The organism is Streptomyces sp. NPDC001970 (genome assembly GCF_053594115.1).
On sequence record NZ_JBSFDW010000047.1, the window covers coordinates 1 to 57671 of the forward strand.

Genomic DNA, 57671 nt, shown 5'->3' on the forward strand with positions numbered 1-57671 from the left:
TCCAACTGCCCGCCGACTACACCACGGCCCTCGGCATGGAACACCGCGTCATGCTCGAACTCGAACAGGACCACATCGGCGTCTGGCCCGACGACACGCATGGGGGCTGACCCGGCTCCAGGTCATGCGGCCCGGCTGATACGACTGCGACGCACGCGAGGCGAGCAGGCCCCGCCAGTCCATCGGCGCCTGTCCGGTTCCGTCGAACCGGCCCGCGCCACGCCTGCCGCGGCCGTGTCCGGTTCGACGGAACCGGACAGGCGGCCGGTCGCTACGCCCGCTCCCGCACCAGGTGGACCGACGTGCTCGACCAGTCCCCTGCCGGCAGATCCAGCACGAGTCCGTATCCCGCCAGAACCGCACCGTGGTGCACCACCCCGGTGCGGGTGTCGCGGTAGCGCGCGGCCGGGTCCAGTCCGCCCGGACGGACCGGGACGCGAGGGCTTCCGTGGCGTTCGGTGGAGCGCCACGCCAGCAGCAGCGCCTCCCCGGAGTCCGGCGCGGTGTACTGCACCACGGTCGGCCCCGCGCCTCCGGGTTCGCCGAGCCGGTGGAGAGCGCCGTGCTGCACGAGGTGACGTACCGCCTTGTACTCCGCCACCAGGCCGGCGGCCTCGGCCAGCTCCTCCGGCGACCAGGCGTTCAGGTCTCCGCCGATGGCCAGCAGCCCCGCCATCGCGACATGGAAGCGGAAGCGCAGGGGGACGCTGCGCCGCGTCAGCTGGTTCGGTACGTCGGTGACCCAGGCCGCCATGGCCCGCGCCGGGTAGATCTGGCCGAAGCCGTGCTGGATGGAGATCCGGTCCAGCGCGTCGGTGTTGTCGGAGGTCCACGCCTGGTCCGTGCGCGCGAGGATGCCGAGGTCGATCCGGCCGCCGCCACCGCTGCACGCTTCGATACGCAGGTCCGGGTGATCGGCGCGGAGCCGGTCGATGATCCCGTACAGCCGGCGCACGTACCGGGTCCACAGCAGGTCCGAGCCTCGCTCCTGCTCCGGCCAGCCGGCCTCGCTGAAGGCGCGGTTCATGTCCCACTTCAGGAAGTCGATGCCCTCGTCGCCGACCAGCCGGGTCAGCCAGCCGTAGGTGAAGTCGGCGACGTCCTGGCGGGCGAGGTTCAGCACCAGCTGGTTACGCAGCTCGGTACGGGTACGGCCGGGGACGTGCAGGACCCAGTCCGGGTGCTTGCGGTACAGGTCGCTGTCCGAGTTGACCATCTCCGGTTCCACCCACAGGCCGAAGCGCATGCCGAGCCGGTGGACCTCCCGGACCAGCGGCCCGAGGCCCCGGGGGAAACGGTCGGCGGCCGGGGTCCAGTCGCCGAGGCCCGCCCGGTCGCTGCGGCGCGCGCCGAACCAGCCGTCGTCCAGCACGTACAGCTCCACGCCGAGGGAAGCCGCCCGCGCGGCGAGCGCCAGCTGGCCCTCCTCGTCGACGTCGAAGCCGGTGGCCTCCCACGAGTTGTAGAGCACCGGTGCCGGCTCTTCGGGGTGCGGCAGGACGTGGGCCAGGGTGTACGCGTGCCAGGCGCGGCTGACCGCGCCGAAGCCGCCCTCGCTGTACAGGCCCGCGAAGGCGGGGGTGGTGAACTCGTCACCGGGGCCCAGCGGCAGCGCGACGCCTTCGTGGCCCGCTCCCCCGGTGAGCCCGACCCGCCCGTCGGGTGTGCGCTGGACGGTGATCCGCCAGCTGCCGCTCCAGGCCAGGGCCGCGCTCCACACCCGCCCGTGTGTCTCGGTCGCCGTGCCGTCGTCGACCATCACCCACGGGTTCGTGTGATGGCTGGTGATGCCCCGGCGGCTGGTCAGGACCGTCTCGCCGTGCGGCAGGGGCTCCCGGCGCAACTGGGTCTCCGCCGACCACTGGCCGGTGACGTGGCCGAGCCGGTAGCCCGGCAGCGGCGGCAGGGACCAGGCCGCCGAATCGGCGCGCAGCACTTCGACCGCGGCGTCGCCGTCGTTGCGCAGCACCAGCCACCGCTCCACCACGTCGGTGTCCTCACGGACCCGGTAGTGGAGCGCGACCCGCAGCGGATGGATCCGGTCGCGGAAGGACAGTTCCAGTTCGTGCACCCCGGGGGCCGGCTCGGCGACCCGGTGACCCTCGGGCTGCCATTCGAAGCCGCGTGCGCCGTCGGCGAAGCGTACCTGGAGGGACGGCGGGCCGAAGCGTGCGCCTCCGTCGACGGGCAGTTCCTCGCCCACGCCCGGTCGGCCCTCGAAGCTGCTGTGCGGCGGCGCCGGCGGGGCGACGAGCTCTGCCGTTTCGGCAAGCGCCAGCCGCGGACCCCAGGCCACATGGCACGGCGCCCCGGACTCGTCGACCCGCAACGCGTACGAGGTGTGCGGGGTGTTCAGCAGCCAGAGCCCCGTGTCCGGGGCGCAGGAGATAACCGTCATGGATCCTCACGTGGGAGAGCGGCGCTACGTGCAGACGACACCCAAGTCCCCCATGCATCGCCTGTCAATACCCCCTACGCGGCTGCCTTTTGATGGGGCCGCACGTCACTGAGCCCAATTTCCATGGATGCCGTTTCTTTCATTGACAGCAGAAAAGAATGGGCCGTAGGTTCCCGGCCATGCACCCGCCCCCTCGTCCCGAGGCGTTCCCGGTCCATACGCCGGCCGCACCTCAGATCTTCACCATCGTGCTGTCCCACGGTCCGTTGACCCGGGCGGAGATCGCACGACGGGCCTGTCTGTCCCCGGCGGCGGTGACCAAGGCGGTCCGGCCTCTGATGGAGACCGGATATCTGGTGGAGGACGTCGGCGAGGAGACCCGTGCGGCACTGGGGCGCCCCGCGAACCCCGTGCGTGTCGACGGCGGCCGGGCCCTGTTCATCGGGGTCAAGGTGACCGGCGACGAGATCATCGCCGTGCTGACCGACCTGTGCTGCCGCATCCGCGTCGCCCGGCACGTGCCGCTCGACGACCGCGAACCCAAGGTGGTGCTCGCCGCGTTGACCGATCTGGTCCTCGAACTGCTCACCGAGGCCGAGGGGTTCGGGGTGCAGGTCCGGGGCGTGGGCGTCGCGGTGTCGGGCGATGTGGACCGGGCCGGCGGGACGGTGCGCTACTCGCCGTTCCTGGAATGGCGGGAGGTTCCGCTGGCGGAACTGGTCGCCATGACCACCGGGCTGCCCGTCACCGTCGACAACGACGTGCGGGCGCTGACCGTGGCCGAGCAGTGGTTCGGCGCGGGAGTGGGACTGTCCGACTTCGCGCTGGTGACCGTGGGCGCCGGCATCGGCTGCGGCCTCGTCGTGGGCGGGCAGGTCGTCTCAGGCGCGCACGGGGTGGCCGGCGAGATCGGGCACCTCTCCCTCGACCCGGCGGGCCCGCAATGCCACTGCGGCAACCGCGGCTGTGTGGAGGCGATCGCCGCCGACTCGGCGATCGTCCGCGACGTACGGACCGCCACCGGGATCCCGGTGGTCGACGCCGCCCAGGCCCTGGAGCTCGCCCACCGCGGCGACCCCGCGGCCAGGCAGGTGTACGCCCGGGCCGGCGAGGCCATCGGACGGGCCATCGGGTCCGTGGTCAACCTCCTCGGCCCCGAACGAGTGATCATCTCCGGCGAGGGGCTCGCCGCCTACGACCTGTTCGCCGAGCAGATCCGCGATGCGTTCGCCGCATCCGCCTTCGGCACCGCCGCGCGCTGCGACGTCAGGACGCATCCGCTGCCCTTCGAGGAGTGGGCACGCGGGGCCGCGGCCACCGCCATCCAGTCCTTCATCAGACCAAACACGCACAAGGAGTAGCGATGACGCTGCAGAGCCGCAATCCGTCACCGGGTCCGACCGCGGCCGGACCCCGACGCCGCAGTGTGGTCGGAGGGCTGTTCGGCGTCGGTGCCGCTGCCCTGGCCGCACCCCTGCTCACGGCCTGCGGGTCGGGGGCGGCGGCCGATCCGAAGACCGTGACCTTCGGGTCCAACGGCGCGGACGCCACGCCCAAGTCCGCCTACGCCGCCCTGACGAAGGCATTCGGCAAGGACAGCGGTCTGACGGTCAGGACGAACACCGTCGACCACGACACCTTCCAGAAGAGCATCTCCACCTACCTCCAGGGCACGCCGGACGACGTGTTCACCTGGTTCGCGGGCTACCGCATGCAGTACTTCGCCAAGAAGAAGCTGTGCAGCCCCCTCGACGACGTGTGGGAGAAGATCGGCTCCGGCTTCAGCGAGGCCACCAAGCAGTTGTCGCGCGGCGAGGACGGCACGTACTACTTCGTCCCGCTGTACAACTACCCGTGGGCGGTCTTCTACCGCAAGAGCCTGTTCAAGGAGCGGGGTTACGCGATACCCCGCACCTGGGGCGAGTTCACCGCGCTCGCCAAGCAGATGCAGAAGGACGGCCTCCAGCCGATCGCCTCCGGCTACGGCGGCGGCGACAGCTGGAGCATCCTCGGCGCCTTCGACTACCTCAACCTGCGCACCAACGGGTACGACTTCCACATGTCGCTGATGCGCGGCAAGGTCTCCTGGACCGACCGGCGCGCCACCGCCACCCTCGACCACTGGCGGGAGCTGGCCCCCTACTACCAGAAGGGCGGCGGCGGCCGGTCCTGGCAGGACGCCGCCCAGTCGCTGCTCGACAAGAAGTCCGGCATGGCGATCATCGGGCTCTTCCTCGGCCAGCAGGTCACCGACGAGTCGCTCCGCGCCGACATCGACTTCTTCCCCTTCCCCGAGATCGACCCCGCCCACGGCCAGAACACCGTCGAGGCCCCCACCGACGGCTTCATGCTCAGCCGCAGGCCGAAGAACGAGGAGGGCGCCAAGCGCTTCCTGGAGTTCCTCGGCAGCGCGCAGGCGGAGAACCTGTACATGGGCGTCGACCCGAGCAACGTCGCCGTCCACGCGGAGGCCGGCACCGGCTCGTACAACGCCCTGCAGAAGAAGTCCGCCGAACTCATCGCCTCCGCCGAGCACATCACCCAGTTCGGCGACCGCGACAGCGACCCCGGCTTCATCTCCACCGTCGTGCTGCCCGGCCTGACCGAGTGGCTCGGCCACCCCGACGACGGCTCCGCACTGCTGAAAAAGATCGAGTCCCAGCGCTCGCGCTTCTTCACCTCCTGAACCGGGGTCGGAATGACCGTGTCCTCCGCGCCACCTGTTCCGACCGGCTCCCCCACGCGGCCCCCGGCACCGGAAGACTCACCGCGCGCCCGGCGCCACCCGAGACCGCGCCGGCTCGGCGCCGGCGACCGGCTCTTCCTGACCGTCATCGTCGGCATCCCGCTGCTGGCGCTGCTGTTCTTCGTGTGGCTGCCGGCGCTGGCCTCCATCGGCCTGTCATTCACCGCCTGGGACGGCATCGCGCTGTCCGACATCCGCTGGACCGGCCTGGACAACTACCGGGAGATCTTCACCAATTACCCGCCCTTCTGGCCGGCCGTGCAGCACAACGTGGTCTGGCTGCTGTTCACCGTGCTGCTGCCCACTCCCCTGGGCATCTTCCTCGCGTACCAGCTCGACCGGCAGCTGCGCTTCACCCGGATCTACCAAACGGCGATCTTCCTGCCGATGGTCCTCGCCCCTGCCGTCGTCGGACTCATCTGGGAGATCGTCTACAACCCCGACAACGGGCTCCTGAACGGCATCATCGGCGCGGTCGCCCCCGGCCACCACATCGACTGGCTCGGGGATCCCGACCTGAACCTGTGGGCCGTCCTCGTCGCCTCCGGCTGGCGGCACACCGGCTACATCATGATCCTCTATCTGGCCGGGCTGAAAGGCTTCGACCCGGCGCTCAAGGAGGCCGCGGCCCTCGACGGTGCAAGCGAGTGGCAGACCTTCCTCCGCGTGGTCTTCCCCGCCCTGCGGCCGATCAACGTCATCATCCTGGTCGTCACCGCCATGGAGTCGCTGCGGGCCTTCGACGTCGTCTACATCCTCGGCGGCGGCGTCGGCAGCAAACCGGGCATGGAACTGCTGTCGCTGCTGATCACCGACAACATCGTCGGCGAGTCCAGCCACATCGGGTACGGGTCCGCGCTCGCCGTCGTCCTCCTCGTCGTCTCGCTCGCCGCCATCGGGACCTTCCTGGTGCAGAACTTCCGCAAGGAGGAACGGTGACCACGACCGTCCCGTCCCGATACGGCACCGAGGACTCCGGGCGCGCCCCGGCCGCCGTGGGCGGCTCCGCAGCGGCCCGGCGGCAGACCCGCCGCCATCTGCTGCTCGGCGGCATCGCCCTGCTGTGGCTCGTGCCGCTGCTGTGGGCCGTCTACACCTCACTGCGGCCCTACTCCGACACGACCCGCAACGGCTACCTCTCCTGGCCACGCGGTATCTCGCTGGACAACTACACCGACGCCTGGGCCCAGTCCGGGATGGCGCACTTCTTCTGGAACTCGGTCGTCATCACCGTCCCCGCGGTGCTGGGCACCCTGCTGTTCTCCGCGGCCGTCGCCTTCTACGTGTCCCGCTTCGACTTCCGCTGGAATCTCGCCCTGCTCATGCTCTTCACCGCGGGCAACCTGCTTCCGGCCCAGGTCCTCATCACCCCGCTGTACCGGCTGTACCTGCTGATCCCGCTGCCGGCATGGATGACCGACTCGCTGCTGCTCTACAACTCCGCCTGGGGCATCATCGCCATCCACGTCGCCTACCAGTGCGGCTTCTGCACCTTCGTGCTCAGCAACTACATGAAGACCATCCCCAAGGAGATCTTCGAGGCGGCGCAGGTGGACGGCGCCCCCGTGTGGCGGCAGTTCTTCCAGATCGTCCTGCCGCTGTGCCGGCCGGCCTTCGCCGCGCTGGCCACCCTGGAGTCGATCTGGATCTACAACGACTTCTTCTGGCCCCTCGTGCTGATCGAGTCCGGCGACAAGCGGCCCATCACCTCGGCGCTGGCCAATCTCCAGGGCCAGTACTTCACCAACCCCAACCTCATCGCCGCCGGCGCGCTGATGACCGCGATCCCCACCCTGCTCGTCTACTTCGCCCTGCAGCGCCAGTTCATCAGCGGACTGACCATCGGCTCCGGCAAAGGCTGAGCACCCCCGCTCCCACACCCGCCCCGCACGCCCGTCACCCGAACCAGGAGGTCCGGCCCATGAGGTCATCCCCCGACCCCGCCGTGTCCGTACGCCCCGCCCGCCGCACCACGGGGGCACTGCTCGTGCTCGCCCTCACCGCGGGCCTCACCACCCTCGCCCCCGCGCCCGCCGGAGCGGCCGCCGCCTCCCCCACGACGGCGGTCGACTCCGGCGTCGCGGCCAAGCCGTACATGGGCTGGACGAGCTGGAGCATGCAGTCCTCGAAGTATCCGGGGCTCAATCCCGACGGCGACTACAGCTACCTCACCGAGAAGAACGTCCTGAAGCAGGCCGACGCCATGGCCGCCAAGCTCAAGCCCTACGGCTACGAGTACGTCAACATCGACGCCGGCTGGTGGCGCGACATGGACTGGACGCCCCGCTTCGACGCGTACGGCAGACAGGCCGCGGACCCCGGCCGCTTCCCCCGCGGGATGAAGGCGGTCGCCGACCACATCCACGCCAAGGGCCTCAAGGCAGGCATCTACCTTCCCGTCGGCCTGGAGAAGGAGGCGTACGGCGAGGGCAAGGTCCCCATCTGGAACGCCGAGGGCTGTACGACGGCCGACATCGTCCACGGCGACCTGCGCACCACGAACGGGTGGGACAGCGCCTACAAGATCGACTTCTCTCGTCCCTGCGCCCAGAAGTACATCGACTCCCAGGCGCAGATGTTCGCCGACTGGGGCTACGACTTCCTCAAGCTCGACGGCGTCGGTCCCGGCTCCTTCAAGTCCGGCGAGAACTACGACAACGTTGCCGACGTCGCCGCCTGGCAGAAGGCCATCGCCGCCACGGGCCGCCCCATCCACCTCGAACTGTCGTGGTCGCTGGACAGAGGCCATGTCGCCGACTGGAAGAAGTACTCCAACGGCTGGCGCATCGACACCGACGTGGAGTGCTACTGCAACACCCTGGTCAGCTGGGAGAACTCGGTCGACGACCGCTTCGACGACGCCCCCGCCTGGACCCGCCACGCCGGCCCCGGCGGCTGGAACGACCTGGACTCGCTCAACGTCGGCAACGGCGAGATGGACGGCCTGACCAAGGCCGAGCGGCAGAGCTACGCCACCCTGTGGGCCATCTCGAAGTCGCCGCTCTACACCGGGGACGACATCACCCGCCTCGACGCGTACGGCCTGTCCCTGCTCACCAACCGGGAAGTCATCGCGCTCAACCAGGGCGGCACGCCCCCGGCCCGCCCGGTCACGCCCGCCGGCGACCAGCAGGTGTGGGGCGCGAGGAACCCCGACGGCAGCTACACCGTGGCCCTGTTCAACCTCGGTGACGCTCCCGCCGCGGTGACCGCCGACTGGCCCGCCTTCGGATTCACGGGCAAGGCCAAGGTCCGCGACCTGTGGAACCGCGAGAACCTCGGCACGTACCACAACAAGATCACCCAGGCACTGCCCGCCCACGGCTCCCGTCTGTTCACGGTCACCCCGCAAGGCCCGGTCCAGCCCAAGACCGCGTACGAGGCGGAGGCGGCGAGCAACACGCTCAGCGGCAACGCCTCGGTCGCCGACTGCGGTTCGTGCTCCGGCGGGAAGAAGATCGGCAACCTCTACCTCGGCGGCAAGCTCACCCTGAACGGCATCCACGCGGACAAGGCCGGGCGGTACGTCGTCGACATCGCCTACGTCAGCGGCGACGCCCGTACCGTGCTCATCTCCGTGGGCGACGGCGGATTCACCAGCCACAAGCTGCCCTCCACCGGGGACTGGGGAACCGTCGAGACCGTGAGCGTTCCCCTGAGCCTCAAGGCGGGTGCCAACACCGTCACCTTCGACAGCGGTGACGGCTACGCCCCGGACATCGACCGGATCCTCGTACCCGATCCGTCCTGACCGAACGCCGGTGCCCGGTCCCGTGGACCGGGCACCGGCGCCCTCTGCCCCGGCCTCGCCGCCCCGGCACGCCCCCGCCTGCCCGCTCCTCCCGGAACGGAGTGCACAGTGGACACCCAGCCCACCGATCAGCCGGAACACCTCCCCAGCCGCCGCGGCCTGCTCTCCCTCGCCGCCACCACCGGCACCCTCGCCGCCCTCGGCGGCCTGCCCGCCTTCACCGCCTCCGCCGCACCCCGGCGGCCCACCGTCTCCCCCATGCCGGCCGAGGGCGCCGCCACCGAACTGTGGTGGCAGGCCCCCGCGGACGACGGATCGATGATCGAACAGGGCCTGCCCGTCGGCAACGGCCGTCTCGGCGCGCTCGTCGGCAACGACCCCGGCAGGGAGCGCCTCTTCCTCACCGATGCCACCATCTGGACCGGCGGTCTCAACGACACCCTCGACAGCGACGGGCAGTTCCCCTACGCCCGCGAGAACTTCGGCTCCTTCACCCTGCTGGCGAAGCTGACCGTCGGCATCCCCGACCACGACATCTCCGCCGTCTCCGACTACCGTCGCGCCCTCGACCTTCGTCAGGGTCTGGTCAGCGCTGCGTACGAACGCTCCGGCGTCACCTACCGGCGGCAGATCTTCGCCAGCCGGCCCGACGACGTCCTGGTCGCGCACTTCACCCAGAGCGGCGGCGGCCGCTACACCGGCGCCATCAGCCTCGACGGCACCCACGGCGAGACCACCACCGCCTCACCGGCCGGCCCGTACGCGTCCTTCGGCGCCGCCTTCCCCAACGGTCTGCGGTACGGGGCGGCCGTGACCGCCTACGGCAGCGGCGGCACCGTCGCCGTCGACGGCCCGCGAATCACGTTCAGGAACTGCACGAGTCTCACCGTCGTCGTCAGCGGCGGCACCAACTACGCCCCCGACGCGGACAGGAACTACCGCGACACCTCCCTCGATCCCGAGCGGCTGGCCCGCACCAAGGTCCTCCGGGCCGCCGGGCACCCGGCGAGCACCCTCCTCCACACCCATGTCGCCGACCACCGCGCGCTGTTCGAGCGCATGGACCTGACGCTCGGTACCTCGACCGCCCAGCAGCGCGCCATGGACACCTGGGAGCGGCTCAAGGCACGCGCCACCGACGGCGACCCCGACCCCGAACTCGAGGCCGCGTACCTGCAGTACGGCCGCTATCTGATGATCGCCGGGTCCCGCGGCAGCCTCCCCCTGAACCTCCAGGGGCTGTGGCTCGACGGCAACGACCCGGACTGGATGGGCGACTACCACACCGACATCAACATCCAGATGAACTACTGGATGGCCGACCGGACCGGCCTGTCCGACTGCTTCGACGCCCTCACCGACTACTGCCTGGCACAGCTGCCGTCCTGGACCGACCTCACGCTCGAACACTTCAACGACCCGCGCAACCGCTACCGCAACTCGACCGGCAAGATCGCAGGCTGGACCGTCGCGATCTCCACCAACATCCACGGTGGCATGGGCTGGTGGTGGCACCCCGCCGGCAACGCCTGGCTGTGCAACTCCCTGTTCGAGCACTACGAGTTCACCCAGAGCCGCACGCACCTCGCCCGCATCCGGCCGATGCTCAAGGGTGCCTGCGAGTTCTGGGAGGCACGACTGCTGACGATCACCGTCACCGACCCCGTCACCGGGGCCGAGAAGGACGTGCTCATCGCCGACAGCGACTGGTCGCCGGAGCACGGCCCGCTCGACGCCAAGGGCATCACGTACGCCCAGGAACTCGTCTGGACCCTGTTCGACAACTACCGCACCGCCTGTGCCGTCCTGGGCGAGGACACGGCGTACGCCAGGACCGTCGAGTCCCTGCAGCAGCGGCTGTACCTGCCCCGGGTCAGCCCGACGACCGGCTGGCTGGAGGAGTGGAGGTCTCCCGACAATCTCGGCGAGACCACCCACCGGCATCTCTCGCCCCTCGTCCAGCTCTTCCCCGGCGACCGGATCCGCCCCGACGGCTCCACCCCCGAGGAGATCGTCGACGGCGCCACCGCCCTCCTGGCCGCCCGCGGTATGGAGAGCTTCGGCTGGGCCAACGCCTGGCGCAGCCTGTGCTGGGCCCGCCTCAAGAACGCCGACAAGGCCTACCAGCTCGTCGTGAACAACCTGCGCCCCTCCAGCGGCGGAAGCAACGGCACCGCCCCCAATCTCTTCGACATCTACGAAGTGGAACGAGGGCGCGGCATCTTCCAGATCGACGGCAACTTCGGCACCCCCGCCGCGATGATCGAGATGCTGGTCTACTCCCGCCCGGGCCACCTCGAACTGCTGCCCGCCCTGCCCGCCGCCTGGGCCGCCTCCGGAAAGGTCACCGGCGTGGGCGTGCGCGGCGGATTCGTCGTCGACCTCCAGTGGAAGGACGGCCGGCCGGTCCGGGTCACGGTGCGCAGTGTGGGCGGCCGCACGACCACCGTCTCGTACGGGGACGTCTCGCGGAAGATCTCCCTGGCGCCGGGGCAGTCGATGACCCTGCACGACCTGGGACGGTGAGCGGCGTGCGACGGCGCATCCCCGTCCCGGTCGACACCGGTCGTCGGCGTCGGCTCACTGCGCTATTGGCGCTGGTCGTGACCGCGACCTGCCTGTTCGCCTCACCGGCCGCTGCCGGCCAGGCAGTTTCCCTCACACCCGTTGCCTCCCCGGCCGGGACGCACGAGGTGGTCACCTGGGGTGCGAGCGCCGACCGTATGGGCGACGCGGTCCCCGACCGCAGCTACCGGCTGATCGTGCGCACCAGCGCCGCCGGCACCGGGACGCGCATCCGTCTCTCGAACGCCTTCGGCGACCGCCCCGTCACCTTCGGCAGCGCCTACGCCGGCATCCAGAAGGACGGCGCCGCCCTCGTTCCCGGCAGCAACCGGCGTCTGACCTTCGGCGGCAGCCGGTCCGTCACGGTGGGCGCCGGGCAGACGGTCCACAGCGACCCGATGCCCGGACGGCTTCCCCCGGCCGCCACGCTCGTCGTCAGTCTCCATGTGACGCAGGCCGGCGGACCCGCGACCGGCCACGGCATGGCGATGCAGACCTCCTACACCACCGCCGGTGACCACACGGCCGAGGAGAGCGCCGTCGGCTGGACCGAACGGACCGGCTCCTGGTACTACCTCGACGCCGTCACCGTGCGTACGGAGCCGGGGACCGGTGCCGTCGTCGCCCTCGGCGACTCCATCACCGACGGCTGGCAGTCCGCGAGCGACCTCAACCGCCGCTGGCCGGACTACCTCGCACGCCGTCTCCAGGCCACGGACGGCACGCCGGTCAAGGGGGTCGCGAACGAAGGCATCTCCGGCAACAAGGTCCTGGCCGACGGAGCCGGGCAGAGCGCCCTCAACAGACTCCAGCGCGATGTTCTCTCCCACCCAGGGGTCAGCACCGTCTTCCTCTTCGAAGGCGTCAACGACATCAAGGCGCACAGCGGAGTCACCACCCAGGACATGATTGCCGGCTACCGCGAGATCATCGACCGCACGCACGCGGCGGGCAAGTGCATCGTCGGTGCGACCATCGCGCCCTTCAAGGGCTGGTACGAGTGGGACGCGGCGGCCGAGGCCGTGCGCCGGCAGGTCAACGAATTCATCAGGACCAGCGGTGAATTCGACGCCGTCACCGACTTCGACCGCACCCTCCGCAGCCCCTACGACACCGAACGCATGCTCCCGTCCTTCGACGGAGGCGACCATCTGCACCCCAACGACAAGGGCATGCAGGCCATGGCCGACTCCGTGGCCATCGCGTCCCTCACCTGCCACCGCCAACCCGTCTGAGGCCCACCGGGAGGTCGGTGGAGCGTTCACGATCTGAAGGGAGAGGCCGGGACACGAGGGTTTCGGCGTGAGGGTGGCCGGTAGGACAGGAGCCCTCGGTCGGGCGCTCCCCGTTCACCCGGCTGCCCTGGCCCTGATCCCCCCGGCGGCACCGATGTCGCACCGCGGCGCCTGCGGGACTGGCGTCGCAGGAGCACCGGCTCGGTCACGCCCGCAGGGCCTCGTAGTTCACATGCATGAACTTGCTGCGCATCGCCCTGACGCTTCGTCAGGGCGATGCGCGTCTTCAGAAGTTACACGCACATCATCTTGACGCGCCTGGTCCAGACCTTTAGCTTCACCGTTCAACAGCGGTCACGCATTCAAGTATCTGATCGAAGGTCAATCTCATGCCTCGACAGCAACAGCGCCCTGGTGCCGCACGCATCAGGAAGAGTCCGTTACTCGCCGTCCCCCTGCTGGTCGCCACCCTCCTGGCCGCGCTGATCGCCGGTCCCGTGGGCGGCCGCGCCGAGGCGGCCCCCGCCACGTTCGTCCACCCCGGTGTCCTGGTCTCCCGCGGCCAGCTCGACTTCACCCGTGAGAAGGTCAACGCCGGTGCGCAGCCCTGGAAGGGCGCCTACGACCAGATGATGGCGAGCAAGTACGCCTCGTTGTCCCGTGTTCCGAAGCCGCGGGCGGTCGTGGAGTGCGGCTCGTACTCCAACCCCAACTACGGCTGCACGGACGAGCGCGAGGACGCCATCGCCGCGTACACGCTCTCCTTGGCCTGGTACGTCACCCGAGACAGCCGGTACGCCCAGAAGGCGATCGAGATCATGGACGCCTGGTCCGGCGTGATCAAGGATCACACGAACTCCAACGCGCCCCTGCAGACAGGCTGGGCCGGATCCTCCTGGCCGCGGGCCGCCGAGATCATCCGCTACACCTACACGGGCTGGCCGCAGGACCGGGTCGACCGCTTCAAGACCATGCTGCGCACCGTCTACCTCCCCGAGGTGGCAGGGGGCTCCCACTCGAACGGCAACTGGGAACTGAGCATGACCGAGGCCGCGATCGGCATCGCGGTCTTCCTCGAGGACCGCGCGGCGTACGACAACGCGGTCGGCAAGTTCCGCGGTCGCGTCCCGGCCTACATCTACCTGACCAGCGACGGCAGCCTGCCGAAGACCGCGCCGGGCAGCGGCCTCGACACCCGGGACGAGATCGTCCGGTACTGGCAGGGCCAGACCACCTTCGTCAACGGTCTCACCCAGGAAACCTGCCGCGACCTCACACACACGGGTTACGGCCTCTCCGCCATCTCGCACATCGCCGAGACCAGCCGCATCCAGGGCCAGGACCTGTACCCGGAAATCGCGGAGAGGCTGCGCCACGGCCTCGGTCTCCATGCCAAGTACGAACTCGGCGAGGCTCCCCCGGGCTGGCTGTGCGGCGGCACCCTCCGCGACCACCTCGGCCCGGTCACCGAGGTCGGCTTCAACGCGCTGCACGGCCGCATGGGCATCGCGATGACCAACACCCAGGCCCTCACCGAGCGAAACCGCCCGGCGGGCACCAACAACCTCTTCGTCGCCTGGGAAACCCTCACCCACGCCGCCAACCCCCGCTGACCGAGCCACGCAAGGGAGATCACACCCCCCATGAAGATATCCCTCGACCGGCGCCTGCCGCTGTACGCGGCGGCACTCGCCGTCGCAGCGAGCGGACTGACCGTCGCCACCGGATCCCCGGCCACCGCGGCCACCGGACGCATCACCGGGATCGGAGGCAAGTGCGTCGACGTCGCCGGTGCCAACAACGCCAACGGAACACCCGTCCAGCTCTACGACTGCAACGGGACCGCGGCCCAGACGTGGGACGTCGCCGCCGACGGCACCGTCAAGGCGCTCGGCAAGTGCCTTGACGTCGCCTCGGGCGGAACCTCGAACGGCTCGGTCGTCCAGCTGTGGGACTGCAACGGCACCGCAGCCCAGCAGTGGACGGTGACCGCGGCCCGCGACATCGTCAACCCGCAGGCCGACAAGTGCCTGGACGCCACCGGAAACAGCTCCGCCAATGGCACCAGACTCCAGATCTGGACCTGTACCGGAGGCGCCAACCAGAAGTGGAGCGCGCCGGGCGGAGGCGGTACGGACCCGGTACCCCCCGGGAACATGGCCGTCGCGCCGTACCTCTACAACGGCTGGGGCAGTCCGCCGAACCCGACGACGGTCATGAACGCGACCGGGGTGAAGTGGTTCACCCTCGCCTTCGTCCTCAGCAACGGCTACTGCAACCCGCAATGGGACGGAGGCCGCCCCCTGACCGGCGGCGTGGACCAGCAGACGATCAACTCCGTGCGGGCGGCCGGCGGCGACGTGATTCCGTCGTTCGGCGGGTGGAGCGGCAACAAGCTGGAGAGCAGCTGCTCCAGCGCGGCCGAGCTGGCGACCGCGTACCAGAAGGTCGTCAACGCCTACGGTCTCAAGGCCATCGACATCGACATCGAGGCCGCGGCCTACGACAGCCCGGCCGTCCAGCAGCGCACGGTCGACGCGCTGAAGATCATCAAGGCGAACAACCCCGGGATCAAGGTGTACATCACCTTCGGCACCGGTCAGAACGGCCCCGACACCAGCCTCATCAGCAAGGCGGCCGCCTCCGGGCTGACCGTCGACAGCTGGACGATCATGCCGTTCAACTTCGGCGGCAACGGCCAGAACATGGGCACCCTCACCGTCCGCGCCGCCGAAGGCCTGAAGACAGCGGTCAAGAACGCCTACGGGTACAGCGACGACCAGGCCTACCGGCACACGGGCATCTCCTCGATGAACGGCATCACCGACGTCGGCGAGACCATCACCCCCGCCGACTTCCGCACCATCCTCGGCTACGCCCAGCAGCGGCACCTGGCCCGGCTGACGTTCTGGTCCGTCAACCGTGACCGGCCCTGCACCGGAGGCGGCGCCGACACCTGCTCGGGCGTCCCGCAGCAGCCGTGGGAGTTCACCCGGGTCTTCGCCTCCTACAACGGATGACTCCGGCTCCTCGCCGGCGCCTCCCCGCCCGCGTGCACACCCCTCACCCCTTCAACCCCCCCACAGGAGTAACCGTGCTCCCATCCAGACGCGATCCGGTTCCACGACGTCAAGCCCGGTCGGCGCACCGTGCGACACGATCCCTGACCGCCGCTCTCGCCTCCGCGGCCGTCGTGTGCTCGGCACTCCTCGCGCTGCCGTCCTCCCCTGCCGACGCGGCAGTCGCGCCCTCCGCGGCACCGGTGGCCGCAGCCGCGTTGCCCGGCGGCTGGGCCACCGTGGTGAACGCCGGCAGCGGCAAGTGCGTCGACGCCCGTGCCGCGTCGACCGCCAACGGCACCGCGGTGCAGCAGTACACCTGCAACAGCACCACGGCACAGCACTGGAGCTTCACACCCACCAGCGACGGCTACGTCCGGATCAACAACCGCAACAACCCCGACCAGGTCGTCGACGTCAGCAACGTGTCCACCGCCGACAACGCCGCCGTGCACCTGTGGGCGTACGGCGGTGGCAACAACCAGCAGTGGCAGGCCGTGGACGAGGGCGGTGGCGCGTACCACTTCGTCAGCCGGCACAGCGGCAAGTGCCTGGACGTGCCGTCCGCGTCCACCGCCGACAGCGTCCAACTGGTGCAGTACACGTGCAACGGCACGGCCGCCCAGCGGTTCCAGGTGACGCCCGTCAGCACGCAGCCCGGTGACGTCGACCTCGGTCCCAACGTGGTGGTCTTAGACCCGTCGATGCCGTCGTCGACCATCCAGAGCCGGCTGAACTCGATCTTCCAGCAGCAGGAGACGAACCAGTTCGGCTCCCAGCGCTACGCGGTGATGTTCAAGCCCGGCACGTACAACAACGATGTCAACGTCGGCTTCTACACCCAGGTCCTGGGACTGGGCCAGTCACCCGACTCGGTGACGATCAACGGCGGGGTCCACGTCGAGGCGGACTGGTTCCCGCCGCAGAACGCCACGCACAACTTCTGGCGCGGAGCAGAGAACCTGTCGGTCAATCCGACGGGCGGCACGGACCGCTGGGCGGTGTCGCAGGCCTCCGGTTACCGGCGGATGCATGTGCGCGGCAATCTCGAGTTGAGCGACGGCGGGTGGTCGAGCGGCGGTTTCATGGCCGACACCAAGATCGACGGCCAGGTGCGATCCGGCACCCAGCAGCAGTGGCTGACCCGCAACTCCCAGCTCGGCAGCTGGACGGGATCCAACTGGAACATGGTGTTCGTCGGCAGCCAGGGTGTTCCGGGCAACACCTTCCCCAACCCTCCGTACACGACGGTCGACCGGACGCCGACGGTCCGTGAGAAGCCGTTCCTGTACGTCGACAACACCGGCGCCTACAGGGTCTTCGTGCCCGCCCTGCGGACCGACTCGACGGCCACGACATGGGCGAGCGGGAACGCCGCGGGGACCTCCCTCGGCATGGACCAGTTCTTCGTGGTCAAGCCGGGCGCCACCGCGGCCCAGATCAACGCCGCGCTCGCCGAGGGCAAGAACCTGCTGGTCACACCCGGTGTCTACCACCTGAACCAGACGCTGCGGGTGACGCGGCCCGACACGGTGGTGCTGGGCCTAGGTCTCGCCACGTTCATCCCGGACAGCGGTGTCACGGCCATGACGGTCGCCGACGTCGACGGTGTGAAGATCGCCGGCGTCCTCTTCGACGCCGGTACGACCAACTCCCCCACCCTGATGGAGATCGGCCCGGCCGGATCCTCCGCCTCCCACGCCGCCAACCCGACATCCCTGCACGATGTGTACTTCCGCATCGGCGGAGCCGCCGTCGGCAAGGCCACCACCAGCCTGGTGGTCAACAGCGACCACGTCATCGGCGACCACATGTGGATCTGGCGCGGCGACCACGGCTCCGGCATCGGCTGGAACACCAACACGGCGGACACCGGCCTGATCGTCAACGGTGACAACGTGACCATGTACGGGCTGTTCGTCGAGCACTACCAGAAACACCAGACGATCTGGAACGGCAACGGCGGACGCACGTACTTCTACCAGAACGAGATGCCCTACGACCCGCCCAACCAGGCTGCCTGGATGAACGGTTCGACACAGGGCTACGCCGCCTACAAGGTCGCCGACTCCGTCACCAGCCATCAGGCGTACGGGCTCGGAAGCTACTGCTTCTTCAACGTCAACCCGAGCGTCACCGCCGAGCGCGCCTTCGAGGTCCCCAACAACCCGAACGTGCGTTTCCGCAACATGGTGACCGTCTCACTCGGAGGTACCGGCACCATCCGGCATGTGATCAATGACCGAGGCGGCCCCTCCAACGCGTCCACCAATGTGGCCAATCTGGTGAGCTACCCGTGAGGCGGCTCGCAGCTCGGCTGCTCATCCTGCTGGCGATGCTGATGGCATCGACCGCGACCCCGGCACAGGCCGCCCCGGCCGCCCCCGCCTTCAAGGTGATCGCCTTCTACAACGGAACGTGGGACGCGGCGCACATCGACTTCGTCAAGGAGGCCAACGAGTGGTTCCCGCGCACCGCCGCGGAGAACAACTTCAGCTACACGGCCACCACCGACTGGGAGCTGCTCGCGAACGGAGGGGTGAACAACTACCAGGTGGTGCTGTTCCTCGACGACGCGCCACAGTCCGCAGCCCAGCGTGCCGGCTTCGAACGCTACATGCGGGCGGGCGGGACGTGGATGGGCTTCCATGTCTCGGCGTTCACCACGAACGCCGGCGGGTGGCCGTGGTACTACAACCAGTTCCTCGGGAGCGGGAACTTCCGGTCCAACACCTGGGGCCCGACAACCGCGGTGCTCCGCACGGAGAACCCCACGCACCCGGCCGTCACGGGGCTGCCCGCCACGTGGACCTCATCGGTCAGTGAGTGGTACAGCTGGGCCAACGACCTGCGCACCAATCCGACCATCAAGGTCCTGGCGTCGGTGGATCCCGTGAGCTTCCCGCTCGGCACCGACCCCAACCAGTCCTGGTACAGCGGCTACTACCCGATCCTGTGGACCAACACCCAGTACAAGATGCTGTACGCGAACTTCGGGCACAACGCGATGGACTACGCCTCCAACACGCGTTTGTCCTCGACCTTCGCGAGCCCGACACAGAACCGCTTCCTGATCGACGGTCTGAAGTGGCTCGGCGGCGCGGGCGGCACCCCCGTACCGGACGACCCCATCTCCGAGACGTCGTGGTACTCACTGGTCAACAGTGGCAACGGGTCGTGCGTCGACGCACGGTCCGCCGCCACCGCCAACGGGACACCGGTCCAGCACTACACGTGCAACGGCACCGTGGCCCAGCAGTACCAGCTCCGGGCCACGGGCGGCGGGTACTACCGGATCGGGGTGCGCAACAGCCCGCAGCAGGTCATCGATGTCACCGATGTGTCGACGGCCGACAACGCCCCGCTGCAACTGTGGTCGTACGGGGGAGGCGCCAACCAGCAGTGGAAACCCGTGCGTGAGGCATCCGGCCGTCATCACTTCGTCGCCCGGCACAGTGGCAAGTGCCTCGGTGTGACGGCGGGCGCGCCGATCGGGACGCCCTTGGTGCAACGTGTCTGTGACGGATCGGGGGCGCAGAGCTTCCAACTGACCCTGCATCAATAGGCCCTCCGTGCCTTGACGGCGAGCCCGGGCATCCACCGTCGGATGCCCGGGCTCGCCGCTGCACGGGCCTGGTACTCCAGTGCAGTTTCGTGATCCACCCACTGGACTCGTCGGCGGACCGTCGTCGGTAGTGGCTACGACGCACTGTTGCCCGGTGGCGTCTGCGCCGGCACGACCTGTGCAGCACCCTGGCGGGGGACAGAACCGGCGGGGTGAGCGCGGCAGCGGGCAGGTGGCGGATCTCCGGGACGGTCAAGCCGATCGGGTCGCGGCTGCGGGCAGGGCGGTCGGGATCGGCACACCGCTCCGGAGCCGTGCCGGCAGCGACGGCGGCCGGGAGGCCGGGAGGCCGGGAGGCCGGGAGGCCGGGGCAAGCATGGCGAGCGTGACGTGCCGGTGCCAGGTGTCAGCACCCCACCAACATCATCAACAATCACAACATTGGTAATGGCCCGCGACGAACTGAGCCTCTCCACGTGATCAACTCGCATGGCCACCAGGGTCGGGCACCCTTCAGTCTCTCGTTGCACCGCGCTGAACAGCCTGAAGGCGACGCAGGCGACGCGTGTCGCAGTTTGGACATGGCGCATTTTTGACACGTGGGAAAGGTGGCAAGATTGGTTTGCCTGGCGGATGATTCCGGTTGGGCGGTGAACCACAGGTGTACGGAGGGGTTTTGCCCATGGCACGGAACCGCCTGACGGCGGCGACATCGACAGGATCAATGCTGATTGCCGAAGGTGTGCCGACCGTGCAGGTCGGCAGTCCCGGTCGGTCTCCGGCGAACCTGTAACGCCGTCGACTGCGCCCGAAAGCGGCGGCGATTCCGTGCCCTGACCCGTCCTTCGCCTGCGACATCACCGACACCTCCCCGGTCAACGGCTCAACACACGCCGACGAGCGGACACGTGGCGTGCAGAAGGGCGGCCGATTCGGTCGAGGTTCATATCGACGCCGGATGCCGTTCGTCTCCTGTGTCCCAGGTGAGACGCCCCGGATCTGTGCGGTCATGACACCCGCTCACAGATGTTGTGTCCAGATGTTGGGATAACAGAAAGGCTGTAAACACCAATGAGACGGATCCGCCTCTGGGCGGTGATATCGATGTCGGCGATGGTGGCGACGAGTGTGATCACGCCCGTCGCCGCCCAGTCCCCGCAGGGGACCGAGGCACGCACGCCGGCACCGCACGACCGCACGAATACCGTACGATTGATCACCGGCGACCTGGTCACCGTCAGCAACGCGCCGAACGGCAGGAAGACGGCCTCGGTGCAGCGCGCACCGGGCCGCGAGAACGTCTTCTTCCAGACCACCGAGAAGGACGGCACCCTCACCGTCCTGCCTTCCGACGCGGCGATGCTGGTCCTCACAAAGCAGCTGGACAAGGGGCTCTTCGACGTCACGGGCCTCATCGCCCAGGGGTACGACGAGGCCCACACCGACGCCCTGCCCCTGATCATGTCCGCGCCCAAGGGCTCGGCACGGTCGGCGGTCAAACGAGCGGACGCACTCGCCGAGTTCCACGAGGGCTCCGGCGAGCCGCGGCAACTGCCGAGCATCGACGCCCAGGCGCTGCGCGTCGCCGACGACGACCTGGCCGCCTTCTGGAAGCAGCTCGCACCTGCGGCGGGCGCGTCCGTGGCGAGCGCGGCGGCCGGGACTCCGAAGATCTGGCTGGACCACAAGGTGCGTCCCACGCTGGACCGCAGCACCGCGCAGATCAACGCGCCGGCTGCATGGGCTGCCGGTTACCACGGCGAGGGTGTCAAGGTCGCGGTCCTGGACACCGGCGCCGACCAGAGCCATCCCGACCTCGCAGGTCGCGTGATCGAGGCGAAGAACTTCACCGACAGCGACTCGACCGAGGACCGCCAGGGGCACGGCACGCACGTCGCCGCCACCGTCGCCGGCACTGGCGCCGCCTCGGACGGCCTGCGCAAGGGCGTCGCGCCCGGTGCCGACCTGCTGATCGGCAAGGTGCTCGGAGACAACGGCTCCGGCTCGTTCTCCGGGATCATCGCGGGGATGGAGTGGGCCGCCGCCCAGGACGCCAAGGTCGTCAACATGAGCCTGGGCGCGGACATGGAGACCGACGGCACCGACCCCATGAGCCTGGCGCTCAACGAGATCTCCCGCAGCACCGGCTCGCTCTTCGTCGTCGCCGCCGGCAACAGCGGCGCGAGGGGCGAGATGACGGTCGGGTCGCCCGGTGCGGCCGACGCCGCCCTCACCGTCGGCGCCGTCGACCGCGACGACTCGTTGGCACCCTTCTCCAGCCGCGGTCCGCGCCTCGGCGACAAGACGGTCAAGCCGGACATCACGGCTCCGGGCGTCGGGATCGTCGCCGCGCGCGCCACCGGTACGCAACTGGGCGCCCCGGTCGGCGACCAGTACGTCCAGTTGAGCGGTACCTCCATGGCCACGCCTCACGTGGCCGGTGCGGCGGCGCTGCTCGCCGGGCAGCACCCGGACTGGAGTGCGCAGCAGCTCAAGGACGCGCTGATCAGCACGTCCCGTACGGTGTCCGGCCAGAAGCCGACCGAGCAGGGCGGCGGCCGCGTCGACGTCAAGGCGGCGTTCTCCGCCCCCGTCACCGCCAGCGGCACGATCATCCTGGGCCCGTTCGACAGGGACGGATCCCCGGTGGAGCGGGCCGGCGTCGTCCGCTACACCAACCACTCCGACGACGAGGTCTCGCTGAGTCTGCGCGCCGCACTGGCCACCAAGAACGGCAGAGAGCTCCCCGCGCAGGCGCTGACGCTGGGCGCGGACACGGTCCGACTCGCCCCGGGGGCGACGGCGGAGGTTCCGGTCGGCATCGACCCCGCGAAGGCGGGCCGCGGCTCCTACTACGGCTACGTCACCGCCACGTCCGCCGACGGTGTGTCGGTCCACACCACGGTCAGCCTGTGGGTGCGCGCCCCGATGCACAAGCTCGCCGTCGAGGTCCACGACCCGGCCGGCGACCCCCTGTACTGGAGCGTGTGGCAGGTCTTCGGAGGGGACACGGACGTCCGGTTCACCAGCTTCAGCCCTCTGGTCGCCGAGGTCGAGGAGGGCACATACCAGATCGCCGGCACGTCGGAGCAACGGACCGCCACCGGCGTGCGGCTCTTCCAGGTCGTGGAGCCCGAGGTGAAGGTCACCAAGGACATGACCGTGACCCTGGACGCGCGTGAGGCCGAACTGGTGCGTGTGCAGACGCCCAAGCCCGCCGTGCGGCGCAATGACCTGTCGTACTCGCTGTACCGGAAGATCGACGAGACGCCACAGGACCTGACCATCAATTACGCGGGCGGCGCCGAGGCGGTGGACCTGTACGTGACCCCCACAGACAAGGTCACCGAGGGCGAGTTCGAGTTCAACACCCGCTGGGAGATGACGGCGCCTCGGATCAGGACCGAGGTCCGCGGCGCGGACATCGACCTGACGCCTTACTACATCCATGGGTCCATCCCGTTCGACTCCGAGGGGGAGCGGCTCACCGCCGTGGACGTGGGTACCAGGGAGAACCTGGACCTGCGGCCCAGCACCGTGCGGGGCAAGCTCGCCGTGATCCGCGACGAGGCCACGGAGAACGTTTTCGAGCTCGCGGAGACGGCTGCGAAGTCGGGCGCCAAGGGCGTCATGTTCGTCCTGCCCGAGTGGAGGACGGCCTGGACCGAATGGGAGCCGTGGTACTGGCGCTCCGCCATTCCCGTATTCCAGGTGGGGAGCGCGGCCGGCGGCGCGGAGCTGCTGCAGTACATGAAGAACCGCCAGGCCGTCGTCGACATCTCCGGGACGGTCGAGAGCCCGTACCTGTACGACATCAGGGCGATCTGGCCGCACCAGATCCCGCAGGACCCGACGTACACCGTCTCGGACCGCAACACCGCGCAGGTGAAGGCGTCCTACACGGACAACGGCGCACTGGACTGGACCGGCGAACAGCGCTTCGGCTGGCGTCCCCACCAGATGTACAGCTGGGAGACCTCTCGCTGGGTGCCGACGGGTAAGACACGCACCGAGTACGTCACCTCCGGGGACACGGAGTGGATGCACTACGTCAATTTCATGACCGCCGAGTACGCGGACTATCCGATGACGTCGGGCCTGCGGGACGCCCCCCGCACCTTCGGGGCGGGCGAGAAGGTGAAGGAGGAGTGGTACAAGGCCGCGGTGCGGCCGTCCATCCCGCGCGGCTGGAGCCGTCCCTCCGTCCGCAACGGTGACGTCCTTCGCCTGGCGATCCCGGAGTACACCGACGCGGTGGCCGGCCACTGGGGCCGCCAGCAGGCCCCCTCGCCGTGGGGAGTCCGGACGCCCGGAACGAGGGACATTCCGACCTACCCCCAGGGTGACACCGTGACGGCCGTCCTCCACCGCGACGGCGAGAAGGTCGGCGAGGCCGCAGCCGCCTGGGGGAACTTCCATGTCCCTGCCGGGAAGGCCGACTACCGCCTGGACCTGACGACCGAGCGCAAGACCGAGTACTGGCAGACCGGTACGAAGACCGCCACGTCCTGGACGTTCCGTTCGGACACCGCGGCGAAGGACGCACTGCTGCCCCTGCTCCAGGTCGACTACGGGGTCCCGGCCGACCTGTGGAACACCGTCGGCGGCGGGAAGCGTCACGAACTGGACCTGACGGTGCGGCACCAGGACGGGCTCGCCGCCCCTGTCGGGACCAAGCTCAAGGTCGAGGCGTCCTTCGACGACGGCAAGACCTGGAAGGGGCAGGTCCACGTCAAGGACCGCGGCCACAACAGGTTCACCGCCACCATCGAGCGGCCGGGCGACCACCGGCAGGGCGCGTACGTGACCCTGCGGGTCACGGCCTCCGACAAGGCGGGCAACACGGTCACGCAGACCGTGGAACGGGCCTACCTGCTCGGCAAGTGAGCAAGCGCCTCCGAGGGAACCCCGCGGAGGCGCCGACGGACCGTCGCGGCGGGTGCCGGGGGACAACCCCCGGCACCCGCCGTTCGTGGCATGCCCATCCATCCCGTCCGGGCTCCGCCGTCCAGGGCGGACTCCCACAGGCGCGTGGTCAGCTGCTGCAGAATGCCTCCAGGGCGGCCCGGCCGGCCGCCGCGGCAGGCGCCTAGCCAGGGGGCGTCGCGCAGGAGGCCGGCCGTCCCCTTCGGCTGACCCGACCCGACCCGACCCGACCTGACCCGACCCACGCCGACGCGACCCGCAGCGCGCGGCGGGGGACGGTCGGTGGGTGCGCTCCCTGCACCGGCCGGCCTCGCCCCACTCGCGGTCACATGCGCTGCGCGGCCGCGGCGGCGATCTGCCGGCAGTAGAAGTCGGTCGTGTTCTGGGTGTGACGGCGCATCAACTGCTCGGAACGCTCGGCGTCACCTTCGGCGATGGCGTTGATGAGGGTGGCGTGTTCGTTCCAGGCGTCCTTGCCGCGGGGCCGGGCGATGGGCATGTAGTACCAGCGCACCCGTCGGTCCACCTGGCGGATGAGCTCGGCGAGGACCTTGTTGCGGGACAGCTGGGTGATGAAGCCGTGCAGGGCGGCGTTGGCTTCGACGATGCCGCGTGCGTCGTCGGCCGTCAGGGCCGCGATCCCGGACTCCTGGAGCTCCCAGAGCCGGGTCACGTCCTGCTCGGTGGCGTAGAGCGCGGCGCCGTGCGCGGAGTGGGTTTCCAGTACGGCACGGACGCTGAGGAGTTGGGTTGCCTCCTCCGGGGTGGGGGAGTGGACGAAGGCGCCCTGGGCCGGCCGCAGATCGACCCAGCCGTCGGTCTGCAGTCGCTGCAGGGCTTCGCGTACCGGCTGGCGGCTCACGCCCAGTTGCTCGGCGAGCTCGGACTCGACCAGATGCTGGCCGGGTGTGAGGGAGCCGTTGACGATCAGTTCGATCAGGGTCTCGTAGACGGCCTGGCGAAGCGGGACCGGCCGGGTGACCCGCACGCCGGCCGCCGCGGAGCGTATGTCGCGCATGGGCCCCCTCAGGGACTGCAGTGGAATGATGACAGGGACAGCATACAGATTTTTGTATGGAATCTACATTCGGAGGGAGGTTCCCGTCGCAACGAGGACAGGGTCAGCCTCCGATGGCGGACATCGGCCGTCGGGGCTGGAGGAAGGCCGGGGTGTCGAGCCCGGAGCCGGCCTTCTTGCCCCACATCGCGGCGCGCCACCGTTCGGCGACGTCCTGATCCGTCGCGCCGGAGCGCAGGGCCGTGCGCAGGTCGGACTCCTCACGGGCGAACAGGCAGTTGCGGACCTGGCCGTCGGCGGTGAGCCGGGTGCGGTCGCAGGCGCGGCAGAACGGCCGGGTGACGGAGGCGATCACGCCGACCCGGACGGGCCCGCCGTCGACCAGCCAGCGCTCGGCGGGCGCGGAGCCGCGCACGGAGGACACCTCAGGGGTGAGGGTGAAGCGTGCGGAGAGTCTCTCGAGGATCTCCGCGGCGGTGACCATGTCGCTGCGCTGCCAGCCGTGCTGGGCGTCCAGCGGCATCTGCTCGATGAAGCGCAGCTCGTAGTCGTGCTCGAGGGCCCAGCCGAGCAGGTCGGCGGCCTCGTCGTCGTTGACACCGCGCATGAGGACCGCATTGACCTTCACCGGTGTGAGGCCGGCCGCGTGGGCCGCGCTCAGGCCGTCGAGGACGTCGTGGAGCCGGTCGCGGCGGGTGAGGGTGCGGAAGACCTCGGGACGCAGGGTGTCGAGGGAGACGTTGACCCGGTCGAGCCCGGCGGTGCGCAGGGCCTCGGCGGTGCGGGCCAGGCCGACGCCGTTGGTGGTCAGGGAGAGCTGGGGGTGCGGGTCGAGCGCGGAGCAGCGCTCGACGATGCCGACCAGGCCCGGGCGCAGCAGCGGCTCACCGCCGGTGAAGCGCACCTCGGTGACGCCCAGATCCGTCACCGCGATCGAGACCAGCCGCACGATCTCGTCGTCGGTGAGCAGGTCGGGCTTGGACAGCCACTGCAAGCCCTCCTCCGGCATGCAGTACGTGCACCGCAGATTGCACCGGTCGGTCAGCGAGACCCGTAGGTCGGTGGCGATCCGACCGTAGGTGTCGAGCAACATGGACTTCACCTTTCCCGTGGGGCGGCGTTGAGGTGGGGCGGGGAAGCCGGCGGCTGCCCGGCCCCACCACAACGTGAGCACAGGAGGCGCCGACGGGGTGTGCCGGCGCCGCTGCGCGGAGTGTCAGGCGTGCGCCGGCTGCTCGGCCGGACGGGAGCCCGAACGCGGCGCCGCGGGACCGGAGTCCGCCGGGCCCAGCGCGCGCAGGATGTCCTCCACGCTCTGCTTGGCGTCACCGAAGAGCATGCTGGTGTTGTCGCGGAAGAACAGCGGGTTCTGCACGCCCGCGTAGCCCGAGGCCATGGACCGCTTGAACACGATGACGTTCTCGGCCTCCCAGACCCGCAGCACCGGCATGCCGGCGATGGGGCTGGACGGGTCGTCGGTCGCCGCCGGGTTGACGGTGTCGTTGGCGCCGATGACCAGCACGACCGTGGTGTTGGCGAAGTCGTCGTTGATCTCGTCCATTTCCAGCACGACGTCGTAGGGCACCTTGGCCTCGGCCAGCAGCACGTTCATGTGCCCGGGAAGCCGTCCGGCCACCGGGTGCACACCGAAGCGCACGTCGACCCCGCGCTCGCGCAGGGCCCGGGTCAGCTCGGCCACCGGGTGCTGGGCCTGGGCCACCGCCATGCCGTACCCCGGGGTGATGATCACCGATGTGGCGTTCGCCAGCAGTTCCGCGCCGTCCTCGGCGCTGATCTCGCGGTGCTCGCCCTGCTCGGTGTCGCCGCCTGCCGCCGCTTCGACGCCGAATCCGCCGGCGATCACCGAGATGAAGGACCGGTTCATCGCCTTGCACATGATGAACGACAGGTACGCGCCGGACGAGCCGACCAGCGCGCCGGTGACGATGAGCAGGTTGTTGTTGAGGAGGAAGCCCGCCGCCGCTGCCGCCCACCCCGAGTAGCTGTTGAGCATCGAGACCACGACGGGCATGTCACCGCCGCCGATGGAGGCGACCAGGTGCCACCCCAGCGCGAGCGCCAGGACGGTGACGGCGATCATCAGGCCGAGGCCCGGGCTCACCGTGAACCAGACCGTCAGCGCCACGAAGGCGGCCAGCGCCCCCACGTTGAGGGCGTTCTTGCCGGGCAGCGTCAGCGGCCTGGACTTGATCCGCGCCGACAGCTTCAGGAAGGCGACGATCGAACCGGTGAAGGTGACCGCGCCGATGAAGATGCCGATGAACACCTCGGCGTGGTGGATCCGCAGCAGGTCGTGGGCGACCTCTGTCTGCGCGGCGCCGTGCGCCTCGACCCCGAGGTAGCTGTTCCAGCCGACCAGCACCGCGGCCAGCCCGACGAGGCTGTGCAGGACGGCGATGAGCTCCGGCATCTGGGTCATCTCCACCTTGCGGGCCCGCCACAGGCCCACGGCGCCGCCGATCGCCGTGGCGATGAGGATCAGCGTGATGGCCCCGGCCGAGATGCCCCGCGCGGCGACGACGACCGTGGCGGCGAGCGCGAGCCCCATTCCGCCGATGCCGTAGGCCACCCCTGCGCGGGCGGTGTGGTGTTGGGAGAGCCCGGCCAGGCTGAAGATGAACAACAGCGCGGCGACGATGTCGGCGGCTTGTGCCGCCGTGGTTGCGTTCATCGATCCTCAGCCTTTCGAGAACATGCCGAGCATGCGGCGGGTGACGGCGAATCCTCCGAAGATGTTCACGGTGGTCAGCAGGATCGCCACGAACGACAGCACGGTGACTGCCACGTGCCCGTGACCGATCTGCAGCAGCGCACCGACCACCACGATCCCGGAGATCGCGTTGGTGACCGACATCAGCGGGGTGTGCAGGGCGTGGTGGACCTTGCCGATCACGTAGTAGCCGATGACGACGGCCAGGGCGAACACGGTGAAGTTCGCGGCGAGTTGGGCGGGGGAGAAGGCGATGAGCAGGAACATCGCGATCATGCCGAGGCCGATCAGACCGTAGCGGACGGCCGGCGAGAGGCCGGAGTCCTTCGCCTTCGGGACCTCGGCCGGCGCTGCCGCCGGCTTCGCGGGCGCGGCCGAGACCTGCACGGGCGGTGGCGGCCAGGTCTTCGCGCCGTCGCGCACCACGGTCACGGCCCGTTGCACGGCGTCGTCGAAGTCCAGCGTCACCTGCCCGTCCTTGCCGGGTGTGAGCAGCTTCAGCAGGTTGACGAGGTTGGTTCCGTACAACTGCGACGCCTGCGCGGGCAGCCGGCCGGCGAGGTCGGTGTAGCCGATGATCGTCACGCCGTTGTCGGTGACGATCGCCCTGCCGCTGACCGTGCCCTCGACATTGCCGCCCTGCCCCGCGGCCATGTCCACGATGACGCTGCCGGGCTTCATGGACGCCACGTGCTCCGCCGTGATCAGGCGGGGTGCCGGACGGCCGGGGATGAGCGCGGTGGTGATGATGATGTCGACGTCGCGGGCCTGTTCGCCGTAGATCTCGGCGGCGCGCCGGTCGTACGCCTCGGACGTGGCCTTGGCGTACCCGTCCGCGCCGGACTCCTGTTCCACCTCGACGGCGAGGAACTCACCGCCCAGCGAGCGGACCTGGTCGGCGACCTCCGCCCGTGGATCGGTGGCCCGTACCACCGCGCCCAGGCTGCCGGCCGCGCCGATCGCCGCGAGACCGGCCACACCCGCGCCGGCCACCAGGACCTTCGCGGGCGGTACCTTGCCCGCCGCGGTGACCTGGCCGGTGAAGAACCGTCCGAAGGCGTGCGCCGCCTCGATCACGGAGCGATACCCGGCGATGTTGGCCATCGAGCTGAGGACGTCCAGCGACTGGGCCCGGGAGATACGGGGTACGGCGTCCATCGACAGGACGGTGATCGGCCGCCGTGCGAGGTCGTCCAGGAGGTCGGGGCTCAGCGCGGGGGCGATCAGCCCGATCAGCATCGCCCCGTCCCGCAGCTTCCCGATCTCCTCGTGCGAGGGCGCGTTGACCTTCAGGACGACGTCCGCCTGCCAGGCGTCGCCGATCCGCGCGCCCGCCTCGGCGTAGGCGTCGTCGGAGAATCCCGAGGCCTCGCCCGCCTCCGATTCGACGACGACCTCGTAGCCGAGTCCGAGGAGCTGGCGGACGCTGGCTGGTGTCGCGGCCACCCGGGTCTCCCCGGCGGTGGACTCGGCGACGACACCGATCTGCTGTGGCGGTGAATCCGACATCGCTCTCCTTTTCGTCCTTTTCGACCGTCCTGGCTCGGCAGTGGCCGGGCTGGGTCAACTATCCGAACCGAGCGTCTTTTTGTCATGCGACTGTACTTCCGGAGAGAACACTGCATACAGTATCCATTCCTCCCCCATCAAATCGAGAGGAGCCGCCGTGAAAATCGCAGTCCTCGGAGCCGGCGCAATCGGCGCCTACGTCGGAGCGGCACTGCACCGTGGTGGCGCTGACGTCCACCTGATCGCCCGAGGCGAGCACCTGCGGGCGATACGCGCCCACGGGGTCCGGGTGAACAGCCCACGCGGTGACTTCGTGGCGCGGCCCCACGCCACGGACGACCCGGCCGAGATCGGTCCCGTCGACTACGTGTTCCTGGGTCTGAAGGCGCACGCCTACCCGTCCTCCGGACCGTTGGTCGCCCCCTTGCTGGGGGACCGGACCGCGGTGGTGGCCGGTCAGAACGGCATTCCCTGGTGGTACTTCCACAAGCTGTCCGGTCCCTACGAGGGACGGCGGATCGAGGCGGTCGACCCGGACGGTGCCACCAGCAAGGTGCTGCCACCGGAACGGGCGGTGGGCTGTGTCGTCTACCCCGCCACGGTCATCGAGGCGCCCGGTGTCATCCGGCATCTGGAGGGCACCCGCTTCTCCATCGGCGAGCCGGGGGGCTCAATCTCCGACCGGTGCACGACGTTGAGCGAGGCCATGGTCGCGGGCGGGCTGAAGTGCCCGGTGGAGGCGAACCTGCGCGACGACATCTGGATCAAGCTGATGGGCAACGTCGCCTTCAACCCGATCAGCGCGCTCACCAGGGCGACGATGGTCGAGATCTGCCGGCACCTGCCCACGCGCCGGCTGGTCACCCAACTCATGGAGGAGACCCTCGACATCGCGGCCAGGGTCGGCAGCACTCCGAACATCTCGATCGAGAAGAGGCTGCGAGGTGCGGAGGGGGTGGGACACCACAAGACCTCCATGCTGCAGGACCTCGAGGCCGGCAAGCAGATGGAACTCGACGCCATCGTGACAGCGGTCGTGGAAATGGCCGACATCACGGGCGCCGAGGCACCCACGTTGCGTGCGGTCCACGCCGCCACCGACCTCCTGGCGCGACGCTCCACCGCAGGGCTGGAGAACGGCGGCAGGGCCCAGGAGCCGGTTCCCGCCTAGCGCGGGCGCGGGACCCCGCGTACACGGTACGGAACACCAAGAGACCACCGGCCCGCCGTCCGGACGACCACTGACCACCCCTTACGATGTCGCGGCACCTGGCCCCGTCCCGGCCGCTTCGGGGCCAGGGTCCGGCACCGTCGAGGTGGCGGGCCGGCGGTGTACCTCGTACGACGACGACTCCGGCACAGGCACATCGGAGCCGCCTGGAAGGACGCGGCCGCCGCACCACATCCCGTTCGCCCGTCTCCGGCCGCCGGGGACGTTCGCCACGTCCGGGGAGTTGACCAGCGGGAACGGGCGGCCCAGCGACTCCAGCAGGGAGTGCCGGCGCGGCCGCGGCCCCAGGCAGAAAGGAGTCGTTCATGCTGTTCCGTCAGCTGGAGTACTTCGTGGCGGTGGCAAGGGAGAGGCACTTCGCCCGCGCGGCGGAGGCCTGCTTCGTGTCGCAGCCCGCGCTCTCGGCGGCGATCGCCAAGCTCGAGCGGGAGCTGAACGTCACACTGATCAACCGTGGGCACAAGTACCAGGGCCTGACCCCGGAGGGCGAGCGGCTCGTCGTGTGGGCCAAGCGGATCCTCGCCGAGCAGGAGGCGTTCAAGGCCGAGGTGGCCGCCGTCCAGTCGGGCATCACCGGGACGCTGCGGCTCGGCGCGGAACCGACGGCATCGACGACCGTGGTCCTTCCCGTGGCCGCGTTCTGCGCGGCACACCCGCTGGCCAAGGTTCAGGTCCGCTCCCGTCTGTCGACGACGGAGCTGACCCGGCAGCTGCGCGCGTTCGAACTGGACGCCGCGATCGCCCACTTCGCCCCCGACGACCGGGAGAGCCTGCAGGTGATGCCGCTCTACGAGGAGCGGTACATGCTGCTCGCGTCCAGCGACCAGCTGCTGCCCCAGACCGACACCATGACCTGGGCCGAAGCGGCCCAGCTGCCGCTTGCGTTGCTGACACCCGACATGCGGATCCGCCAGGTCATCGACAGCGCCTTCGCGGACAGCGGGGTCGTGGTGACCCCGCAGGTGGAGACCGACTCGGTCGCCACTCTCTACGCCAACGTGGGCATCGGCGCGTGCGCGAGCATCGTGCCGCACACCTGGCTGCGCGCCATGCCCGTGACGGGCAGACTGCGAGCCGTCCGGCTGGTGGACCCGGACGCCCGGGCGCAGGTCTCGGTGGCGATCCACGCCGCAACCCCCGGTTCGGTCGCGGCCCGGGCGTTCATGACCGCGGCGGCGGGCCTGTCGCTGGACGAGTTCTTCGACCAGCCGCTGGCGTCCGAGCACCTCGTCAGGTGAGACCCGCCCCCGCGGCGTCAGCGCGCGAACCGGGCCTCCACAGCCGGCCGGTCGAGCCCTCCCTTGGCGGTGTGAGGCAGAGCGGCGACGACCTCGATCCGGTCGGGCACCTCGAAGGGGGCCAGCCGGTCGCGGCAGTACCGCAGGATCTCCTCGGAGCCGGTGGTCCAGCCCTCGCGCACGACCACGGCGGCGCCGACGCGCTGCCCGTACGTCGCGTCGGGTACGGCGAACACCGCCGCCTCGGCGACACCGGGACACCCGGCCAGGATGTCCTCGACATGCTCGGGGGAGATCTTCTCGCCTCCGCGGTTGATGAGGTTCTTGATGCGCCCGGTGAGGAACAGGTCCCCGTCCTTGTCCAGTGAGCCCAGATCGCCGGTGCGGAACCACCCGTCGACGAAACTGCGCGCCGTCTCGGCCGGGTCGGCGAGGTAGCCGCGGGCGACGGTGGGACCGTGCACCCAGATCTCGCCCTCGGTGCCGACCGGGCACATGTGCCCGTTCTGATCGAGGACACGTACGTCCACGCCGGTCGGCCGGCCGACCGAGCCGTGCTTCAGGAGCCCTTGATGCGGCAGCGGCTCGCTGGTCGCCTGATGGGCGGACTCCGTCATCCCGTACGCGGACAGCAGCGGCGCGCCCAGCGTGCGCTCCAGCGCCCGCTGCGTGGCCGTGTTGAGGGGGGCACTGCAACTGCGCGCGAACTTCAGGGCCGGGACGAGGGGACCCGGGTGCTCGATCGCCGACCGCTCCAGGAGGATCTCGTGGACGGTGGGGACCGCGGTGAACCACGTGGCGTCCGCCGCCCGCATGTCGTCCCAGAACGTGTGCGCCGAGAACCGCCCCCCCGCGGGCAGCAGGACACACCCCCCACTGGCCAGGGTGGCCAGGAGCGCCCCGAACAGCCCGTGACCGTGGAAGAACGGCATCACCGCGACCGTCGCGTCGTCGGGCCCCAACTCGTAGCAGGCACAGATGCCCTGGACGGAGGCGGCCACGTTCGCGTGGGTCAGCGGCACCATCTTGGCCAGGTCGGTGGTCCCCGCCGTGAACAGCACGAGGGCGTCATGGACCGCGAGCTCCCGAGCCGCGCCGCCCACGTGACGGGCGGCCGTGTGTGCGCCGGTCTCGAGGACGGCCACCGGCGACCCGCCACGGGGGACGTCCACACGGAGGCTCCACGTCGGGACCGGGACCTGCGCGATCGCCGCCGCACCCGCCGCGGGAGGACCGAGGAGCACCGCCCGCGCCCCCAGCGCCTCCAGCCGGGCGGACATCTGTGACGCGGGCAGCGCCGGGTCCATCGGCGCGATCACCAGCCCGGCGCGTGCCCCGCCCAGCAGCGCGACGACGAACTCGGCGGTGTTGGCGCAGACGAGGGCGACCGCGTCGCCGCGGCGCAGCCCCGCGCCGCCCAGCCGGCCGGCCACATCGTCGGCCAGGGCGGCAAGGGCGCCGTAGGACAGCTCCCCCCGGTCCCCGTTGACGACGAGCGCTCGGGCGCGGGGACGTTCGCGCACGTGCCGGTCGAGGAGATCGACGAGGCCTGTGACCGCCGGGGGCGGATACCGGTTCGGGTCGCGCACGGATGCTGCGGCCGGAACGGCCATGACCGCACCTCCTCGCGACAGGTCTGATGAAAGCGGTCGACTGCGAGCCTGCGCGGGGCCCGAGTTGCCCGTCCAATACGCACTGACGAACGCGCGATAGCGGGGGGCTATCAACCGAGCTGCGGACCGGTGCGGCACGACTCGATAGATGCTGGTTATCGGCTGGTCGCCGATAGGTCTTGGACGTGGGGATGCGCGCTGCCGAAGGTGAGATGAGTAGCCGCACCGGCATAACTGCCCAAGGAGGACCTCGGACCATGACCGCCCCCTCACCACTGGAGACCGCGGCGACCGCCGACGTTCCGGCCGAGCTCACCGACGGGTACCACCTGGTCGTCGACGCTCTGAAGATGAACGACGTCGACACCATCTACGGGGTGGTCGGCATCCCGATCACCGACCTCGCCCGCCTCGCGCAGGCGCAGGGCATCCGCTACATCGGCTTCCGCCACGAGAGCAACGCGGGACACGCGGCAGCGGCGGCCGGCTACCTCACCAAGAAGCCGGGCATCTGTCTGACGGTGTCCGCTCCGGGCTTCCTCAACGGGCTGGTCGCGCTGGCGAACGCCACCACGAACTGCTTCCCCATGGTCCAGATCTCCGGCTCCAGCGAGCGGCACCTCGTCGACCTCAAGCAGGGCGACTACGAGGAGATGGACCAGCTCGCCGCCGCGCAGCCGTTCTGCAAGGCCGCCTACCGCGTGAGCCGGGTGGAGGACATCGGCCGCGGCATCGCACGGGCCCTGCGCACCGCGATCTCCGGCCGGCCCGGCGGTGTGTACCTCGACATCCCGGCCGCGGTACTCGGCTCCGTCCTCCCCAAGGAGGACGGCGACAGGACGCTGAGCCGTCTCGTCGACCCGGCGCCGCGCCAGCTGCCCGCACCCGATGCGGTGGACCGCGCGATCGAGCTCCTGGCGGGTGCCCAGCGGCCGCTGGTGGTGCTCGGGAAGGGCGCCGCGTACGCGCAGGCCGACGACCGGATCCGGGAGTTCATCGAGTCCACCGGCATCCCCTACGTGCCGATGTCGATGGCGAAGGGCCTGCTGCCGGACAACCACCCGCAGTCCGCGGCCACCGCCCGTTCGCTGGCGCTGAAGAAGGCCGATGTCGTGATGCTCATCGGCGCCCGCCTGAACTGGCTGCTCAACCACGGCGAGGCACCGCAGTGGAACCCGGACGCGAAGTTCATCCAGGTGGACATCGAGCCCAGGGAGATGGACAGCAACCAGCCCATCGCCGCACCGCTCGTCGGTGACATCGAGTCGGTGCTCGAAGCGCTTGCCGAGCGGACCAAGCCGGGCCAGATCGCGACCCCCACCCCCTGGCGGGAGGAACTGGGCGCACGCTCCGCGCAGAACGTCGCCAAGATGGCGGAGCGACTCAAGGCCGACCCGCACCCGATGCAGTTCATGGGCGCCCTGAAGGCGGTACGTGACGTCATGCACGAGCGCCCCGAGACGTACCTCGTCAACGAGGGCGCCAACGCGCTGGACATCGCCCGCAACGTGATCGACATGCACGTGCCGCGCCACCGTCTCGACAGCGGCACGTGGGGCGTCATGGGCATCGGCATGGGCTACGCGATCGCCGCCGCCGTCGAGACCGGCCAGCCGGTCGTGGCCGTCGAGGGCGACAGCGCCTTCGGGTTCAGCGGCATGGAGCTGGAGACGATCTGCCGCTACAAGCTGCCGGTCGTCACCGTCATCATGAACAACGGCGGCGTCTACCGCGGCGACGACGTCAACCCGCTCGACGACGCCCCGTCCCCGACGACGCTGATGCTCGCGGCGCGGCACGACCGGATGATCGAGGCGTTCGGCGGCAAGGGCTACCGCGCGACCACGCCCGCCGAGGTCACCGCCGCCCTCACCGAGGCGCTGGCCTCGGGGGGACCGGCGCTCATCGACTGCGCGATCGACCCCTCGGCCGGCACCGAGAGCGGTCACATCGCGCACCTCAACCCCAAGGGCATCACCGTCGGCAACATCACGCCGGCGAAGAAGTGACGCGCCTTCACCTCGCACTGCCCAGCCCCGCACAGCCCACCCTCGCTCCGAGATCATTCACGAAAAGGAAGCCACATGAGTGACAAGCCGCTCGCCGGAATCAAGGTGATCGACTTCACCGGGGTCCAGGCCGGTCCCGCGTGCACCCAGATGCTCGCCTGGTTCGGCGCCGACGTCATCAAGGTCGAGCGTCCCCAGGGCGGCGACGTGACCCGCAACCAGCTCCGGGACATCCCCGACCTCGACGCGCTGTACTTCACCATGCTGAACAGCAACAAGCGTTCGCTGGCCATCAACACCAAGACCCCCGAGGGCAAGGAGGTCATGGAGAACCTGATCCGCGAGGCGGACATCCTGGTCGAGAACTTCGCGCCGGGTGCCATGGACCGCATGGGCCTCGGCTGGGACCACATCCACGCACTGAACCCGCGCCTGATCTTCGGCTCGGTCAAGGGCTTCAACGACGACTCGTCCTGGAACGACCTCAAGGTCTACGAGAACGTGGCCCAGGCCGCCGGCGGTGCCGCCTCCACCACGGGCTTCTGGGACGGCCCGCCGACCATCAGCGGCTCGGCCCTCGGCGACAGCAACACCGGCATGCACCTGATGATCGGCCTGCTGACCGCGATCATCCACCGGAACGCGACCGGCGTGGGTCAGAAGGTGTCGGTGTCCATGCAGGACGCCGTCCTCAACCTGACCCGCGTCAAGCTCCGCGACCAGCAGCGCCTGGAGAAGATCGGCTACCTGGAGGAGTACCCGCAGTACCCGAACGGCGAGTTCGGCGACGCGGTGCCCCGCGGCGGCAACGCCGGCGGCGGTGGCCAGCCGGGCTGGATCCTGAAGTGCAAGGGCTGGGAGACCGACCCCAACGCCTACATCTACTTCACGATCCAGGAGCAGAACTGGAAGCGCACCGCTGAGGCCATCGGCCGGCCCGAGTGGGTCGAGGACCCGGAGTACACGACCGCCAAGGCGCGTCAGCCGCACATCATGGAGATCTTCGGCGAGATCGAGAAGTGGCTCGCCGACAAGACCAAGTACGAGGCGGTCGACATCCTGCGCAAGTGGGAGGTGCCCTGTGCGCCGGTGCTCAGCATGAAGGAGCTCGCCGAGGACGCCGACATGCGCAAGAGCGGCACCATCGTCGAGGTCGAGCAGAAGGGCCGCGGCACCTACCTGACCGTGGGCAGCCCCATCAAGTTCTCGAACTTCAAGCCCGAGATCAAGGGCGCCCCGCTGCTCGGCGAGCACGGCAGCGAGGTCCTCGCCGACCTGGGCTACGACGCGGACGCGATCGCCAAGCTGCGCGAGAGCCAGATCATCGTCTGACCGGGACCGCCCCAGGGGTGCCCCGCGCGCGATCCTCGTGGGCGGGGCACACGGGCGTGCGGGACTGCGTACGGCGAAGCCCCCGTGCCGGCCGGCACGGGGGCTTCGCCGCCTTGGAAGGCCCTGGACGGCCTTGGGGGCCGGAGGTCAGGCCGTCGCGTGGTCCGCCTTGGCGGCTGCCAACTGACGGTACAACTCCCGCTCCCGGTCGCGCCGCGCGGTGACGTCCCGGATGACCGCCCCGACGTAGCCCGGCCGTCCGTCCGCGTCGTCCAGCAGCACCACGCTGAACTCGATCGACAGCTTCCTGCCACCGGCGCCCACCGCGGGGACGTTCAGGAGATCGGCGTCCCCGTACTTGGTGGTCCCGCGGGCCATGGACTCCTGGAAGCCGTCCCAGTGACGCTTCTGGTGCCGTTCGGGAATGATCACGTCCAGGCTGCGGCCGGCGACCTCGGCCGCCGAGAACCCGAATATCCGCTCCGCACCGTGGTTCCAGTAACGGATGAGTCCTTCCCGGTCGATGATCACTACGCCGTCAGGTGCCTGGGCCGTCATGCCCAGAACCACCGTGGGATCCAGATCTTCCATGTCTCCTCCGAGTTGGGGCAACAGGGCAATCCATCGATGAGCGTGAGCCCATTAGTATACAGAATACTGTCGGCGAGGAGGAGGCATGGGTCGGCCCCCAACCCCGCTCGGGCGGGCGGGTGTTACGGCGATGTGCTCGCCGTGCTGCCGGCGGATCACGGACATGGTGAGGCCGGAGGTGGACTCGCGCGGCTGAAGTGCGTGCCGCAGCTGCGCATGTGACACCTCGGCCGTTTCGTATGGATCTGGACTTTGCAGCTCGCTGCCGTCGTCGGCGCTGACGGCGGTCGACGGCCTGGATCACGGCCCGGCCGCGGGCCTGCCGACGGGCTGCCGATGTCCTCCTGCGGGCCTGCAACGCGGGCCTGGGAGGATCAACTGCCTGTCCCGCGCTCGGGGTACCCGGGTCCCGGCAGGGCCCTGCCGGGGGCGCCCGTCCGGGGCGGGCAGGTTCCCGGCTGCCCGCATGCAGCCTTTCGGGCTCTGTCAGGTCGATGGCGTGATCAGCCTCACGACTGCTGTCCGAAAGGCTCATTCCGCGTAGACGGCCCAGCGCGCTTGCGCGCGCAACGACCAGTGCCGCGACAGAACAGCCACACACACCCCCGCGCACCCGTTCTTCAGTGGCCTCACCAAGTTCGGCGTGAACGGATCCACCGAGTCTCTGCGCCAGGAGGTCACCCAGCGTCACGCGTGTGTCGGTGTCCTGGAGCCGGGTGGTGTGGGCGGCCGAACTGGGCTCGCACAACGACCACAAGCCCGATGTCCTCGCCCCCGAGGACATCGCCGACGGCGTCGCCTGCCTGGATCACGCCTTCGCCCGGACCGAGCGATGCTTCTGGGCATACGCCTTGCCCAGGGGCGGACAGAGTTCTGCGCCTGCACCAATGACCTTGATAGCCGCCGGCGCATGCCCAACGTGCCCCCTGCGGGGGACGGCAGGTCCCCGTCTGTGATGATCGCTCCGGACATCGAGGAGGACATGATGGGTGACTGGGAAGACGGGCCGACGAGCCGGCACCGCGTGGACGGCGGTGGCGTCCGGTTCCGGCCCGGCGATGTGCTGACGCTGGAATGCCCGCTCACCGAGACCACAGTCGCTTCGGTCTCCCGCTCCTACGTCTCCGTACGATGGCCGTGGAACGAGGTGGATCCGCAGGCGCACAGCTTCCGCTGGAACGGGGAGAGCGCGCTGCCCATGCCCAAGTCCTACGACTGGGACCGTTCTTACTTCGGAACCGTGCCGGCGGAGACCACCTTGAAGCCGGGCGACACCTGCCTGGTGGGAATCCCGCCGACCGTGGTGCACATCGCGTCCGTCCACCACTTCGATCCACCTCTGGTGACCGGCATGCTGCCCCGCCCCGCCTGCTACCTCGAAGTCCTGCGGCAGGGCGAATCCCACGACCCCGAGCTCGAGGACCAGGGCTATGCGCTCGATCCGGCGGGCGGTGAACCGATCCGCATCGAGTTGCTTTTCCGTCCCTACGCCTTCCTCGAAACAGGCGACGAGGTCGTTGACCATGACGGGCGTGCCTGGCGGTTCGACGCGCCCTGGGACTGGCACCCCTTCGACGGTGAGCAGCCCACCACCCCGGCTTGGCCACTGACGCTCCTCTCCCGCAACGGCGATCCCACACCCAAGGAGACCGCAGCGGTCGCCCAGGAGACGGAGACAGGCAGCCACGACGAGGAGCTGCAACGTTGGACCCGCCTCGCCCTTGCCAGGCCGTCCACGAGCCGGCAGTAGTCCAACCGAGCCCGATCCAAGGCCGAGCTGTTCGTCAGACTCGCAACCGTTGCCTCGTCTGCTCCAGAGGTGGCATGCGCAGCTGCCGGTGTCACGGAATTGCGCACGCTGTGAATACCGACACTTCACCAGTGCCCCCGCAGCACCGCCGAGGCGATCGTCGGTGCGGTCACCGGCAGTCTGACCCGCTCGGAGACCGTCCTGCTCGGCCGCTACACCGCCGCTGGGCGCTTTGTGCTGGTCGCGCGCAGCACGCCGCTGTCGCCGCGGCTGCGCGCCGAGCTCGGCGGCGGCATGCTCCAGCCGGCAGGGGCCGATCATCCGTGGCACGGCGTGACGTTCTCCGCCTGCTGGGGTAGCCGCGAACCCCTGGCCTTCCCCCCCGTCGTGCCCCAGCTCGTTGCCGAGTTCCACGGCGACACCGCGGTGGATCGCGGCAGATGGCGGCACGCCGTACGCATCCACCGGCTCCGCACCGATCTCACCCCGGACTATGTCCCTGCCCAGGGTGGGTAGAGGGCCGCAGAGCCGGATGTTCGGGTACCGCGCCGAGGGGCCGGCTACCAGCCTTGGGGTACGTAGGGGCGGGTCCAGAGCGCGACCTGCAAGGTGACGGCCTTGAACCATGCCTGGTACATGGCCTCCACTTCCTCTTCGGAGTGACTGCCGGCGGTCAGGAACGGCCGAATGGTCGCGGTGATGGGGTAGATGAGAGCCACGAGGTAGCGCATCGACACGTTCGGTACGGAGTCCACGTCGTCGGTCTGGCTCTTCTTCTCCGGTGTGTGGCGCACGGCGATCTCCTCCTGGTAAGCCAGCCAGGTGGCGTCGTACGGCCGCGTGCAGGTGTCCTCGATCCACTTGCCGAAACGCGGGCGCACCGCGTCGAGATAAGCCTGGATGGGCTCTCCTGCGGGGGTGGAGAAGTAGGCCACGAGGTGCTCATGTGATCCCACGAAGCCGTACCAGACGTCGAGCACCTCTTCGACATGGTCCTTCAGGACGTCCCAGGCCTGGCGCAGCGCGGCCTCGTCGGCCTCGCCGAACAGGACGGCGGCCTTCAGCCTGTCGAGGTCCTCCAGCGACACCGGCGACGCCGGAAGGTCCGGGTCACCGAATCGGTAGCCCGGAATGGTCCCCTTGCTCATTGCTGCCTCCAGACGCTCGGAAGACCCTTTGCGAACCTAGGACGGGCTGCCGCTTGCCGCCATTGCTGGCGGCCATCAGTGGCTCTCAGCAGGCCATAGACCCCGCAGCGCCGGTGTGACCTCGAAGCCCAGTGGGTCGCCGGTCCTTGTACGGCTGATGTACTGCGGGAAGCGGGCCCTTGTCCGCGTCGACAGCGTGGAGGCGTGGGGTGATCCTCCGAGACTTCTGGTCATCGCGGATCTGCGGCGAGGAGTTCATCCCCCACTTGGTGCGGACGCTCGGCGAAGACCGCACCGCACCCTCACCGCCTGGCGCAACCTTGCGCACTGGCGGGGTGAAGCCGGAGATGTGGCCGGCGCCGCCGCGGCACTCACCGAACTTCTACCCGAGCTGGAACGGGAGCTGGGCGCAGGCCACTTGTTCACTGCCACCGCCGGGCACACCATCGCGGTCTGGCGGGAAGAACACACGAGCGGGTGATGCCACTCTGATCCCCTGCGCGGAGGCACGTCCGCCGAGAGGGTCGGACCAGGCCGAAGGGAAAATGGCACGCCGCAGGGCGAGGACCGCCCGGACGCGCCCCACAACGCCCCACAACGCCCCACAACGCCCCACCACAGGAAAACGCCCAACCACGGGAAGAGTGGATCGCCCAGATGATGCTCCTGGGCGAGCGGGAGGAAGAGCTGCGTCGCCGCTACCCACTGGTGACCGAGGCGCCCTACCACCACTCCGAGTGCCACACCATCGGCGTCGCCTACATCGCCATGGTGTGCGGGCACGCGGGCCGGCGAAGAGCGGCGTCGTCGGCGTTCAGGTCGACTGCCCGGTCACCGGGGTACCCTCGGCCGCCGCCGCACATTCAAGATCAGTTCCAGGAGCTCCGACTCGTCGTCGGCCCGGCTCGCCATTCAGGGGCGAGGATCGCCCAGATCTGCTTGTCGTGGCGGGTGCCGTCGACGGGCCAGGACTGGCGCTGCACGCCTTCGAGTGTCATGCCGAGTCGCTTTGCCACCGCGGCGCTTCGCTCGTTGTCGGCTCGGCAGTGCCACTCGGCGCGGTGCGCGCCCCGGTCGGTGAAGGCCCAGTCCAGCAGGGCGCTGCACGCCTCCGTGACCAGACCGCGCCCCTCGGCGGCAGGCTCCAGCCAGCAGCCGATCTCGCAGGAGCCCGAGGCGGCGTCGAAGTCCGTGAACATCACGCCGCCCACCAGCGTGCCGTCGAGCCAGATGCCGTAGAGGCGGGCGCCGTCAGCGGCCCGGCGCTCGGCGTACCGGCGCAGTGTGCCCCGTGCCCCGTCGAGGTCGTCGGTGACGAAGCTCGGCCCGACCCACGGTCGGATGTGTTCGCAAGCCCGGTCGAGGTGGGCGGCGAACTCCGCGTCGTGCCAGATCTCGAGCGGACGCAGGCGGGCACCGTCGCGCAGGGGGAGGGAGAACATCAATGACCCCACATTCACATAACAAGCGTTACGGATATGTACCGTAGCAGCATGTCACGTACCAAGGGGGACCACGAGGCCCGTCGCCGCGACGTCTCGGAGGCGGTCTGGCGGGTGTTGGCCGCGCACGGTTTCGCCGGGCTGACCCTGCGCGCCGTCGCCGCCGAGCTCGGCGCCACCACCGGCCTGCTCACCCACTACTTCCCCGCCAAGCGCGACCTGGTCGTGCACGCCCTCGACCTGCTCGCGGAGCGAACCGCCGCCCGCCCCCGACAGGCCGGCGGACAAGGCCTGGCCGCCCTGAGGGTCGCTCTGCTCGGTGTCCTGCCGCTGACCGCCGAGGCCACCGTCGGCAACCGGATCTGGGTGTCCTCCTGGGACACCGCGCTCGCCGACCCCGCTTTGAGCGCCGACTACGCCCGCAAGTACGCGCAAAGCCGTCTCAAGCTGCGCGACCTGGTCGCATCGGCACAACAGCTCGGCGAACTGCCGGCCGGAGACCCGGCGCGCATCGCGGCCGGCGCCCAGTCCTTCGTGCTCGGCCTGACGGTGCAGGCCCTGTTCGACCCCACGGCGTTCCCACCCCATTGCCAGGTCGAGCTCCTCGACGACTACCTGGCGGCCCTGACGTGCCCGCCTTCGTCCCGCGGCGATCACACGGTCTCCGGCTGACAACCGAGGTCCTCGAAGAGTTGCCCAGGACTCGCGACCCGACCCCGGTCCCCTTCCCGGACGCGCAGCAACTCGAGTGCTCGGATTCGCCGACCGGCGCGCTCGCCCGCCCGCTCAAGCGCTCCGGCGCAGCGCCTGTGACGAGCGCTTCAGTTGGCGGGCATCGCCGACTGACGCACTCATGCGCGCGGTTCTCGAACGACGTGAGGCCATGACGACCACCCCCATGGGCCAAGGTGCCGCCCCTCAGCCCGACCCGAACGGCTACGCCCTATGCGGTCCTGGGCGAGTCTCGGACGCTGGGCATCGGCGTCAGCTCCGGACGCTGGGCGTGACGGCCCGACACTCCACGTGTGACGCCTCGGTGGAGGTGAAGGTCATGCCGGGGGTACGAGCGCGGCGCGTGACCGGAACGAGGAGCGAGGCCAGCGCGGCGCCGAGGAGGAGCAGGGCCAGCAGGCTGAACCCGTTGGTGTAGCCGGAGCCGTAGGGAAGGCCCGAGGGCTGCAGGTGGCTGGTCACCAGGACGCCGGTCACTGCCGCGCCTATGGATCCGCCGATGGTTCGGATGTTGGCGTTCATGCCGGTCGCGGCGCCGGTCTGCTCGGCCGGGACGCTGCCGACGATCAGGTTGGCCATCGAGGCGAAGGCCAGTCCGATGCCGAAGCCGAAGACGCCTGCGACGAAGGCCACCTGCCACGGCCGGTCGTGCCAGACCGCGAGGAAGCCGCAGGCGATCGCGCCGAGCGCGGCACCGGCGGTGAGCAGCTTCTTCGCTCCGAGGACGGGCTCCAGGCGACCGCTCAGCACACCCGAGAGGAACATCGCGACCAGCATCGGGAGCATGAGCAGTCCGGCCGTGGTGACGCTCGCGCCGAATCCGTAGCCCGCGGAGCTCGGGGTCTGGACGAAGGCGGGGAGGAAGGACCAGATCGCGTACATGCCCGCGCCGAACAGCAGCCCCGCGAGGTTCGTGGTCCACACCGCGGGCAGCCGCATGATGCGCAGATCGATCAGCGGGGAGCGGGAACGCGCCTCGGCGAGCAGCCACAGCGCGAAGAGCACCACGGCGGCGGCGAAGAGGCCGATCACCCGGACCGACGTCCAGCCCCAGTTGGTGGCCTGGCTGAGCGGCAGCAGCAGAGCGACCAGCCATCCCGACAGCAGCGCGGCGCCGAGCCAGTTGACGCGTCCCTCGGCCCGGCTGGGCGACTCGGGGACGAAGCGGAGGGCGATCAGTGCGGTGACCGCGACGATGCCGACCGGGAGCCAGAACAGCCAGCGGTAGTCGAGCGCGGACACGATGGGCCCGGCTGCCACGATGCCGACGCCGCCTCCCGCGGCGATCACGGCGGACAGGTTGCTGATGCTGGGGCTCACCTCGGCCGCGGCGAACTCGTCGCGGATGATGCCGAAGGACAGCGGGAACAGTGCGCCGCCGACGCCCTGGACGACCCGGGCGAGGATCAGGACGCCGATGGTCGGCGCGAGTGCGGCGAGCAGGCAGCCGAGTGTCAGGGCCACCAGTACGGCGACGAGCGTGCGCTTCTTGCCGATCAGGTCGCCGACCCGTCCGAGGATCGGGGTGAAGATCGAGGCGGACAGCAGGTATGCCGTCATCACCCAGGTCGCGGTGGACTGTGAGGTGTTCATGGCGTGCTGGACGGTCGGCAGGGCCGGCGCGATCAGCGACTGGAGCATGGAGAACACGCCTGCACCGGTCGCGAGGACCACGAAGGTGAGACGGGTGGAGGTGCGGGCACGGGTGGACGTGCGGGCACGGGTGGAGGTGCGGGGCATGAAGAGCCTTCCGAACAGGGTGCGGCCGAGGTCATCCGGTCGCGGTCGTACGGGCTGGGCGGGCTGCAGGGCAGCAGTGGGGGAGGCCGGCGACCGCGTGGGGCGGTCGCCGAGGATTCAGTGGATGGGCCGTGCGGGGCAGCGCACGGCGGAGTCTGTGATCAGGCAGGGGCGCGAGCGCCTCGGCGATGCGTGCCGTGACACGTCTCGACCGGGAGCGCACCCCGACTGGTAAAGTGGAGGTATACCTCCACTGTAGCGGAGGTGACCCTCCACTTCAACTTGTCGCCGGCCCGGGAGGCAGCAGTGACGGCCCAGCCGTTCCCCGTCAGCGAGATCGTCGCGTCCCAGCGTCCGCACCGCAGGGACGCCGCACGCAACTACGACGCACTGCTGGCAGCCGCACGCGAGGCCTTCGCGGAGAGGGGCGCGGAAGCGTCACTGGAGGACATCGCCCGCCGTGCGGGCGTCGGCATCGGCACGCTGTACCGGAACTTCCCCACCCGCCGCCACCTCTTCGAGAGCGTCTACGCTGACGAGGTCAACGCCCTGTGCGGGGTGGCGCAGGACGTCGCCGAGCTGGAGCCGTGGGAGGCACTGGCCTCGTGGCTGCGCCGGTTCGTGGACTACACCGTGACCAAGCGGGCCATCCGTGAGGCGCTGAGCAACGAGTCGGAGATATTCCTGGCCTGCCGCCAGTCGATGTACCAGGCCGGCGGCCCGCTCTTCGACCGGGCACAGAAGGCCGGGCAGGCGCGTGCGGACATCGCCTTCGACGACCTGCTGCGGATGGTCGCCGGGATCAGCGCGACGAACTTCCTCGACGACGCCCAGCGGGACCGGGTCCTGGCGGTCGCACTGGACGGGGTGCGGGCGGCGCGCTGAGGCCGCATGCGGCTTGTGGGCGGGTCACCGCACTGCCCGCCGAGACTTCCCGGACTCCGGTCGAGGCGACGGTGCCGTCACGTGCTTGCGCAACTGCTGCCTGCCGGGGTGGTGCGGACGCCATTGACTCCTCCCCTCCCTGAAGTGGAGGGGATTCCTAGCTCACGTTGCCCGCGGCCCGGCGGGCCGGCAGGTCTTACACGATCGACACTAGCCGGGTATGAGACCAGCCCGGACGAGCATCACACGGGCGGAGTTCTTGTCCCTGGGCGAGACGGCTCCGCACGTGCTGCACGTATACGTTCGTTCGGAGAGAGGTAGTGCGTGCTTGGCTCTTGCTCCGCACTGTGCGCAGTCCATCGTGGTGTGCGCAGGATGAACCAGATGCAGGGTGCGGCCGTGCTTGCGGCACATCTCGACAAGCGCCTGCTTGGTCGCGCCGATCGCGGCATCGGCCGCCTTCCTCGCCATGGAGGACCTGGCGAGGAAGCGGGGCCGGAAGTCCTCGACGGCCAGCCGGTCATGATCCCGGACCACGGCCTTGGCCCACTTGCGTGCGGTGTCCTGGCGCTGCCGGGCGATCTTCTTGTGCAGCTTCGCGGTCTGCCGCTTCGCCGTACGGTAGCCCTTGGAGGCGGCCTGGCCCCGCTTGGGCTTGCGACGGGCCATCATCCGCTGGTACCGGGCCAGGCGCTGGGCGGCGTTCTTGCCGTGCTGGGCGTGGGGAAGGTCATGGGCCGCGGAGGTGGTGGTTGCGGTCTCCTTCACGCCCCAGTCGATCCCGATGTCCCGGCCCGTGGCGGGCAGGACCTCGCCCGAGGCGGCGACCACGAAACTGGCGTACCAGTCTCCGAGGCTGTCTCGGTAGATCCGTACGGACGAGGGCGGCTTGGACAGGTTGCGCGACCACACCACCGTGACGGCGATGCCTCCGGCCAGGTGCAGGCGGCCGTCCTTCAACCGGAAGCCGCGCTGCGTGTAGTTCAGCGTCGGTAATGCCTCCTGCTTCTTCTTGTACTTCGGCATCCCGGCGCGCTGCCGCATCGGCAACCGGGCCTTCATGTCCTTGAGCGCCTTGGCACGGGACTTCCCGAAATCCCGAATCAGCTGCTGCTGAGGAACCGAACTGCCTTCACGCAGCCACTGTGTGCGGGCACGGGCCCCGGTCAGCATCTTGTCCAGCCTGGCAGGCCCGCACTCCTCGCCCTCGGCATGGGCCTTCTTCGACCGGGCCACGCACTCGTTCCAGACCCACCGGCAACGCGCCCACTCGGCTTCCAGCACCTTCTCGGCGGAGGACGACACGCGCAGGCGGTAGGTGTACCGGGCGTGCCCGGCCCCCTCGGCCCTCACCGCTGTCGTCATGATCCCCAACCTACTCGCGACCACTGACAACGAACGAAAGCGCAGGTCCAGACCAGTTGCACAGAGAAACTCCGCCGCTTCGCGGCTCCGGCCCAAGGACCCATTCCTCCCCGGCCTGAAGGCCGAGGCCTCATGGGAGAAGTCAGGTGACGAGGCCGCACGCGGCCTGACCGACATTGAACGATTCCTGTACTGGGAAGCCCACCGCTGTAACGCTCACCGCCGTGCGGCCGAGCACGCCGCATGCGTGACCGGGCTGAGTGAGGGACAGAAGTCGGAACTCGAGTGGTGGTACGTGGAACAGCAGATCCGGGTTTCCCGGAAGATGACGCAGCACATCACCGACCACTTCACCGCCGTGGACACTTCGCCAAGCGCCATACACGGCTGCGCCGGGGCGCATACGTCGCGACGACTCCCATCACCATGGCGATGCTCGGCATATGTATCGCGGTGATCCTCGGTACCGACGGCTGATCGAGCGGACCGCCGCGGGGCAGCACCCGAGCGGCGCGGCACTCCGGGCCACCCTTCACGGCCGCAGGCAGATGGGCGCAGCAGGAAGGCGTGCAGCGGAATCGGCTGCCGCGACTGCCCTGGGTCAGCTCACGGCGCCGTTTCCAGGCGACGATGCTCCGTTTGCGCCTACGACCTCATGGGCAGCGGCTGGAGCCGCAGAAGCCTCGTCCTGGCCATGGTCATGAACCCTTGTATCGAGAGCGGCTTGATGGTTCTTGCCGTGACTGGCGGGAGGGGTGGCTGTACTCGCATCACCAGCGGCCTCCAGCGGTGCGCTCCGTGATCTGGATATTGGTGCCGCCTGACTCCTTCTGCGGCGAATGTCACACCTTCAGCACGTGCCCTGTCATAAGGGATGAGAGCAGGAAAGAACCTGTCGACCTAAGGAGTGCAGTGGTGACCAAGCCCGTTCTTGAGAGTGCAGCGCAGGAGCTCGCGGACGCGACGGCCAACCCACCGTTCCTGTACGAGCTCGGCCCGGAGGGTGCCCGCAAGGTCCTGGACGACCTGCAGGCAGCGCCGGTGGCGAAGCTGGATGTGCAGGAGAAGTGGATCACGGTGCCCGCCGAGGTCGGCGATGTGCAGGCACGCATCGTCAAGCCTGTCGATGTCGAGGGCACGCTGCCGGTCGTCCTCTACGTGCACGGCGGCGGCTGGGTCCTCGGCAACGCCGGCACCCATGACCGTCTGGTGCGCGAGCTGGCCGTCGGGGCGAATGCCGCCGTCGTGTTCGTCGAGTACGACCGTTCGCCGGAGGCCAGGTACCCGGTCGCCATCGAGCAGGCATACGCGACTGCTCAATGGATCACTGCGAAGGGTGCCGAGGAAGATCTGGACGCTTCACGTCTGGCGGTGGCCGGCGATTCCGTCGGCGGCAACATGACCGCGGCACTGACCATCATGGCCAAGCAGCGCGGCGACGTGACCTTCGTGCACCAATCGCTGTACTACCCCGTCACGGACGCGGCCCAGGACACCGAGAGCTACCGAGAGTTCGCGGACGGGCCCTTCCTCACGGCGAAGGGCATGGCCTGGTTCTGGGACTGCTACACCACCGATCCCGCCCAGCGGGCCGAGATCACCGCCTCGCCGCTGCGGGCGAGCCTGGAGGAGCTGGAGGGCCTGCCGCCCGCGCTCGTCATCGTCGACGAGAACGACGTGCTGCGGGACGAGGGTGAGGCCTACGCCCGCAAGCTGACCCAGGCCGGTGTTCCCACCACGAGCATCCGCTACAACGGCATCCTGCACGACTTCATGATGCTCAACCCCCTCCGGCCCACGCAGGCCACAACTGCTGCGATGGAGCAGGCCATTCACACCCTGCGCACCGTCCTCCGCAACAACTGAGAGTACTGCGCTGCTCAGCCGCAGCACCTAAAGGACCAGCAGCACTGAAGCTGTTCGCCACCTCGGCGCTCGTGGACCTTACAGGCGTAGAACAGTGATCATCCTCCACTGTTCATCCACCCCACAGACACGATGAGCACTGTGGGCGAGCCGATCAGCACGGTCGCTCGGCACCCTGCCAACCCGCGCACGGGACCGTCGAGCCCGATCGATTCACCGAGCCGATCCTCGGCCGTAGCCCGCTCCTGGCAAGCCCCGGACATGTTCCCGCTTGCCGCCCACGGTCTGCCTCTCCATGACTTGCGGCAGCACCCTGCCGTACAGCGGCCATGTCCATCTGTCGGGACATGACTGAAACCTCTGCCTCGAAAGGGCTCTTCATGAACCGTCATGCGCGTTACCGGCGTGCCCGCACTCCTCTCACCCTCGTGGCCACCGCAACGGTCGCCACCGCCCTTTTCGCTACGACGGTCGGTCCGGCGAGCGCCGCCAAGACCTCGGTCGATCCGGCGAGCGCCGCCAAGACCACATCCTCAAAGGCCGGCAAGCCGACCGTCGTACTCGTCCACGGCGCGTTCGCCGACTCCTCCAGCTGGAACGGCGTCATCAAGAAGCTGAAGAAGGACGGCTACCCGGTGGTGGCCGCAGCCAACCCGTTGCGGAGTGTGAGCGGCGACGCCGCCTCCGTCAAGGACCTGCTGGCCGGCATCGACGGGCCGGTGGTTCTTGTCGGGCACTCCTACGGCGGAGCGGTGATCAGCAACGCCGCCTACGGCTCCGACAACGTCAAGGCACTGGTGTACGCCGACGCCTTCCTCCCCGACAAGGGCGAGAGCGCCAATGAGTTGGCGAGCAAGTTCGAGGGCAGCGTCATCGGCAAGGTTCTGCGACCCGTCCCGATCACCAACCCCGACGGCTCCAAGGACGTCGACCTCTACATCGACCAGTCCAAGTTCCACCAGGCGTTCGGTGCGGATGTCCCCAGGAATACCGCTGACCTGATGGCGGTCGCCCAGCGTCCCGGAACCGGCACTGCCCTTAACGAGCCTTCTGGTGAGCCTGCCTGGAAGACCATCCCTTCCTGGGCCCTGGTGGGCTCCAAGGACAAGATCATCCCCCGGGAGCTTCAGGTTTACATGGCCAAGCGCGCCAAGGCCCACATCGAGGAGATCCGGTCCTCCCACGCTGTGACCGTGTCCCACCCGGACGCCGTCACCCACATCATCGAGAAGGCGGCGCGGACGGTCCGCTGACCGGCACACTCGGCAGGGCGGGGTGGCGAAGGTGCCGCCCCGCCCGTTCGTCCTCGGCTGCCACCGGTGCCGGTGAGCGTCCGCAGGCCGGCGGCTGGGTCTCCTGGCGGTGCTGGAGCACCCCGGTCCCGTGCCCTCGCACGCCCTGCTCGCGGTCACAGCCGTGGCTCGGACGGCCGCTCGGGTGCGACCGTGGTTCTCATCCAGTCCGACCAGGCTCGTCGCGTCCCGGGAGGGCCTTCCACAGCCCGCCGACGTCCGGCCCGCCCGATCGGCGTGGTCACGGGGACCGGGACGGCCGAGCTGCAGGGAGGGAGGGCGAGTTGACCGGTGTGCCGGTCACCCCAGGACGGCTGGCAGGTCCTGTGGCCGGACTGCTGGGCGGCCGTCGACGTCGGCTTGGGGCAGGCCGAAGAAGCGGTGCCCTGCTGGCGCTGATTCCCCGCCGACCACATGTGCACCTCTCTGGTCGCCGACGCGCTCAGGGCAGCCGCCGCGACCCGCGGCAGCCTGACCGGAGCCGTCTTCCACAGCGATCACGGAGCGCAGCCCAGGTTCAACCGGTCGTCCAGTACACCTCTCGCGAATTCGCTGACCTCTACGCAGAGTTGGGGGTACGGCAGTCCATGGGCGCGGTCGGCACGAGCGCGGACAACGCTCTCGCCGAGTCGTTCAACGCCGCCCTCAAACGTCAGACGCTCCGGGGTGCCCGCCGCTTCGACGGCGCTCGCGCCTGCCGCCGGGCCGTCTTCCGCTGGACCACCCGCCACAACACCCGCCGATGGCACTCGGCGAGCGGACAGCAGGCACCGATCGCCTACGAACGGCAGTCAGCTACCCTGACATTTGCCGAATAACGACACGAATCGGCGTCCACTCTTCGAGGGCAAGGCCCCCCGTCCCCCCACACACAATCGATGCGCGGATCAGCGCAGCAAAGGAGTGAACCCATGACCCGCAGGCGAGTACTCATCACGGGCGCGTCCAAAGGCATCGGCCGCGCCCTCGCCGAGCAGCTGGCAGGAGAAGGCCATACCCCCGTGGGCATCGCCCGCAGCGCACCGCAGTCCTTTCCCGGCGAGTTCCACGAAGCCGACCTTGCCGACCGTGCGGCCACCGATCAGGTCCTGGGCGAAGTGATGGGCGCGGGACCGGTCGACGCCGTGGTCAACAATGTGGGGATGGTGCGACCCGCGCCCGTCGGGGAGGTCGCTCTGTCCGACCTCGACGCGGTTCTCGACATGAACGTGCGCACCGCGGTCCAGATCGTCCAGGCCGTCCTGCCCGGCATGCTCGAACGGTCCTGGGGCCGCGTGGTGAACGTCACCAGCCTGGTCACCCTGGGGTTGCCCGATCGAACGTCCTACGGTGCGGCCAAGGCCGCCATGGAGTTCTTGACGCGAGGCTGGGCCGGAGAGCTTGCTGCACACGGGATCACCGTCAACGCCGTCGCCCCCGGCCCCACCGAGACCGAGTTGTTCCGGGAAACCAACCCGCCTGGGTCGGCCGGAGCCGCCCGCTACCTGGCGACTGTTCCCATGGGAAGGTTCGGGCGCCCGGACGAGCTCGCAGCCGCCATCGCCTTCCTGCTCTCCGAGAAGGCGGGTTTCATCACCGGCCAGATCCTGCGCGTCGACGGCGGTGCGAGCATCGGCCGCAGCAGCGCCTGAGAACGGCTGACACGATGGGGTGGATCGGCGCTTCAGACCCGTGTCCGTGTGGCGAGTTGAGCGTTGCCGCGACGTGCGGGGGCATCACCGTGGATCATGTCGCATGAGCTGTGGGCGCGGTACCGCTTCCAGTTCATTGAGGACCGCCACCGCGCCTGGAACGTGAGGCGATTGTGTGCCGTGCTGGAGGAAGCCCGCTCCAGCTGCTACAAGTGGCGGGCCGGCCGCGAGGCCCGCGCCGCGCGAGCGGGCCGAGGCCGCGCTTGCCGAGCGGATCCGGGCCGTGCACGGAGAGTGGGACGGAACGTGGGGCCGCCCCCGGATCACTGCCGAGCTGCGCGACGAGGGCGAGCGTGTGAACCACAAGCGCGTCGGGCGGGTGATGCGGAAGTTCGGCATCGCCGGTCTGCGGCTGCGCAAGCGCCAGGTCACCACCGTGCCCGGGTCAGGGCGTGCTGGGCCAGGCCGCCATGGCCGCCTCCCGCACCCGCGACACCACCTACCTCGGCGCACGGTACGGGCGCCTCATGCCCCGCCTGGGCAAGAGGAAGGCCCTGGTCGCCGTCGAACACTCCCTCCTGACCGCGGTCTGGCACATGCTCAGCGACAACGTCGCCTACCACGACCTCGGCGGTGACTACTACGCCAAACTCGATCCCGAACGCGCCATGCGCCGCATCACCCGACAGGCCAACGCCATGGGCTTCACCGTCCGCTTCGACCCCATCGAGACAGCCTGAACCAAACCACAGACTGGCGTTCAGACCTCATTTTCGGACCAGTGGTCGGAGCGTCCCGGAGTCCCGGGCGGCCATTCCTCTCGAGCCGTCAAGGGCAACACACCATCAGCCACACCCGGTCCTCCCGGACCGCCGACATTCTTGGGGAACAACACCATGACCGATGTACAGGGATCGACCGTCGACGTCCCCGCTGCGGACGGCACCGCCGACGCCTACTTCGTCCACCCCGGCGACCGTACCGCCCACCCCGCCGTCCTGCTGTACATGGACGCGTTCGGGCCGCGGCCCCAGCTTCGTGCGATGGCTGACCGCCTCGCCGCGGCCGGCTACACGGTGCTCGTGCCCAACGTCTTCTACCGCCATGGCCGGGCCCAGGTGGTACCGCTGCCAGACTTCATCGGCAGCGACAACCGTGAGGGCTTGTTCGAGCAGCTCTTCCCGATGATCGGCGAGCTGACCCCCGATGTGGTGGCCTCCGACGCGGACGCGTATCTGACCTGGCTGCGAGCGCGGCCCGAGACCGACGGCGACCCGGTCGGCCTGACCGGTTACTGCATGGGCGCCCGCCTCGCCCTGCTCACCGCGGAAAGCCACCCCGACCAGATCGCCGCCGCGGCCGGCTTCCACGGCGCCGGCCTGGCCACCGACGCCCCCGACAGCCCGCACCTGCTCGCCGACAAGATCACCGCAGAGTTGTACTTCGGTCACGCCGACCAGGACGCCGGCAACCCGCCCGAGCAGCAGGCCCGCCTCGACCAGGCCCTCACCCGGGCCGGAGTCCGCCACCACGCCGAGGTGTACACCGGCGCTCGCCACGGCTTCACCATGGCCGACACCGAGGCGTACGACCAGCAGGCCGCCGAACGCCACTGGAGCGCATTGCTGGACCTGTTCGACCGCAACCTCTGACGGCACCAACGACCGACGCGAGGGGAATGGCGGGTGGACGGGTGGACGGGTGAGGAGCGCGGCGGCGCAGTGCCCCAGTCCAGGGAGGAGACCACGGCCGTCGCGGTGCGCCGGCACGCCCGCCCGGCCGGACACCCACCGTCAAGCGTCAGCACGGAGGGGCCCGGGGGGATTCCGCAGCGGTGGCGTACCCCCGAAGACCGCGACCTGGAACGCGATCGGGAGGAGGCACGCCGACGGGAGCAGCAACGACGGCGCCTGCGTCGTCCCGAGCCACCCCCCCCGCACGGAACCCCGTGCCCACCAGACACGAGAACCTCTGCCCGGCTGGGGTGAGCGCACCGGCACGCCGCGGCCGGCGAGCGCGGCACGCCGTCGGACCGGTACGCAGCCAGACCTGAATGGAGAACGAGTCACCGCTGCTCTGACGGCGCAGGCCGCCAGGCCCGAGTGGCCTGTCGGGGCCGTGGGAGGTCCCCGACAGGCCGTGGCGGATTCCGTGTTACGGCAGGACCTGGATCGTGTCGCTGACCGGGCGCTCGCCCGCCGCGTCCGAAGGCATGTTGACGACGGATCCGCCGACGACCATGGTCGTCGAGCCTCCGCCGTCGAGGTTGAGGGCCTGGACCGCACCGAGTGAGCGCATGAAGCGGGCTGCCTCGCCAAGGGTGAAGCCCTCGCTCACGCCGGGCCGGCGGCCGTCCACGGTGACCAGGAGCAGTCGGCCGCGGGCGTCGATGCCGGCCAGGGTGCGGGGCTGGCGCACGTTGGACCAGGCGAAGCCGAAGGAGAGGTCCAGCGGGTCGAGCGTGCCCTCGGTTGCGGCGTCGATGTGGATCCGGCCGTTCTCCACGAGGGTGGGCGCGGCGCTGACGATGCTGTCGTCGGGGTCGAGCCTTACCTGCCGCCCTGCGGAGTCCCGTACGACCTCCTTGATCGCCACCGTACGGCCCGTGCGGGCGTGGCCGGTGAGCCAGTCGGCCGCGCCGCCGATGCCCTGCAGAACGGTGCCGCCCGCCGGGACGCTGCCGCCGCGCTCGCCCACGGACACGACCCGTCCGCCGGCGTCCAGGACGACCTGGGTGCCCGCGCCCTGGGGGAGCGGCGCGCCGAACGCGGGCGTGAACTTCACCAGGTCGTCGGCGATCGTGCAGGTCGTGTCGTGGCGGGGCCTGTCGGTGGGTACGGCGCCGGGGCGGCCGCAGTTGCGGACCTTGCCGGGAACGCGGTTGATGCCCTGCACCGCGTACGAAGCGGCCCCCGCCCGTACGGTGACGGTGGTCGACAGGTCGGCGATCCGCGGGCGCCTGCCGCCGTCCGCGAGGATCAGCGCGGCACGCGAACCGACCGCCATCGACTCCAGCCTGCCGTCCACGGCGGAAATGCCGGCCACCGTGCCCTGGACACCGTCCGCGTCCGAGGTGATGAAGAAGCCGCCGTTGACGCCTACGAGCGAGCCGAGCTTCGCCGAGACCACGGAGGTGCGCTCGCGGTCGGCGACGTTACCGCCGTTGCTCGTCTCCACCGTGCCGTGGAAGCGTGCCGGGTCGATGACGGTGACGTGGACCTTCTCGGCGTCGGGGGCCTGCCGGCCGTCGTAGCCGGACCAGTCCACCGCCGTACGGAAGCCTGCCGCCGTTACTGCCGTGCCGGCCGTGTTCGCCTCGGCCTGGGTGGCGTACGAGCCGACGCGGACCTGCCAGCCCATCGTCCCGCGGGGGGTGTCCGTGTACGTGTCCCACGCCACCTCTTCGACACGAGGCTCGAACCCGGCGCCACGCAACTGCTCCGCAGTGGCGTCCGCCCAGGCGCGGTCCCCGAGCGGGGCCCACGTGGCCGCTCCTGTGAGCCGGTTGGTGGCCGGAGCCTGGAGGGTCACGGTCCAGACAGGTGTGGAGGTCTCGTCGACCAGCACGCCGGTGCGGACCTGAACGCCGGGCGCCACGTGCTGTGTCGTCCACCGTATCCCCGTCGGCGCGGGGGCGGACGCCGAGGAGGATGCGGAGGCGGTGCCCTGCGGAACGGCGGCGGCAAGCAGCAGGGCGACCCCCAGGGCGGCCCTGCGCCATCCGGCGAGCCTCATCCCTCGCGTTCTGTGGGGCGTTCGTACGGCTGCGTCGGACATGGCACTCCCTGACGGTTGCAGTTCCCGGGCGGCACATGACCCCCGGCCTTCCCCCATCGGCACATGGCAACCAGATGCGGAGTCGATCACCGTACGTGTGGCGAACTCCCAGAAGAAGCCCCGGTGACAAGTGGTCGACAGGGCCCGCAGGCCGGGCGCAGGCGGACCAGCGGGTAGAGGTGGGCGTCGGAGACGTGCTCCATCGGCCGGCGTTCGTCGCCGCGGCAGTCGCCGAAGTCGTACTCGTTCACCACGCTCGTCGGGGGAATCCGCGCCCGGCTGGACACGGCGCACACCACATCGAGCTTGTCGCTCGTCAGCGGGCGGTCGATCGGTGGGAAATCGTCGTACGGGTACTCGCTCACGGCCGTTGAGCGTTCCGGTAACCCATCCGTCCGTCCACGCGGCCGCCAGTTCAGCCGCGGCCGCGGGACCGGCCCGTTCCCAACGTCGTGCCACGAGCGGTCGGGGGAGGCGGAGAGCGAGCGCATCGACTGCCGTTATGGGCCTCATCTGCGATCGAGGCCGCGCCGGCCGTACCCGCGCTCCAGGCGTTCCGCTCGGTCGCCAGGCAGCAGCACACCCCTCTCGTCCATCGAGCGCGAACCACGACGTCGCCAAGGCGCTCGGCCGATAGTGTGAGGGCACGGACAGCGTAGGCGGAAGGCAAGGCCAGTTCCTGATGCGGATGTTCTTCGAGCCCGAGGGCTCCGAGGCTGAGGACGAGTTCGAGGCAGCGTGCAGTCTGCTCGTCGACCGGCTCCAGCGGTGGGCGCGAGAGGAGGGCCTCGACGTCGATCCGTTCGTCGTCGAAGCAGCGCTCGACTACCGCCACCGCGGCACACCCGACGGCAGACTGGGACTGTGGGACCCGCGGCATGTCGAGGAGTTCCTGCTGGAGTGGCTGCCGCGGACGATGACGGTACTGCCCGGTGAGGAACTCGCGGATGCCCCGGGCACACTGCGCGCCCTGCTGCGCTACCTGAACGCGGTCCACCTCGTGGATCCTCGGGGTGCCTCCCTGGCCGAGGGCCTGTCGGCCGTCGACGCCGCAGCGCCCCGCTATGCGGGCGCGATGGCCGACCGCAGTCGCTGGGGCATCGCGAAGTACTGGGTCACCACCGCCGCCGAGCAGGGCGTCGACGTTCACGACGAGCAGGCGATGCACGACTTCGTGGAGCGGGCGCAGCGTGGCGAGGTGCCCCACGACCGCGACGTCCTGGACACCCTTGTCCAGCGGCACATGACGCGCGGCCCCGGGACCGCGCGCAGGGCCGAGCCGCAGCTGCCCGTCGCCCTGCCCGGCGACGATGTGCTGCGCGAGCAGGCCGAGCTGTCGCCCGCGCTGGGGTGGCTGCGCGGCCTGACCGAATGGGCGGGGCGGGACGGCCGGGTGCTGACCGGTACCGGCAGGCTGCGTCTGGTCGATGCGCGCGAGCTCGTCGAGCAGCTGGGCACCGGCGATGCCACGGCCGGGGTCCGTTCCTCCGGGGACCTGCCCCGCCTCGGCCTTGCCCTGGAGTGGGCGAAGGCGGCCAGGCTGGTACGGGTCGCGAAGGGGCGGCTGTACGCCGTGGCCAAGGCCGAGCCTCTGCTGCGGGATCCCCTCGCACTGTGGCGGCGCGCTTTCGAAGCGTTCTTCGAGCTGCGCGGGCCGCTGATCGGTTCACGCAGCGGCTGGCACGTGGAGTCCATGCTCTTCGACGCCTACGACGACGTTCTGCCCGATGTCCTGGCCACCCTCTACAGCCTGCCGTACCCCATGCCCTGGCCCCGGTTGCGGGATTCCGTCCACCTTGCTTACCGAGAGGGGTTCCAGCTGGGCGGCTTCCGCGGCCACTCACTGTGGTTCGAAGCCGCGGACCGCGATCTGCGGACAGTACTGGCGGCCCTGGAGGACCTGGGCGCCCTCACACGCGACCAGGGCATGGCCGACCCCGTCTTCCTCGACCTGCCCCTGGACGAGGTGATCTCCGAGCCACCCGCCGGAATGCCACCCGAGCTCGCCCAGCTCCTTGGTGCCGCCGACGCGGACGAAGGGGCCGCCGAGCGGGCCCAGGAGCTGAAGGCCGAACTGACCGCAGGTCCCGTCGAGTTGATCCGCCTCACTGCGCTCGGAACGGAATCCGTACGCCGGCGGCTGCTCGCCGAAGGCCGGGACGCCCCGCTGGTCGGCGAACTCGCACAGGCTCCCGCGGCCGGTCTGCTCGGTGTCCTCGCCGAGCACTACGACCCGGACTCCGCCCGCGCGGAGCTCGCTATCTGGCTCGCGGCCCACAGCGATCCACAGGCAGCGCGTGCTCCGCACACGGCCGTGGACAGGCTCACCGATGCGGTGCGGGCCATGCCGTTCCGTACCCGTGCCGAAGCCATGCTGGACGTCCTCGTCGAAGCGCTCGACGACGGCGAGACCCTCTTGCGAAGCCTGCGTACGGACCCGTCGCTGGCGCCCACCGCACTGAGCGTCCTGGTACGCCGCGACATCCTCGGCCCCGGGGACCTGACTGAGGCCGAGACCCTGCTCAT

38 protein-coding genes and 4 pseudogenes (1 of these 42 running past the window's edge) are annotated in these 57671 nt (G+C 69.8%); 29 read left to right on the plus strand and 13 right to left on the minus strand.

The window, feature by feature from the left end; genetic code table 11:
• Window positions 1-110, plus strand: a pseudogene (locus ACWCP0_RS36650) (ABC transporter ATP-binding protein); the annotation flags it as partial.
• A gap of 161 nt (window positions 111-271) precedes the next feature.
• Here ACWCP0_RS36650 and ACWCP0_RS36655 read toward each other — a convergent pair.
• Window positions 272-2398, minus strand: coding sequence for an alpha-galactosidase (locus ACWCP0_RS36655; RefSeq protein WP_451083077.1), 2127 nt, complete (start codon window positions 2396-2398; stop codon window positions 272-274).
• A gap of 179 nt (window positions 2399-2577) precedes the next feature.
• Here ACWCP0_RS36655 and ACWCP0_RS36660 point away from each other — a divergent pair, with 179 nt between their 5' ends.
• The 12 genes from ACWCP0_RS36660 (at window position 2578) to ACWCP0_RS36715 (ending at window position 24206) form a co-directional block, all read left to right on the plus strand.
• Entirely contained in the window at window positions 2578-3759 is a 1182-nt protein-coding gene (locus ACWCP0_RS36660) for an ROK family transcriptional regulator (protein WP_451083078.1), read from the plus strand.
• A gap of 2 nt (window positions 3760-3761) precedes the next feature.
• Window positions 3762-5084 (plus strand): ABC transporter substrate-binding protein, encoded by a 1323-nt coding sequence (locus tag ACWCP0_RS36665; RefSeq protein ID WP_451083079.1) that lies wholly within the window; start codon window positions 3762-3764, stop codon window positions 5082-5084.
• 12 nt (window positions 5085-5096) lie between these two features.
• Entirely contained in the window at window positions 5097-6083 is a 987-nt protein-coding gene (locus ACWCP0_RS36670) for a carbohydrate ABC transporter permease (RefSeq protein WP_451083080.1), read from the plus strand.
• A 101-nt stretch (window positions 6084-6184) separates the two neighbouring features.
• Entirely contained in the window at window positions 6185-7006 is an 822-nt protein-coding gene (locus ACWCP0_RS36675) for a carbohydrate ABC transporter permease (RefSeq protein ID WP_451083116.1), read from the plus strand.
• A 59-nt stretch (window positions 7007-7065) separates the two neighbouring features.
• Window positions 7066-8895, plus strand: a complete 1830-nt coding sequence (locus ACWCP0_RS36680; RefSeq protein ID WP_451083081.1) for an alpha-galactosidase D — start codon at window positions 7066-7068, stop codon at window positions 8893-8895.
• A gap of 108 nt (window positions 8896-9003) precedes the next feature.
• A complete protein-coding gene (locus tag ACWCP0_RS36685) occupies window positions 9004-11421 on the plus strand; it encodes a glycosyl hydrolase family 95 catalytic domain-containing protein (protein WP_451083082.1) in 2418 nt (805 codons plus the stop codon).
• Window positions 11422-11426: 5 nt separating this feature from the next.
• The gene (locus ACWCP0_RS36690; RefSeq protein WP_451083083.1) at window positions 11427-12695 is read left to right on the plus strand and encodes an SGNH/GDSL hydrolase family protein; all 1269 of its coding nucleotides are present in this window, start codon (window positions 11427-11429) and stop codon (window positions 12693-12695) included.
• Between the two features lie 389 nt (window positions 12696-13084).
• Window positions 13085-14308: an alginate lyase family protein gene (locus ACWCP0_RS36695; RefSeq protein ID WP_451083084.1), complete on the plus strand. Its 1224-nt coding sequence runs from the start codon at window positions 13085-13087 to the stop codon at window positions 14306-14308.
• A gap of 30 nt (window positions 14309-14338) precedes the next feature.
• Window positions 14339-15715: a ricin-type beta-trefoil lectin domain protein gene (locus ACWCP0_RS36700; protein WP_451083085.1), complete on the plus strand. Its 1377-nt coding sequence runs from the start codon at window positions 14339-14341 to the stop codon at window positions 15713-15715.
• Window positions 15716-15888: 173 nt separating this feature from the next.
• A complete protein-coding gene (locus ACWCP0_RS36705; RefSeq protein ID WP_451083086.1) occupies window positions 15889-18054 on the plus strand; it encodes an RICIN domain-containing protein in 2166 nt (721 codons plus the stop codon).
• Window positions 18055-18089: 35 nt separating this feature from the next.
• The gene (locus ACWCP0_RS36710; protein ID WP_451083117.1) at window positions 18090-19319 is read left to right on the plus strand and encodes a ThuA domain-containing protein; all 1230 of its coding nucleotides are present in this window, start codon (window positions 18090-18092) and stop codon (window positions 19317-19319) included.
• 1071 nt (window positions 19320-20390) lie between these two features.
• Window positions 20391-24206, plus strand: coding sequence for a S8 family serine peptidase (locus ACWCP0_RS36715; protein ID WP_451083087.1), 3816 nt, complete (start codon window positions 20391-20393; stop codon window positions 24204-24206).
• 364 nt (window positions 24207-24570) lie between these two features.
• Here ACWCP0_RS36715 and ACWCP0_RS36720 read toward each other — a convergent pair whose 3' ends face one another.
• The 4 genes from ACWCP0_RS36720 to ACWCP0_RS36735 form a co-directional block, all read right to left on the minus strand.
• On the minus strand, window positions 24571-25263 hold the full coding sequence (locus ACWCP0_RS36720) for a GntR family transcriptional regulator (RefSeq protein ID WP_451083088.1): 693 nt from the start codon (window positions 25261-25263) through the stop codon (window positions 24571-24573).
• A 103-nt stretch (window positions 25264-25366) separates the two neighbouring features.
• A complete protein-coding gene (moaA, locus tag ACWCP0_RS36725; RefSeq protein ID WP_451083089.1) occupies window positions 25367-26356 on the minus strand; it encodes a GTP 3',8-cyclase MoaA in 990 nt (329 codons plus the stop codon).
• A 123-nt stretch (window positions 26357-26479) separates the two neighbouring features.
• Window positions 26480-27955, minus strand: coding sequence for a Re/Si-specific NAD(P)(+) transhydrogenase subunit beta (pntB, locus tag ACWCP0_RS36730; protein WP_451083090.1), 1476 nt, complete (start codon window positions 27953-27955; stop codon window positions 26480-26482).
• Between the two features lie 6 nt (window positions 27956-27961).
• Entirely contained in the window at window positions 27962-29503 is a 1542-nt protein-coding gene (locus ACWCP0_RS36735; RefSeq protein ID WP_451083091.1) for a Re/Si-specific NAD(P)(+) transhydrogenase subunit alpha, read from the minus strand.
• Window positions 29504-29660: 157 nt separating this feature from the next.
• Between ACWCP0_RS36735 and ACWCP0_RS36740 the strand changes: the two genes are divergently transcribed.
• Both ACWCP0_RS36740 and ACWCP0_RS36745 read left to right on the plus strand, forming a co-directional pair.
• Window positions 29661-30674: a 2-dehydropantoate 2-reductase gene (locus ACWCP0_RS36740; protein WP_451083092.1), complete on the plus strand. Its 1014-nt coding sequence runs from the start codon at window positions 29661-29663 to the stop codon at window positions 30672-30674.
• Between the two features lie 365 nt (window positions 30675-31039).
• Window positions 31040-31972: a LysR family transcriptional regulator gene (locus tag ACWCP0_RS36745; RefSeq protein ID WP_451083093.1), complete on the plus strand. Its 933-nt coding sequence runs from the start codon at window positions 31040-31042 to the stop codon at window positions 31970-31972.
• Window positions 31973-31989: 17 nt separating this feature from the next.
• Here the strand turns inward: ACWCP0_RS36745 and ACWCP0_RS36750 are convergent, their stop codons facing one another.
• Entirely contained in the window at window positions 31990-33585 is a 1596-nt protein-coding gene (locus ACWCP0_RS36750) for a FadD7 family fatty acid--CoA ligase (RefSeq protein ID WP_451083094.1), read from the minus strand.
• Between the two features lie 257 nt (window positions 33586-33842).
• Here ACWCP0_RS36750 and oxc point away from each other — a divergent pair, with 257 nt between their 5' ends.
• Complete coding sequence (oxc, locus tag ACWCP0_RS36755; RefSeq protein ID WP_451083095.1) at window positions 33843-35594, plus strand: oxalyl-CoA decarboxylase; 1752 nt, start codon at window positions 33843-33845, stop codon at window positions 35592-35594.
• A 75-nt stretch (window positions 35595-35669) separates the two neighbouring features.
• A complete protein-coding gene (gene frc / locus ACWCP0_RS36760) occupies window positions 35670-36926 on the plus strand; it encodes a formyl-CoA transferase (RefSeq protein ID WP_451083096.1) in 1257 nt (418 codons plus the stop codon).
• Window positions 36927-37073: 147 nt separating this feature from the next.
• On the opposite strand, the gene ACWCP0_RS36765 is transcribed toward frc, so the two are convergent.
• Complete coding sequence (locus tag ACWCP0_RS36765; protein ID WP_451083097.1) at window positions 37074-37517, minus strand: PAS domain S-box protein; 444 nt, start codon at window positions 37515-37517, stop codon at window positions 37074-37076.
• Between the two features lie 955 nt (window positions 37518-38472).
• On the opposite strand from ACWCP0_RS36765, the gene ACWCP0_RS36770 reads away from it, so the two are divergent.
• Both ACWCP0_RS36770 and ACWCP0_RS36775 read left to right on the plus strand, forming a co-directional pair.
• Window positions 38473-39267, plus strand: coding sequence for a hypothetical protein (locus ACWCP0_RS36770; RefSeq protein WP_451083098.1), 795 nt, complete (start codon window positions 38473-38475; stop codon window positions 39265-39267).
• A 234-nt stretch (window positions 39268-39501) separates the two neighbouring features.
• Window positions 39502-39783, plus strand: a complete 282-nt coding sequence (locus tag ACWCP0_RS36775; RefSeq protein ID WP_451083099.1) for a hypothetical protein — start codon at window positions 39502-39504, stop codon at window positions 39781-39783.
• A gap of 44 nt (window positions 39784-39827) precedes the next feature.
• Here ACWCP0_RS36775 and ACWCP0_RS36780 read toward each other — a convergent pair whose 3' ends face one another.
• Together ACWCP0_RS36780 and ACWCP0_RS36785 are read right to left on the minus strand one after the other, a co-directional pair.
• On the minus strand, window positions 39828-40415 hold the full coding sequence (locus tag ACWCP0_RS36780; protein WP_451083100.1) for a protoglobin domain-containing protein: 588 nt from the start codon (window positions 40413-40415) through the stop codon (window positions 39828-39830).
• 869 nt (window positions 40416-41284) lie between these two features.
• Complete coding sequence (locus tag ACWCP0_RS36785) at window positions 41285-41857, minus strand: GNAT family N-acetyltransferase (RefSeq protein ID WP_451083101.1); 573 nt, start codon at window positions 41855-41857, stop codon at window positions 41285-41287.
• 51 nt (window positions 41858-41908) lie between these two features.
• On the opposite strand from ACWCP0_RS36785, the gene ACWCP0_RS36790 reads away from it, so the two are divergent.
• The gene (locus ACWCP0_RS36790; protein WP_451083102.1) at window positions 41909-42529 is read left to right on the plus strand and encodes a TetR/AcrR family transcriptional regulator; all 621 of its coding nucleotides are present in this window, start codon (window positions 41909-41911) and stop codon (window positions 42527-42529) included.
• Between the two features lie 312 nt (window positions 42530-42841).
• Here ACWCP0_RS36790 and ACWCP0_RS36795 read toward each other — a convergent pair whose 3' ends face one another.
• Window positions 42842-44329: an MFS transporter gene (locus ACWCP0_RS36795; RefSeq protein WP_451083103.1), complete on the minus strand. Its 1488-nt coding sequence runs from the start codon at window positions 44327-44329 to the stop codon at window positions 42842-42844.
• Window positions 44330-44635: 306 nt separating this feature from the next.
• Between ACWCP0_RS36795 and ACWCP0_RS36800 the strand changes: the two genes are divergently transcribed.
• A complete protein-coding gene (locus ACWCP0_RS36800) occupies window positions 44636-45214 on the plus strand; it encodes a TetR/AcrR family transcriptional regulator (protein ID WP_451083104.1) in 579 nt (192 codons plus the stop codon).
• A 173-nt stretch (window positions 45215-45387) separates the two neighbouring features.
• On the opposite strand, the pseudogene ACWCP0_RS36805 reads toward ACWCP0_RS36800, so the two are convergent.
• Window positions 45388-46579, minus strand: a pseudogene (locus ACWCP0_RS36805) (RNA-guided endonuclease InsQ/TnpB family protein); the annotation flags it as partial.
• A gap of 915 nt (window positions 46580-47494) precedes the next feature.
• On the opposite strand from ACWCP0_RS36805, the gene ACWCP0_RS36810 reads away from it, so the two are divergent.
• The 7 genes and pseudogenes from ACWCP0_RS36810 to ACWCP0_RS36840 all read left to right on the plus strand — a co-directional run bounded on the left by ACWCP0_RS36810 (window position 47495) and on the right by ACWCP0_RS36840 (window position 53020).
• Window positions 47495-48445 (plus strand): alpha/beta hydrolase, encoded by a 951-nt coding sequence (locus tag ACWCP0_RS36810; RefSeq protein ID WP_451083105.1) that lies wholly within the window; start codon window positions 47495-47497, stop codon window positions 48443-48445.
• Between the two features lie 380 nt (window positions 48446-48825).
• Window positions 48826-49698: an alpha/beta fold hydrolase gene (locus tag ACWCP0_RS36815; RefSeq protein WP_451083106.1), complete on the plus strand. Its 873-nt coding sequence runs from the start codon at window positions 48826-48828 to the stop codon at window positions 49696-49698.
• Between the two features lie 444 nt (window positions 49699-50142).
• Window positions 50143-50555 (plus strand): annotated as a pseudogene (locus tag ACWCP0_RS36820) (integrase core domain-containing protein); the annotation flags it as partial.
• A gap of 93 nt (window positions 50556-50648) precedes the next feature.
• Window positions 50649-51368: an SDR family oxidoreductase gene (locus ACWCP0_RS36825; protein ID WP_451083107.1), complete on the plus strand. Its 720-nt coding sequence runs from the start codon at window positions 50649-50651 to the stop codon at window positions 51366-51368.
• 175 nt (window positions 51369-51543) lie between these two features.
• Window positions 51544-51780: pseudogene (locus tag ACWCP0_RS36830) on the plus strand (IS3 family transposase); the annotation flags it as partial.
• 40 nt (window positions 51781-51820) lie between these two features.
• Window positions 51821-52108 carry a hypothetical protein gene (locus ACWCP0_RS36835; RefSeq protein ID WP_451083118.1) on the plus strand — a complete coding sequence of 96 codons (288 nt, stop codon included), beginning with the start codon at window positions 51821-51823 and terminating at the stop codon, window positions 52106-52108.
• Between the two features lie 156 nt (window positions 52109-52264).
• Window positions 52265-53020 carry a dienelactone hydrolase family protein gene (locus ACWCP0_RS36840; RefSeq protein WP_451083108.1) on the plus strand — a complete coding sequence of 252 codons (756 nt, stop codon included), beginning with the start codon at window positions 52265-52267 and terminating at the stop codon, window positions 53018-53020.
• Between the two features lie 502 nt (window positions 53021-53522).
• Here ACWCP0_RS36840 and ACWCP0_RS36845 read toward each other — a convergent pair.
• Together ACWCP0_RS36845 and ACWCP0_RS36850 are read right to left on the minus strand one after the other, a co-directional pair.
• On the minus strand, window positions 53523-55103 hold the full coding sequence (locus ACWCP0_RS36845) for a phosphodiester glycosidase family protein (RefSeq protein ID WP_451083109.1): 1581 nt from the start codon (window positions 55101-55103) through the stop codon (window positions 53523-53525).
• A gap of 128 nt (window positions 55104-55231) precedes the next feature.
• Window positions 55232-55510, minus strand: coding sequence for a hypothetical protein (locus ACWCP0_RS36850; RefSeq protein ID WP_451083110.1), 279 nt, complete (start codon window positions 55508-55510; stop codon window positions 55232-55234).
• A 317-nt stretch (window positions 55511-55827) separates the two neighbouring features.
• On the opposite strand from ACWCP0_RS36850, the gene ACWCP0_RS36855 reads away from it, so the two are divergent.
• A protein-coding gene (locus ACWCP0_RS36855) for a hypothetical protein (protein WP_451083111.1) crosses the window boundary here: on the plus strand, window positions 55828-57671 show its 5' portion. The gene runs 262 nt beyond the window's last position; only the first 1844 of its 2106 coding nucleotides appear in the window; its start codon is at window positions 55828-55830; its stop codon lies off the right edge, out of view.

Bases quoted from the DNA above. Each gene is read 5' to 3' on its own strand.
- ACWCP0_RS36665 (WP_451083079.1), top strand. From the start codon at position 3,762: ATGACGCTGCAGAGCCGCAATCCGTCACCGGGTCCGACCGCGGCCGGA.
- ACWCP0_RS36695 (WP_451083084.1), top strand. From the start codon at position 13,085: ATGCCTCGACAGCAACAGCGCCCTGGTGCCGCACGCATCAGGAAGAGT.
- ACWCP0_RS36655 (WP_451083077.1), bottom strand. From the start codon at position 2,398: ATGACGGTTATCTCCTGCGCCCCGGACACGGGGCTCTGGCTGCTGAAC.
- ACWCP0_RS36660 (WP_451083078.1), top strand. From the start codon at position 2,578: ATGCACCCGCCCCCTCGTCCCGAGGCGTTCCCGGTCCATACGCCGGCC.
- ACWCP0_RS36735 (WP_451083091.1), bottom strand. From the start codon at position 29,503: ATGTCGGATTCACCGCCACAGCAGATCGGTGTCGTCGCCGAGTCCACC.
- ACWCP0_RS36790 (WP_451083102.1), top strand. From the start codon at position 41,909: ATGTCACGTACCAAGGGGGACCACGAGGCCCGTCGCCGCGACGTCTCG.
- ACWCP0_RS36785 (WP_451083101.1), bottom strand. From the start codon at position 41,857: ATGTTCTCCCTCCCCCTGCGCGACGGTGCCCGCCTGCGTCCGCTCGAG.
- ACWCP0_RS36720 (WP_451083088.1), bottom strand. From the start codon at position 25,263: ATGCGCGACATACGCTCCGCGGCGGCCGGCGTGCGGGTCACCCGGCCG.
- ACWCP0_RS36840 (WP_451083108.1), top strand. From the start codon at position 52,265: ATGACCGATGTACAGGGATCGACCGTCGACGTCCCCGCTGCGGACGGC.
- ACWCP0_RS36750 (WP_451083094.1), bottom strand. From the start codon at position 33,585: ATGGCCGTTCCGGCCGCAGCATCCGTGCGCGACCCGAACCGGTATCCG.
- moaA (WP_451083089.1), bottom strand. From the start codon at position 26,356: ATGTTGCTCGACACCTACGGTCGGATCGCCACCGACCTACGGGTCTCG.
- frc (WP_451083096.1), top strand. From the start codon at position 35,670: ATGAGTGACAAGCCGCTCGCCGGAATCAAGGTGATCGACTTCACCGGG.
- ACWCP0_RS36795 (WP_451083103.1), bottom strand. From the start codon at position 44,329: ATGCCCCGCACCTCCACCCGTGCCCGCACGTCCACCCGTGCCCGCACC.
- pntB (WP_451083090.1), bottom strand. From the start codon at position 27,955: ATGAACGCAACCACGGCGGCACAAGCCGCCGACATCGTCGCCGCGCTG.
- ACWCP0_RS36765 (WP_451083097.1), bottom strand. From the start codon at position 37,517: ATGGAAGATCTGGATCCCACGGTGGTTCTGGGCATGACGGCCCAGGCA.
- ACWCP0_RS36780 (WP_451083100.1), bottom strand. From the start codon at position 40,415: ATGAGCAAGGGGACCATTCCGGGCTACCGATTCGGTGACCCGGACCTT.
- ACWCP0_RS36770 (WP_451083098.1), top strand. From the start codon at position 38,473: ATGATCGCTCCGGACATCGAGGAGGACATGATGGGTGACTGGGAAGAC.
- ACWCP0_RS36670 (WP_451083080.1), top strand. From the start codon at position 5,097: ATGACCGTGTCCTCCGCGCCACCTGTTCCGACCGGCTCCCCCACGCGG.
- ACWCP0_RS36710 (WP_451083117.1), top strand. From the start codon at position 18,090: ATGCTGATGGCATCGACCGCGACCCCGGCACAGGCCGCCCCGGCCGCC.
- oxc (WP_451083095.1), top strand. From the start codon at position 33,843: ATGACCGCCCCCTCACCACTGGAGACCGCGGCGACCGCCGACGTTCCG.
- ACWCP0_RS36845 (WP_451083109.1), bottom strand. From the start codon at position 55,103: ATGAGGCTCGCCGGATGGCGCAGGGCCGCCCTGGGGGTCGCCCTGCTG.
- ACWCP0_RS36700 (WP_451083085.1), top strand. From the start codon at position 14,339: ATGAAGATATCCCTCGACCGGCGCCTGCCGCTGTACGCGGCGGCACTC.
- ACWCP0_RS36680 (WP_451083081.1), top strand. From the start codon at position 7,066: ATGAGGTCATCCCCCGACCCCGCCGTGTCCGTACGCCCCGCCCGCCGC.
- ACWCP0_RS36715 (WP_451083087.1), top strand. From the start codon at position 20,391: ATGAGACGGATCCGCCTCTGGGCGGTGATATCGATGTCGGCGATGGTG.
- ACWCP0_RS36815 (WP_451083106.1), top strand. From the start codon at position 48,826: ATGAACCGTCATGCGCGTTACCGGCGTGCCCGCACTCCTCTCACCCTC.
- ACWCP0_RS36825 (WP_451083107.1), top strand. From the start codon at position 50,649: ATGACCCGCAGGCGAGTACTCATCACGGGCGCGTCCAAAGGCATCGGC.
- ACWCP0_RS36745 (WP_451083093.1), top strand. From the start codon at position 31,040: ATGCTGTTCCGTCAGCTGGAGTACTTCGTGGCGGTGGCAAGGGAGAGG.